The sequence below is a fragment of the Gammaproteobacteria bacterium genome (assembly GCA_021648145.1).
Classification (GTDB): Bacteria; Pseudomonadota; Gammaproteobacteria; order JAADGQ01; family JAADGQ01; genus S141-38.
Genome location: JAKITI010000015.1, coordinates 1 through 57,671 on the forward strand (window position 1 = coordinate 1; position 57,671 = coordinate 57,671).

At 44.0% G+C, this 57,671-nt stretch carries 56 protein-coding genes, 2 tRNA genes and 1 pseudogene (1 of these 59 running past the window's edge); 31 read left to right on the forward strand and 28 right to left on the reverse strand.

All coding sequences use genetic code 11. From position 1 onward, the window contains the following. From L3J70_09855 to rdgC, 4 genes are all read right to left on the reverse strand, one after another. On the reverse strand, positions 1-1,091 hold a 1,091-nt coding region (locus L3J70_09855), incomplete at its 3' end, for a hypothetical protein (protein ID MCF6236657.1). Positions 1,092-1,312: 221 nt separating this feature from the next. Then, positions 1,313-2,284, reverse strand: a complete 972-nt coding sequence (locus tag L3J70_09860) for a PDC sensor domain-containing protein (GenBank protein MCF6236658.1) — start codon at positions 2,282-2,284, stop codon at positions 1,313-1,315. A gap of 96 nt (positions 2,285-2,380) precedes the next feature. Continuing rightward, positions 2,381-2,875, reverse strand: a complete 495-nt coding sequence (locus tag L3J70_09865) for a DUF411 domain-containing protein (protein MCF6236659.1) — start codon at positions 2,873-2,875, stop codon at positions 2,381-2,383. A gap of 4 nt (positions 2,876-2,879) precedes the next feature. Next, positions 2,880-3,809 (reverse strand): recombination-associated protein RdgC, encoded by a 930-nt coding sequence (gene rdgC, locus L3J70_09870; protein ID MCF6236660.1) that lies wholly within the window; start codon positions 3,807-3,809, stop codon positions 2,880-2,882. Positions 3,810-3,950: 141 nt separating this feature from the next. On the opposite strand from rdgC, the gene L3J70_09875 reads away from it, so the two are divergent. Genes L3J70_09875 through L3J70_09885 form a run of 3 tightly spaced genes read left to right on the forward strand, consistent with a single transcriptional unit; the run spans position 3,951 to position 5,447 of the window. Further along, positions 3,951-4,358 (forward strand): hypothetical protein, encoded by a 408-nt coding sequence (locus L3J70_09875; protein ID MCF6236661.1) that lies wholly within the window; start codon positions 3,951-3,953, stop codon positions 4,356-4,358. Positions 4,359-4,363: 5 nt separating this feature from the next. Further along, positions 4,364-4,870 (forward strand): RNA polymerase sigma factor, encoded by a 507-nt coding sequence (locus L3J70_09880; GenBank protein MCF6236662.1) that lies wholly within the window; start codon positions 4,364-4,366, stop codon positions 4,868-4,870. After that, the gene (locus L3J70_09885; protein MCF6236663.1) at positions 4,860-5,447 is read left to right on the forward strand and encodes a hypothetical protein; all 588 of its coding nucleotides are present in this window, start codon (positions 4,860-4,862) and stop codon (positions 5,445-5,447) included. The genes L3J70_09880 and L3J70_09885 overlap by 11 nt, the downstream gene beginning before the upstream one ends. Before the next feature lie 91 nt (positions 5,448-5,538). Here L3J70_09885 and L3J70_09890 read toward each other — a convergent pair whose 3' ends face one another. Then, positions 5,539-6,519, reverse strand: coding sequence for a glutathione S-transferase family protein (locus L3J70_09890; protein ID MCF6236664.1), 981 nt, complete (start codon positions 6,517-6,519; stop codon positions 5,539-5,541). A gap of 15 nt (positions 6,520-6,534) precedes the next feature. After that, the gene (locus L3J70_09895) at positions 6,535-6,930 is read right to left on the reverse strand and encodes a DoxX family protein (protein ID MCF6236665.1); all 396 of its coding nucleotides are present in this window, start codon (positions 6,928-6,930) and stop codon (positions 6,535-6,537) included. 115 nt (positions 6,931-7,045) lie between these two features. Between L3J70_09895 and L3J70_09900 the strand changes: the two genes are divergently transcribed. After that, positions 7,046-7,939 carry a LysR family transcriptional regulator gene (locus L3J70_09900; protein MCF6236666.1) on the forward strand — a complete coding sequence of 298 codons (894 nt, stop codon included), beginning with the start codon at positions 7,046-7,048 and terminating at the stop codon, positions 7,937-7,939. 19 nt (positions 7,940-7,958) lie between these two features. On the opposite strand, the gene L3J70_09905 is transcribed toward L3J70_09900, so the two are convergent. Further along, positions 7,959-8,720 (reverse strand): ABC transporter permease, encoded by a 762-nt coding sequence (locus tag L3J70_09905; GenBank protein ID MCF6236667.1) that lies wholly within the window; start codon positions 8,718-8,720, stop codon positions 7,959-7,961. 2 nt (positions 8,721-8,722) lie between these two features. Further along, a complete protein-coding gene (locus tag L3J70_09910) occupies positions 8,723-9,643 on the reverse strand; it encodes an ABC transporter ATP-binding protein (GenBank protein MCF6236668.1) in 921 nt (306 codons plus the stop codon). Positions 9,644-10,276: 633 nt separating this feature from the next. On the opposite strand from L3J70_09910, the pseudogene L3J70_09915 reads away from it, so the two are divergent. Beyond that, positions 10,277-10,899: pseudogene (locus tag L3J70_09915) on the forward strand (HipA domain-containing protein). Between the two features lie 70 nt (positions 10,900-10,969). Then, complete coding sequence (locus L3J70_09920) at positions 10,970-12,556, forward strand: peptide chain release factor 3 (GenBank protein MCF6236669.1); 1,587 nt, start codon at positions 10,970-10,972, stop codon at positions 12,554-12,556. A 29-nt stretch (positions 12,557-12,585) separates the two neighbouring features. Here the strand turns inward: L3J70_09920 and L3J70_09925 are convergent, their stop codons facing one another. Together L3J70_09925 and L3J70_09930 are read right to left on the reverse strand one after the other, a co-directional pair. After that, the gene (locus tag L3J70_09925) at positions 12,586-13,128 is read right to left on the reverse strand and encodes a DUF1566 domain-containing protein (GenBank protein MCF6236670.1); all 543 of its coding nucleotides are present in this window, start codon (positions 13,126-13,128) and stop codon (positions 12,586-12,588) included. Between the two features lie 18 nt (positions 13,129-13,146). Next, positions 13,147-15,231, reverse strand: a complete 2,085-nt coding sequence (locus tag L3J70_09930) for a DUF1566 domain-containing protein (protein MCF6236671.1) — start codon at positions 15,229-15,231, stop codon at positions 13,147-13,149. 52 nt (positions 15,232-15,283) lie between these two features. Between L3J70_09930 and pyrF the strand changes: the two genes are divergently transcribed. The 6 genes from pyrF to L3J70_09960 all read left to right on the forward strand — a co-directional run bounded on the left by pyrF (position 15,284) and on the right by L3J70_09960 (position 20,643). Beyond that, positions 15,284-16,009: an orotidine-5'-phosphate decarboxylase gene (pyrF, locus tag L3J70_09935; protein MCF6236672.1), complete on the forward strand. Its 726-nt coding sequence runs from the start codon at positions 15,284-15,286 to the stop codon at positions 16,007-16,009. A 22-nt stretch (positions 16,010-16,031) separates the two neighbouring features. Continuing rightward, entirely contained in the window at positions 16,032-17,450 is a 1,419-nt protein-coding gene (locus L3J70_09940) for an acetyl-CoA carboxylase biotin carboxylase subunit (GenBank protein ID MCF6236673.1), read from the forward strand. A 14-nt stretch (positions 17,451-17,464) separates the two neighbouring features. Continuing rightward, on the forward strand, positions 17,465-19,279 hold the full coding sequence (oadA, locus tag L3J70_09945) for a sodium-extruding oxaloacetate decarboxylase subunit alpha (GenBank protein ID MCF6236674.1): 1,815 nt from the start codon (positions 17,465-17,467) through the stop codon (positions 19,277-19,279). 20 nt (positions 19,280-19,299) lie between these two features. Then, positions 19,300-19,890 (forward strand): Maf family nucleotide pyrophosphatase, encoded by a 591-nt coding sequence (locus L3J70_09950; protein MCF6236675.1) that lies wholly within the window; start codon positions 19,300-19,302, stop codon positions 19,888-19,890. Next, positions 19,883-20,479 carry a peptidoglycan binding protein CsiV gene (locus tag L3J70_09955; GenBank protein ID MCF6236676.1) on the forward strand — a complete coding sequence of 199 codons (597 nt, stop codon included), beginning with the start codon at positions 19,883-19,885 and terminating at the stop codon, positions 20,477-20,479. Before L3J70_09950 ends, L3J70_09955 begins: the two co-directional genes overlap by 8 nt. 87 nt (positions 20,480-20,566) lie before the next feature. Beyond that, a tRNA-Arg gene (locus L3J70_09960) sits at positions 20,567-20,643 on the forward strand. A 3-nt stretch (positions 20,644-20,646) separates the two neighbouring features. On the opposite strand, the gene L3J70_09965 is transcribed toward L3J70_09960, so the two are convergent. The 10 genes from L3J70_09965 to L3J70_10010 all read right to left on the reverse strand — a co-directional run bounded on the left by L3J70_09965 (position 20,647) and on the right by L3J70_10010 (position 27,825). Beyond that, complete coding sequence (locus L3J70_09965; protein ID MCF6236677.1) at positions 20,647-20,709, reverse strand: hypothetical protein; 63 nt, start codon at positions 20,707-20,709, stop codon at positions 20,647-20,649. 93 nt (positions 20,710-20,802) lie between these two features. Further along, complete coding sequence (locus L3J70_09970) at positions 20,803-21,285, reverse strand: phosphatidylglycerophosphatase A (protein MCF6236678.1); 483 nt, start codon at positions 21,283-21,285, stop codon at positions 20,803-20,805. Continuing rightward, positions 21,275-22,252, reverse strand: coding sequence for a thiamine-phosphate kinase (gene thiL / locus L3J70_09975; protein ID MCF6236679.1), 978 nt, complete (start codon positions 22,250-22,252; stop codon positions 21,275-21,277). Before thiL ends, L3J70_09970 begins: the two co-directional genes overlap by 11 nt. An 18-nt stretch (positions 22,253-22,270) precedes the next feature. Continuing rightward, positions 22,271-22,720 carry a transcription antitermination factor NusB gene (nusB, locus tag L3J70_09980; GenBank protein ID MCF6236680.1) on the reverse strand — a complete coding sequence of 150 codons (450 nt, stop codon included), beginning with the start codon at positions 22,718-22,720 and terminating at the stop codon, positions 22,271-22,273. Then, on the reverse strand, positions 22,717-23,187 hold the full coding sequence (gene ribE / locus L3J70_09985) for a 6,7-dimethyl-8-ribityllumazine synthase (protein MCF6236681.1): 471 nt from the start codon (positions 23,185-23,187) through the stop codon (positions 22,717-22,719). Before ribE ends, nusB begins: the two co-directional genes overlap by 4 nt. Before the next feature lie 26 nt (positions 23,188-23,213). Further along, positions 23,214-24,311, reverse strand: coding sequence for a 3,4-dihydroxy-2-butanone-4-phosphate synthase (gene ribB, locus L3J70_09990; protein ID MCF6236682.1), 1,098 nt, complete (start codon positions 24,309-24,311; stop codon positions 23,214-23,216). Further along, positions 24,308-24,967 (reverse strand): riboflavin synthase, encoded by a 660-nt coding sequence (locus L3J70_09995; GenBank protein MCF6236683.1) that lies wholly within the window; start codon positions 24,965-24,967, stop codon positions 24,308-24,310. The genes ribB and L3J70_09995 overlap by 4 nt, the downstream gene beginning before the upstream one ends. Positions 24,968-24,969: 2 nt before the next feature. After that, on the reverse strand, positions 24,970-26,079 hold the full coding sequence (ribD, locus tag L3J70_10000) for a bifunctional diaminohydroxyphosphoribosylaminopyrimidine deaminase/5-amino-6-(5-phosphoribosylamino)uracil reductase RibD (GenBank protein MCF6236684.1): 1,110 nt from the start codon (positions 26,077-26,079) through the stop codon (positions 24,970-24,972). Between the two features lie 21 nt (positions 26,080-26,100). Next, positions 26,101-26,553 (reverse strand): transcriptional regulator NrdR, encoded by a 453-nt coding sequence (nrdR, locus tag L3J70_10005; GenBank protein ID MCF6236685.1) that lies wholly within the window; start codon positions 26,551-26,553, stop codon positions 26,101-26,103. Positions 26,554-26,568: 15 nt separating this feature from the next. After that, on the reverse strand, positions 26,569-27,825 hold the full coding sequence (locus tag L3J70_10010) for a serine hydroxymethyltransferase (protein ID MCF6236686.1): 1,257 nt from the start codon (positions 27,823-27,825) through the stop codon (positions 26,569-26,571). A 167-nt stretch (positions 27,826-27,992) separates the two neighbouring features. Here L3J70_10010 and L3J70_10015 point away from each other — a divergent pair, with 167 nt between their 5' ends. The 12 genes from L3J70_10015 to htpX all read left to right on the forward strand — a co-directional run bounded on the left by L3J70_10015 (position 27,993) and on the right by htpX (position 43,624). Further along, a complete protein-coding gene (locus tag L3J70_10015; GenBank protein ID MCF6236687.1) occupies positions 27,993-30,140 on the forward strand; it encodes a transporter substrate-binding domain-containing protein in 2,148 nt (715 codons plus the stop codon). 328 nt (positions 30,141-30,468) lie between these two features. After that, positions 30,469-33,336, forward strand: coding sequence for a monovalent cation/H+ antiporter subunit A (locus L3J70_10020; GenBank protein ID MCF6236688.1), 2,868 nt, complete (start codon positions 30,469-30,471; stop codon positions 33,334-33,336). Further along, positions 33,336-33,689, forward strand: a complete 354-nt coding sequence (locus L3J70_10025) for a Na+/H+ antiporter subunit C (protein ID MCF6236689.1) — start codon at positions 33,336-33,338, stop codon at positions 33,687-33,689. The genes L3J70_10020 and L3J70_10025 overlap by 1 nt, the downstream gene beginning before the upstream one ends. Continuing rightward, a complete protein-coding gene (locus tag L3J70_10030; protein ID MCF6236690.1) occupies positions 33,690-35,228 on the forward strand; it encodes a monovalent cation/H+ antiporter subunit D in 1,539 nt (512 codons plus the stop codon). It begins immediately after the preceding gene. Then, the gene (locus L3J70_10035) at positions 35,228-35,731 is read left to right on the forward strand and encodes a Na+/H+ antiporter subunit E (protein MCF6236691.1); all 504 of its coding nucleotides are present in this window, start codon (positions 35,228-35,230) and stop codon (positions 35,729-35,731) included. Before L3J70_10030 ends, L3J70_10035 begins: the two co-directional genes overlap by 1 nt. After that, entirely contained in the window at positions 35,725-35,994 is a 270-nt protein-coding gene (locus L3J70_10040; GenBank protein MCF6236692.1) for a K+/H+ antiporter subunit F, read from the forward strand. Before L3J70_10035 ends, L3J70_10040 begins: the two co-directional genes overlap by 7 nt. A gap of 113 nt (positions 35,995-36,107) precedes the next feature. Next, the gene (locus L3J70_10045) at positions 36,108-36,425 is read left to right on the forward strand and encodes a Na+/H+ antiporter subunit G (GenBank protein MCF6236693.1); all 318 of its coding nucleotides are present in this window, start codon (positions 36,108-36,110) and stop codon (positions 36,423-36,425) included. A 233-nt stretch (positions 36,426-36,658) separates the two neighbouring features. Next, the gene (locus L3J70_10050; GenBank protein ID MCF6236694.1) at positions 36,659-38,014 is read left to right on the forward strand and encodes a TolC family protein; all 1,356 of its coding nucleotides are present in this window, start codon (positions 36,659-36,661) and stop codon (positions 38,012-38,014) included. Continuing rightward, positions 38,011-39,063, forward strand: a complete 1,053-nt coding sequence (locus tag L3J70_10055) for an efflux RND transporter periplasmic adaptor subunit (protein ID MCF6236695.1) — start codon at positions 38,011-38,013, stop codon at positions 39,061-39,063. Before L3J70_10050 ends, L3J70_10055 begins: the two co-directional genes overlap by 4 nt. A gap of 3 nt (positions 39,064-39,066) precedes the next feature. After that, entirely contained in the window at positions 39,067-42,348 is a 3,282-nt protein-coding gene (locus tag L3J70_10060) for an efflux RND transporter permease subunit (GenBank protein ID MCF6236696.1), read from the forward strand. Positions 42,349-42,378: 30 nt separating this feature from the next. Continuing rightward, the gene (locus L3J70_10065; GenBank protein MCF6236697.1) at positions 42,379-42,600 is read left to right on the forward strand and encodes a DUF2892 domain-containing protein; all 222 of its coding nucleotides are present in this window, start codon (positions 42,379-42,381) and stop codon (positions 42,598-42,600) included. A gap of 139 nt (positions 42,601-42,739) precedes the next feature. Continuing rightward, a complete protein-coding gene (gene htpX, locus L3J70_10070) occupies positions 42,740-43,624 on the forward strand; it encodes a protease HtpX (protein MCF6236698.1) in 885 nt (294 codons plus the stop codon). Positions 43,625-43,630: 6 nt separating this feature from the next. Here htpX and L3J70_10075 read toward each other — a convergent pair whose 3' ends face one another. After that, positions 43,631-45,430, reverse strand: coding sequence for a hypothetical protein (locus tag L3J70_10075; GenBank protein MCF6236699.1), 1,800 nt, complete (start codon positions 45,428-45,430; stop codon positions 43,631-43,633). Between the two features lie 120 nt (positions 45,431-45,550). On the opposite strand from L3J70_10075, the gene L3J70_10080 reads away from it, so the two are divergent. From L3J70_10080 to fusA, 3 genes are all read left to right on the forward strand, one after another. Beyond that, positions 45,551-46,654, forward strand: coding sequence for a flagellar hook-length control protein FliK (locus tag L3J70_10080; protein MCF6236700.1), 1,104 nt, complete (start codon positions 45,551-45,553; stop codon positions 46,652-46,654). Between the two features lie 155 nt (positions 46,655-46,809). Further along, positions 46,810-46,989, forward strand: a complete 180-nt coding sequence (locus L3J70_10085) for a hypothetical protein (GenBank protein MCF6236701.1) — start codon at positions 46,810-46,812, stop codon at positions 46,987-46,989. Between the two features lie 262 nt (positions 46,990-47,251). Further along, complete coding sequence (fusA, locus tag L3J70_10090; GenBank protein MCF6236702.1) at positions 47,252-49,336, forward strand: elongation factor G; 2,085 nt, start codon at positions 47,252-47,254, stop codon at positions 49,334-49,336. Positions 49,337-49,393: 57 nt separating this feature from the next. On the opposite strand, the gene epmA is transcribed toward fusA, so the two are convergent. Next, positions 49,394-50,380, reverse strand: a complete 987-nt coding sequence (gene epmA / locus L3J70_10095; GenBank protein ID MCF6236703.1) for an elongation factor P--(R)-beta-lysine ligase — start codon at positions 50,378-50,380, stop codon at positions 49,394-49,396. A gap of 8 nt (positions 50,381-50,388) precedes the next feature. After that, complete coding sequence (gene efp / locus L3J70_10100) at positions 50,389-50,958, reverse strand: elongation factor P (protein MCF6236704.1); 570 nt, start codon at positions 50,956-50,958, stop codon at positions 50,389-50,391. 170 nt (positions 50,959-51,128) lie between these two features. On the opposite strand from efp, the gene L3J70_10105 reads away from it, so the two are divergent. Then, complete coding sequence (locus tag L3J70_10105) at positions 51,129-52,640, forward strand: hypothetical protein (GenBank protein MCF6236705.1); 1,512 nt, start codon at positions 51,129-51,131, stop codon at positions 52,638-52,640. On the opposite strand, the gene L3J70_10110 is transcribed toward L3J70_10105, so the two are convergent. The 3 genes from L3J70_10110 to mutM form a co-directional block, all read right to left on the reverse strand. Next, complete coding sequence (locus L3J70_10110) at positions 52,637-52,954, reverse strand: YfiM family protein (GenBank protein MCF6236706.1); 318 nt, start codon at positions 52,952-52,954, stop codon at positions 52,637-52,639. The genes L3J70_10105 and L3J70_10110 overlap by 4 nt on opposite strands. Positions 52,955-53,010: 56 nt before the next feature. Further along, complete coding sequence (locus tag L3J70_10115) at positions 53,011-53,508, reverse strand: DUF5658 family protein (protein MCF6236707.1); 498 nt, start codon at positions 53,506-53,508, stop codon at positions 53,011-53,013. 278 nt (positions 53,509-53,786) lie between these two features. Beyond that, a complete protein-coding gene (gene mutM / locus L3J70_10120; protein MCF6236708.1) occupies positions 53,787-54,602 on the reverse strand; it encodes a bifunctional DNA-formamidopyrimidine glycosylase/DNA-(apurinic or apyrimidinic site) lyase in 816 nt (271 codons plus the stop codon). Positions 54,603-54,616: 14 nt separating this feature from the next. Here mutM and ampD point away from each other — a divergent pair, with 14 nt between their 5' ends. Genes ampD through L3J70_10135 form a run of 3 tightly spaced genes read left to right on the forward strand, consistent with a single transcriptional unit; the run spans position 54,617 to position 57,476 of the window. Then, positions 54,617-55,174, forward strand: coding sequence for a 1,6-anhydro-N-acetylmuramyl-L-alanine amidase AmpD (gene ampD, locus L3J70_10125; GenBank protein MCF6236709.1), 558 nt, complete (start codon positions 54,617-54,619; stop codon positions 55,172-55,174). A gap of 15 nt (positions 55,175-55,189) precedes the next feature. Next, positions 55,190-56,842, forward strand: a complete 1,653-nt coding sequence (locus L3J70_10130) for a fibronectin type III domain-containing protein (protein MCF6236710.1) — start codon at positions 55,190-55,192, stop codon at positions 56,840-56,842. Positions 56,843-56,846: 4 nt separating this feature from the next. Next, positions 56,847-57,476, forward strand: a complete 630-nt coding sequence (locus tag L3J70_10135; GenBank protein ID MCF6236711.1) for a porin family protein — start codon at positions 56,847-56,849, stop codon at positions 57,474-57,476. A gap of 6 nt (positions 57,477-57,482) precedes the next feature. On the opposite strand, the gene L3J70_10140 is transcribed toward L3J70_10135, so the two are convergent. Beyond that, positions 57,483-57,559: transfer RNA gene (locus L3J70_10140), tRNA-Arg, on the reverse strand. A 61-nt stretch (positions 57,560-57,620) separates the two neighbouring features. Continuing rightward, positions 57,621-57,671: the end of a DNA topoisomerase IV subunit A gene (gene parC, locus L3J70_10145; GenBank protein MCF6236712.1), read on the reverse strand. 2,220 nt of this gene lie beyond the right edge of the window; only the last 51 of its 2,271 coding nucleotides appear in the window; the start codon falls outside the window, past its right edge; its stop codon occupies positions 57,621-57,623.

Consider the following 57,671-nt stretch of genomic DNA (forward strand, 5'->3'; position numbering starts at 1 on the left):
GACGATACGACGGATGGAACCTGTCGTTCGGCTTGTTTAACCTGAATGGGCTCTTTAATTTGTGGAGCGACTCTCTCTGGCTTTTCTATGTAAGGTGTCTCTGTGGAAACCATATCTAAAGGTGGCTTTGGAATAATATTTGGTAATTGTACGTTGTCATCCACCTGTATCTCAGCAACATATGCTTTTTCTGATGCAGCGTTTTCTTCTATTGTATGGATTACTTCAGGCACTTCTTCCGGTAAAAAAACCGTGTCAGTGGGTTGGGTTGGGCGCTGTTGTGTGGTTTCCACCTCTACCTGTAATGATTCTTTAATAGGTACCTCAGCCACATCACTCTTGCCTGGTTCAGCGCTTTCATTAATAACCGCATATGAGTCAGGTGATTTTTCTTGTAAGGAAGCCACCTCTGTATCAGGGGATTTTTCAAGATAGAACATAAAGACAGACAAGCCAAGAATCACGGGGAGTGCAACTGCGGCAACGCGCCACAAACCACTCCGACCCGAGCTGGATTCCAGTTGCTCAAACAGCTTTTGCTCTTCATCGTAGCGCTGTCGTGACTCTGATTCTTTTAACGCGGTATAGGCTTCGAAAATTCGTAACCGGCTTTTCTGTTGTGGATCAATGGTTCCGTCAAACCAGAATAGCTCATGAAGCAGTCGATAGTGTTCGGCGATCTGTGTCGAAGTGGCTCCGCTATCGAGACCAAGAACCCGATAGTGGTTTGCCTCTGGCATATGCAGTACACGACGTAGCATGACGGCAGCTAAATGAAGTATCTTGCTTTTCTCTTCTCTGTTTGAATCATTTGCCTTGGCTTCTATTGCTAATTCGGCCAATAGCTGAAGGGTGCTTGGTAAATCTTCCAGCGGGAAAGTCATGGAGTCATCGGAATTGCTTGATGAAGAGCAGACCCGTGATATTTGTGAGGCAAGTTGTTTTAATGCTTCGTTACGCTCAAACCGATTGAGCGTGTTGATTAATGGATAGCTGGGTGGGTTTAACGAACCGTCTGTTCCAGACGTATCTGCATCTTCAGATTTTTGGTTGTTTTTCAACGGTTGTTGTGGATGTTTGTTGGCACTCATACTGAAATTCTTCTATGTGGTGATAGTTGTGGCCCTCCTTTTAGTAAACATTGCACATCCTGATTATGATCTTTAAGCCCGTGCTTTATGATGTATGTAAAGAGTGTTTGTGCCAATAAGTACAATTACTTATTGTTGGCGGTAAATTTTTTGAAGGGGGGTGGAAATCGAACCTCCTCGCCAGAGAGGGAATTGTTGTTCTCGGGCGAGGGCGTGTATCGTTACGATCTCTTTGTATGAAGCCGCTGTTGTCTCTGGCTGTTTAATATTGCTTCGGCTTTAGAGCCGAGATAAACATAAATACCCAACCCGACCATCAAACCAATCGCAGCAAACATCATCCAGACGGCTTCCATTAAATGCTGACCATCACCTAGTGCACCTTTAAACATCAATAACAGAGATTCAATCGAAATAGCGATGAGAATTGCAGCAATAAAGCGTGTGATTGTTCGTCTTGTAGAGCTATGGCGGAAGATGTCCTTGTGCATGAGCACCTCTTCTTCCAGAGTTGTTTTTCCCAAATCAAAAATAGCCAGCGCCAAAGTGAGAAAAATAATGACACCAAAAGGTTTAAGGTAATAGTCTTCAAAGCTGGCACTTTCGGAAAACAGTGACAGGAGTTCAGTCGTTGCGGAGTAGAGAAGGATGCCGACAACGGCAAAAAGGCCAATAGATATAAAGGTGTATATCGCTTTGAATAGAGGTTCAAAACGGCGGCGGGGGGTGTCACCCATTAAAAATTCAAGGGTCTCTGGCAGATCAATATCTACAACAATATAGCCTTGAGTATCATCATTTTGGTTTTTTCGCTTTATAGCCGCTGAAATACAGAGGTTACGGCTCACCGCCGAAAGGTAGGGTTCTGTGACGATGATTCCATCATTTTGACGTGCCATCAAATAATAAGGGCGTTGGCTACGGTCTTTCCCTAGGCCTTTATTATTAGGAATGTTGCTGTTGGCGGGTACAATATTATTACTGGTCTGTGTGCCCTCATTGTCGAGCGTATAAAGTGTATTAACAAAAGGATAGGTATCATCCAGATAGTCGATAGTTTTTTGCTGAAACTCGGAGTCAGTAAATAGCTTCTCTTCTAATATTCCTGATAAAATCGAGGCGAGCAGCTCATGTATTGCACCACAGTATTCGTGGTAACGCTCAATAACACTGATGTAGCTCATGGCAGCCATGTATGGTTTTCCTTTCTGAAAATTTTTTAATTACTCAGCATAGTGACATGCTAATTTTATACTATGCTGAATATTTGATAATTTCTGAATTCATTATCATTTGTAGGAGGTAAAAATTTCCGTTTTACCATTTTCATCAAAACTTAATACGTCGTAATTTTTAGGTGCTTCACCGTGTGGCTGCATACCAGGTGACATTTTTGGCATGCCGGGTGCGGTAAGCCCTGTAATTTCAGGGCGCTTAGCCAATAACCGTTTGATATCAGATGCCGGCACATGGCCTTCAATCACATAGCCATCAATAATCCCGGTGTGGCATGAAGCCAGGTTACGGCTGACCCCAAATTTTTCTTTGATCGGGTTCATATTGTTACGTTCTATAGAAGTCACTTCGAAGCCTTCCATGCGCAAGTGGTCTTCCCAATCGGTGCAGCAGTCACAGGTAGGTGATTTATAAACAGTTATTTGGAGGGGCGTGGATGATGCCGTGTTGGGTTCAATTTGAGGTGTTTTTTCACTGCAAGCGGTTAGAGCTGTTGTGATTAAAAGTAGTCCGGCGAATAGAGCGGGTTTTAAAAAGTAGTTTTGCATGAAATTATCCATTGAGTTGATTTGATTTTTCATTGTTGAGCCCACCGAAGGCTTCTATTAGGGCAGGTATAAAGCGAGAGAGTTCCAAAGTCATCAGTGCAAAATCGGCATCAAAACACGAGGCCGCATCATCATCGTAGCTGTTTTGTGCTTCTTCTTGAATCACATCCAGAAAACGAAGCCGTTTGACGGTTAAATCGTCCGCCAAAATTGCAGTGAGGCGTTCGCTCCATTCAACGGCCAGTTTGGTCACTTGTTTACCTGCTTGAAGATGAGATTGCACTTCATCGGCCATTAAGTCTTGCCGTGTGCAACGTATCACACCGCCTTCTTTATCGGGGTCACGCAGCTCACACTGGTTATCAATAACAAAATTGGTCGCAGGTGCTTGTTGGCTCAACCAGCGAGTCAGTATATCCGTTGGGTTGCCATTGACTTTGGGTGCCTGAGTGGGGAACTGGCCGATGGCTTTGCGCAACAAACTTATTAAATCTTCTGCTTTGGTGGCATTGGCGGCATCAACAATCAGCCAGCCGTTATGCGGGTCAATATAAGCAAACGTGTAGTTTGAACGACTGAATGCGCGTGGCATAAGGTCTTGTAATACTTCTTCACGAATATCTTTTCGTTCTTTGCTGCGCACGGTTCTGGCCTGGCTATCTTCAATGTCAGCGACTTTTTCTGCAACAATTTCATTGACAACAGAAGCCGGTAAAACCTTCTCTTCTTTGCGCGCACACACCATAATGTAACCATTGGTGGCATGAGTGAGCTGTGAACCATGACGACCCAATGGTTGAACCCAACCAAATGTGAAAGTTTCCAGAGTGCTACAAGGTCTGAAAGCGTGCTCATCAAGTTTTTGATGCAGCTCTTCAGCGGTGAGTTCAAAGGGTTTTGTCATACGGTGGATGTGAAGATTTTTAAACCACATAAATATAAAGTAACCTTGTTAAAATTAAAAACAGGGTTGAGATTATACTCAAATGCAATCAAATGCACCTCCCGATTGTTTACTTAAGTACAGGCCATAAAAAAACCTGTCATACCAAAAATAAAATTAGAGGAATAATTAATGTTTACATACAAAAAAATTATAACGACTTCTGCTGCGCTGTTATTGGGTGCATCTTTATCATTTAGCGCTTTAGCTGCCGATGATCCTTCAATAAAAGGTGATTTGCGCACGAATGTTCAGCAGTCAATGAATGAGTTCATTAACAATCAAACTATAGATGGTTCTATGTACGTTTATGACTCCGTTAAGGGTGGTCTTTTAAAATTAAAGTTGGATAAGCTGCATGACGGTATCGTTAAAAAAGGTGATTTTTATGTTAGTTGTGCTGATTTTAAAGACCAAAATGGCAATAAAGTCGATGTTGACTTTATGGTTCGCCCATCGGGTGACAAGCTTATAACGACTCAAGCATTGCTGCATAAAGTCGATGGCAAAAAACGTAAATACCATCTGGAAAGCATGTAATAAATATGATGAAAGAGGTGACTCAAAACCTCGAAGCGTTGTTGCATAGCGGTTATCGCTATGCACTCTCTTTAACGCATGACAAGGTGCGTGCTGAAGATGTTGTTCAGGACGCATGGCTGGCGGTGCTGAAGGCGAAGGGGCCTCATAGCCGTCCTTACTTGTTCAGTGCGGTACGCTCTCGCTTTTTAAATTTGAATAAACGAGAGCAGTTGGTGACCGTTGTAGCATTAGATGATGTGCCGCAGATGGAGCAGCAGGAAGATGTGACGAATAGTTTAGATGCAATGGGTTATCTGGAATATCCTTTGCTGGAAGAGGCTCTGGACAGTTTGCGAAGCGTAGAGCGAGAAGCGCTTTTTTTGATGGCAGTTGAAGGCTATACCGCCAACGAAATTGCCACATTCACAACGCAACCGCGTGGCACGGTATTGAGTCATATTCACAGAGCTAAACAGAAAATAAGACGCTTTTTAGCAACACATGATGTCGAGGTGCGCCATGAGCGATGATGTCATCAATAAAAATATTAAAAATCATTATGAAAAGCAGGTACTTTCTCCTGAGATATTAGCTCGAATGAGAGCAATGACAGGCACGCAATCTCAGAAAAAACATGGCTTATGGCAGGCCAGTAAATACTTCGCGATCGCTGCATCATGTGCACTTGTGATCTTAACGGGCGTTCAGTTAACTAATTTTTCACAAACATCAGGTGATGAATTGATCGTTCGAGTGGCTCAAGAAGTGGCAATGAATCATAATAAGCAGCTTGCCAGTGAATTTATTTCAGATAATTATTCAAAGCTCGCAGCCACGATGGATAAGCTTGATTTTATAATTAAATCGCCCGAGCAGCTTAAAGATTCAGAGTATCAATTGCTCGGAGCACGTTATTGCTCGATTCAAGGGCGTATTGCCGCTCAAATCAATCTGGTTAATCAACATGGGGAATCAATGACTCTATATGTGACGCAGCTTAATGATGCACTCTCTGTATTGCAGAATAAGAGCCAGTCACATGAAAATTTATTGATCAGCAACTGGCATGAAAATGGGCTGTTTTATAGCTTGGCTCGTCGTCAGTGACTATTATTTTCAAGAGATCACCGACGATAGTTTTTATCTTTCCTCCTTCAAGATTTGGACTCCCCTCGTGCGACCTGCCTCATTAGGCATCTCAGAATGATTGTGCTCTATTGTGGGGTTGATCAAAATCTAATATTGGCCCTTTAGGGACAATGCGAGTTGGGTTGATGGTGGACTGACTGAAGTAATAGTGCTGTTTAATATGGGTGAAATTGACGGTTTTTTTCACGCCTGAAACTTGGTATAACTCGCGTAAGTAGTGGCTTAGGTTTGAATAATCCATTAACAGATGCAAGTTGCACTTGAAGTGGCTGTAATAGACCGCATCAAAGCGGATCAATGTGGTAAAAAGACGCCAGTCCGCTTCTGTGAGTTGATCTCCGACTAAATAACGTTGCTGCTTCAGGCGTTGCTCCAGTGTGTCTAAGGCTGAAAACAATTCATCGAAGGCTTTTTCATACGCGGCTTGCTTGGTTGCAAAGCCACAGCGGTAGACACCGTTATTGATATTGGAATAGACAAAGTCATTAATAGCATCAATATCACTCTGTAATGTTTCGGGGTAGTAGTCGTGCTTAACATCAGTGAATGCATCAAAAGCACTATTGAGCATACGAATGATTTCTGATGATTCATTATTGACGATGGTCTGGGTTTTTTTGTCCCATAACACAGGTACGGTAACGCGTCCGCTGTAACCCGATTGTTGCAATGTATAAATTTGATGTAGAAACTGACTGCTATTCACATCATCTAAATCACTACCAAAATTGCCCGTAAATGCCCAACCCTGTTCCAACATATAAGGGTCAACCACAGATACTGAAATTACTTTTTCCAGGTTTTTCAGTGTACGAAAGATCAGTGTGCGGTGAGCCCAAGGACAGGCCAATGAAACATAGAGATGGTAACGTCCTGCTTCAGCTTTGAATCCGCTTACACCGCTGGGGCCTTTTGTCCCATCAGCGCTCACCCAATTGCGAAATTGTGAATCAGCACGTATAAACGCCCCTTGGCTTTTTTGTGTGTCATACCACTGGTCGTGCCAAACACCTTCAACTAATAAACCCATAATGAATCACTCCTGTTAATTTGTTGTATCAGTTTTATTGCTACGATAAGCATCAATACTCCATGAACCTGCACCAAAAGCAGTGATAAATAATAGGCCACCCGCGATCGCGAAATTTTTCATAAACATGATTGATTGCATTTGGTCGCCGAGGTTCGCGTGAAAGATGATTGCGGAAATGATCGAGAATCCGGCCAATAGAGAAGCCGTAATTCGTGCTTGAAAGCCTACGATCAGGGCAAGGCCACCGCCAATTTCCAGCAATATGACCAAGGGTAGAAGCATTCCCGGTACACCCATGGCCTCCATGTAGCCCTGAGTGCCCGCATAGCTACCAATTTTACTTATACCCGCGAGTAAAAATATGTGCCCCAAAAGAATGCGCCCGACTAAAGTTGTTGCTTTTTCCATTTTTATACTTCCTCATAAGTTTGTTGATGGATGAAAACATTATGACAATATTTTTTCGATAAAAAAGCGCAAATAATAGGTTATAATGATCTAAAATATTGATAGGTGTGTGAAAGTGAAAGCTCCAAAAGTTGCTTTAGAGCAGTGGAGAGTGCTGCAGGCAGTGATTGATCATGATGGTTATGCACAAGCTGCTGAGCATCTCCATCGAAGTCAGTCATCGGTCAGTTATACAGTTTCTAAATTACAGGAACAACTGGGTGTCTCTTTGCTACAAATAGAGGGTCGTAAAGCGGTGCTCACTGAAGTGGGTGAAGTTTTGCTGCGTCGTTCACGTCAGTTGGTTGAGGATGCTGCTGAATTGGAGCAATTTGCTTATTGCCTTGAGGAGGGGTGGGAGGCTGAAATTGATCTGGTTGTTGATGCCGCTTTTCCTTCCTGTTATCTGATGGCCGCCCTGAAACAATTTATACCTGTGAGCAGGGGCACTCGAGTGCAACTGAATGAAGTGGTGCTTTCTGGCGCTGATGAAGCATTGCTGGAGGGGCGTGCTGATTTGGTGATTGGCTCTCGGGTTCCTAAAGGTTTTTTGGGTAATTCTTTGATCAAGGTGGAGTTTATTGCCGTGGCTCATAAAGAGCACCCGCTTCATCAGTTACAACGCGTACCCACTCACAAAGATCTGCGTAAGGAGATGCAAGTGGTGATTCGTGATTCTGGTTTGCATATGAAGCGTGATTCTGGTTGGCTAGGTTCAGAATATCGCTGGACAGTGAGCAGTATCGATACAGCAGTTGAGACAGTGAGCAGTGGATTGGGTTTTGGTTGGTTGCCTAAACATAAAATTGAATCATTACTGGATGGTGGTACTTTGAAGCCTTTAAAATTAAAAGAAGGGCAGCAGCGAGCAACCTTTCTCTACCTGATTTTTGGTCATCCAGAGAGTGTTGGACCAGCAACGCAACAGCTGGCTGATATTTTTAGTTCTTTGGTCGACGCTGAGGAGTAAATTAATATTTCAGGAATTTTTAACTCTTCAAGCGATATCCCGTTTTGAATATCCACCAAATTGTTGTGAGGCAGAGAAACATAAAGACAAAGATCATCCCGATACTGGCGATAATATTGACATCAGAAATGCCGTAAAAGCTCCAGCGAAAGCCACTAATCAGGTAAACGACCGGGTTGAACAGTGTGACGGTTTGCCATGGCTCTGGCAGCATGTCGATTGAATAAAAAGCACCGCCCAGAAAGGTCAGTGGCATGACAACCATCATAGGGATGATTTGCAACTTTTGAAAATCGTCCGCCCATAAACCGATGATGAAACCGAACAGGCTGAATGTGATGGCCGTGAGCACTAAAAAGAAGAGCATCCACAGTGGGTGTGCAATTTCATAGTCTACAAACAGGTTGGCAGTCAGTAAAATCAATAGGCCAAGAAGAATAGATTTAGTGGCCGCTGCGCCCACAAAACCAATGACAACCTCAGTAGGTGAAACAGGTGCTGAAAGTATCTCGTAGATCGTGCCTGAAAATTTTGGAAAATAGATGCCGAAAGAGGCATTGGAAATGCTTTCGTTAAGCAGCGATAACATGAGCAATCCAGGAATGATGAAAGCACCATAGCTGATGCCGTTGATCTCACCCATGCGTGAACCGATCGCTGCGCCAAAAACCACAAAGTAGAGCGATGTGGAAAGAATCGGCGAGATCAGACTTTGCAATAATGTTCGCCAGGTACGAGCCATTTCGAACAAGTAAATTGCACGAACTCCGTATAGATTCATGATTAATCCCTCACCAGACTGACAAAAATCTCTTCCAGTGAGCTTTCGCTGGATTGGAGATCTTTAAAATCAATGCCGAGGTTGCTGAGTTGGCGCAGTAGCTCGGAAATACCTGTGTGCTCTTTCTGTGTATCAAAAGTATAGGTGAGCGTATAGCCATCTTGTGATAAATCCAGAGAATATTCTGCAAGCTCTTTAGGCGTGTGGTCGAGTGGGTTTTGCAGTGTTAGAGTCAGTTGCTTTTTACCAAGTCTATCCATCAGTACATCTTTGTCTTCAACCATGATGATTTCACCTTTGTTGATGACTCCAATTCGGTCGGCCATCTCTTCAGCTTCTTCAATGTAGTGTGTGGTCAGGATAATGGTCACACCGCTTTCACGCAGCTTTCGCACCATTTGCCACATATCACGACGCAGTTCAACATCAACACCGGCGGTGGGTTCATCAAGAAACAGGATTTCTGGTTCGTGAGAAAGTGCCTTGGCGATGAGAACGCGGCGTTTCATGCCGCCGGATAATGTCATAATCCTCTCTTTTCGTTTGTCCCAAAGCGAGAGGTCGCGTAGTATTTTTTCGATAAAGGCATGGTTTTTTGGTTTTCCAAATAAACCACGGCTAAAATTCATGGTATCCCAGACGCTTTCAAAAGTGGCGGTGGAAAGCTCTTGAGGGACTAAGCCAATTTTGGATCGAGCGGCACGAAAGTTTGTAAGGATATCATGACCATCCACTGAAACACTGCCTTCACTGGGCGTGACTATGCCACAGATAATGCTGATCAGTGTTGTTTTACCTGCACCATTTGGCCCCAAAAGAGCCAGAATTTCTCCTCGGTGGATATCCAGATTGATATTGTTAAGTGCCAGAAGACCTGAATCGTATTTTTTAGTCAGATTTTTGATTGAGATGATGGACTCCACAGAGCCTCCTGATGATGGAAACGAGAGGGCGTATTATACGCATTCAGGTTTGATATTACATTTTCATCTGCGGATCATATGGTCTAAATTACTGCGTCACTACCCAACCAAGCGCTGTAAACTATCTTCCCACGACGCTTTAAAGGCCGCATCGCTTGCAAACAGTTTATACAACTCCAACTCATCTTTGCGCCGCCCTAACATCACGATACTTACCCCTAACATAAACATCACGCAGACAATCGTCTGCAATTGACCAGATAAAAGAGATCAGTTTGTTGTGTGCGCTGTGGTTCATTGAGTGGTTCTCTTAGTGTGCGTATTTATATCGCAATATATCAGTAGAAGACATTTTCTGATCAATGAGAAAGATAGATAACGGACAAGGTTAGCCGCATTTATTTGACCTTGCTATGAATAGGAATTTTAATGCCCTTCCCCTGTTTATGGCAAGAATTTTATGGACAAAATGGATAAAAATCTAATTGGAGAAAAGATATCGGGGTCATGGTAGGCAATAAAAATGCCTATTGATGTACTCTCTTGCCCTCTTCACAGGATAAGCCCACGGTGATGCATTGCTGGTTTTGCGTAACCCAGCAGGCGAATCACAATCTCCCGATCGGAAAACGAAGTGTGGTGAAGGCCGAGTTTATCGCCATGCGGCTGGCCGCTCTGGCTCGGCTGAATGTTGCGTCGGTTTCTATGACGCAAGCCGCCAATAAGGATGTATTGCTCATTGAGCGCTTTGACCGCGTTCATGTATCAAAGGGCTGGCAGCGTAAAGCTATTGTCTCCGGTCTGACTTTGTTCGGTCTGGATGAAGTGATGACGCGCTATGCCAGTTACGAAGATTTAGCCGAGATTATTCGCTACCGTTTCAGGAATGCTTCCGTGACATTGAAGGAGCTGTTTTCCCGCTTGGTCTTCAATATTTTGTGCGGGAATACAGACGACCACGCTCGTAATCATGCGGCCTTCTGGGACCGTGAAATGCTCTCCCTCACACCATTTGTCCACAAGGGCGAACTGGCAATGAGGCCACGCAAGCAATGTTGATTTCCGGTAACAACCGGATGAGTCAGCTTACCGCTTGCCTGGATGCAGCACCGCACTTTCTACTTTCTCGTGAAGAGGCTGGATCCATTATCGAGTATCAAATTGAAGTGATCGAAGCAAACTGGACTCTTGTGTGCGATGAAGAAAATTTAAGCGAAACGGATCGCGCCTTAAAAAGAATAAAAGTAAATATATAGCTAAACTTTTTCGTTATAATAGTTTAGATTTATGTTGACTTTTTTAGATGAGAACTAAGGTTTTATGGGTATGGCTGACAGAAATTTAATCAATGAAATCAATAGGCGACGCACGTTTGCTATCATTTCTCATCCTGATGCGGGAAAGACCACATTAACTGAAAAGCTCCTTTTATTCGGTGGTGCTATTCAAATGGCAGGTACGGTTAAAGGCCGTAAAGCTGCGCGTCATGCAACTTCTGACTGGATGGAACTGGAAAAAGAGCGTGGCATTTCGGTGACTTCATCCGTGATGCAATTCATGCATAATGACCGTGTGGTGAATCTTTTGGATACACCAGGCCATGAAGATTTTTCGGAGGATACCTACCGTACATTGACTGCAGTGGATTCAGCTTTGATGGTGATTGACTGCGTTAAAGGCGTTGAGAAACGTACTATTAAATTGATGGATGTTTGTCGTTTGCGTGATACGCCGATCATGACTTTTATCAATAAACTGGATCGTGAAGGGCGTGATCCGATTGATCTTCTGGATGAGATCGAGGATGTACTGAAAATTAAGTGTGCGCCGATTGTCTGGCCGATGGGAATGGGTAAGGCTTTTAAGGGTGTATTTCACCTTCAAAATGATTGTATTCACCTTTTCAGTGCCACACATGGTGGAAAAATTCAGGAAGGTGAGGTGATTCAGGGGTTGGATAATCCTCGGTTGGATGAGCTGTTTGGTGATGATGCGGATGAGTTTCGAGAAGAGGTGGAGTTAGTCAGAGGTGCAAGCCATGAATTTGATCTGGATGCTTATCTCAAAGGCGAGCTCACACCTGTATTTTTTGGTTCGGCAGCCAATAATTTTGGTGTTAAAGAGTTACTGGATAAGTTTGTAGAGTACGCACCGGCTCCGTTACCGCGTCAGGCCAATGAACGGCTGGTGGAAACGAATGAAGAAAAATTTACAGGGTTTGTTTTTAAAATTCAGGCCAATATGGATCCAGCTCATCGTGACCGGATCGCATTCGTGCGTATTTGCTCGGGATCATATCAGAAAGGGATGAAAGTACATCAGGTTCGTTTGGAAAAAAATGTACAAATTTCTAATGCGATTACATTTTTGGCAGGTGATCGAGAGCATGTGAATGAAGCGTACCCAGGTGATATTATCGGTTTTTTCAATCATGGCACAATTCAGATCGGGGACACTTTCACTCAAGGTGAAAAAATAAAATTTGCAGGGATTCCTCATTTTGCACCAGAGCTATTCAGGCGAGCGCGATTGCGTGATCCAATGCGTTTGAAGGCATTGCTTAAAGGATTACAGCAGCTCTGTGAAGAGGGTGCGACTCAGTTGTTCAGACCCCTGAATAATAACGATCTCATTTTGGGGGCGGTGGGTATACTGCAGTTTGATGTTGTGGCTCACCGCTTAAAAAGTGAATATGGTGTTGAGTGTTCTTTTGAGGCCGTACAGGTGAATACTGCGCGTTGGATTGTGTGTGAAGACTCCAAGAAACTGGAAGAATTTCAGCGTAAGGCCAATGATAATTTAGCTTTAGATGCGAGTGGTCACCTTAGTTATATTGCACCGACTCGCGTGAATTTGCAGCTCATGGAAGAGCGTTGGCCTGATATCAAATTTATGGCAACGCGAGAGCATTAAGGAACCTCTGATCAGAGGTTCCTTAATTATTATTTCCAGTCTCTGACCAGTCGTGCATAAGCACGGGTGTTGAACTCATCTTTGTCATTGAGTGTGATCTTGCCATCATCAAAGTGCGCCGCCCATGCTTTGTAGGGAGAGGAAAAGGAGGTTGAACTGCTCCAGAAAGAGACGCGTGATGTGTTACTGAAAACATCCAGGTTAATAGCTGGACTCATACAGCGGTGTTCCACGATTGATTCAAGCTCTTTTATATTAGGAATTCGCCAGTCACTGTAGTTTCGTGAATTACCTATTTTTCCTTGGTTAAGTTGCTGTATATATTGCAGTAAGCCTTGCCAGGTATAAACGTTTGCCTCGTCATCACATTGCTCATTTTTGACATTGTAGCGAGTGCCTTCAGTGCATTGCTTCCACATCAAGCCCGTTTTAGAGTCAATAACAAGGCCATCATTTTTGGCAAAACGATCAGAAGGCGTTGAGGGCGCTTGGTTTTCGTCGCAGATCTGAGCCAGAGTGGCGTTTGTGGTAATGAGTGCAAGCAGTGTAGTGATTAATAAGGCGTATTGCATTTAAATGGAATCCAAAGTTTATTGGGGTGAATATACCAAACGTACAAACCATTCTGTATCTTTTTTAACCGCTCCAGACTCGCCTTTCATATAGTCAACAATCAAGGCACGCTCTGATGCGGCGAAAGTTCTTTGTCTTGTAAGGAACTCTTTGAGAACAGCTCTCACATTATCTTCATTTTCTATTGTAATTTGCAGGCCTTCTTCAGTCGTTATTGTTATGCTCTGATCGGCAGGTGAAGCATCAATCAGCTGATCGACATAAAGTGTCAAAGCTTCCTCTTTTATTGCTGCAATAAATTCAGTTTCAGCGTCGCTATTATCTCTGTATTGAGACTCTACAATGATTTCATCCTTGATCAGGCTTCTGATTTTCTCTCTATTTTGTTTTAAAGCAACCACTTCTTTAGCGATTACAATATGAGCTTCTTCATCACCTCTTATTTTGACATCATATATGATGACTGCTTTTGATGGAGAGGTGTTTTGGCTCCAGTAATTCAATGGGGGTGATCGTCGAGCAATAATAGGGTAAGGGAAATAATTACGATCAACCGCAGGGTGGCTTGCACCGTAGTTAACGATGGAGAGTAGTTCACTGCGTGTTGGAAGCCGCCATTGATTAATTCCACAAAGTGGCTCTGTTGTTGTATTGATGGCGTTCATGTAAGCATAGGTGTCGCAGCCGTTATAGTCGCACTCATCTAGGCTTTTTTTACCTTCACTACTGTTTTCAGCCAAGGGGTTGTACCAGGTGTATTTTGCATTGTGATATTGCAAATCTGCATCAGCACTTTTATTTTCCCAGATTAGACCCGTGACATTGTCTTTTACGCAGAACCATTCAGCTGCCGTTGGTGGCAGTGAGTTTCCTTCCATATCCAGTTTTGTAAAATTAAAACCAGCATGGCCATCGCTGTCATCATTTTGAGTGGCATCACGGCCATAGAGAGCGTCTTGTTCAGGAAAGAGTTCCAGAGTGCTTTCAAGTGTTTCCGCTTCACATGTTGTATCGTTATCTTCAATCTGTTGCTCAGTGCATACCTTGGCAAGGTCGAGCGTATCAAAATATTGAACTACATCTTTGGTTTTGTTGGATGCGGTCAAAGTGATGCCGGTATCATTGAGTGTTTCAAGGTTATCATCAGAGACAATAATTCCAGTGGCTGTGAGTTGTCTGGACTTGGCAGCGATTTCGCTGTCTGAAATATTGCTTAAACTTAAAGTAAAGGTTTCGTTAGCTTCGGCTTGAGTATCGCCATGAACAGGGACTGAGATCGTTTTTTCCAGCTCGCCTGGGTAAAATGAAATTTCACCAGAGACGGGTGAATAATCGTTGTTGGCGGTTGTGGCAGTGCCATCGGTGGTTTGGTAGTTAGCTGTAACACGGCTCTCGAATTTATCATTGAGTGACGCAGTGAATTGCAGTGTTTCTGTGCCTTCATTGCCTTCGGTAATCACTTTATTGCGAATTTTTATCGCATAGCCGTCATCATTGTTAATTGTGGCGCGGCCTGTCATCTGTTTGCCTTCCTGACCCTGACTGGATGTTGCGATGGTTAATTTTACGTCAAAATACTCATTGGCTTCGGCTTCATTATCACCATAAACAATGATTTCGATTGGCTTGCTGGTTTTTGCTTGCTGAAAGACGTTTTCTCCTGTGGCCGGATCAACGACACTTCGACCTGGAAAGAAAAAAACTTGCCCTTTTTTTGGCTCATAGTCATTTTCGCCGGCTGTTGCAGAGCCATCAACAGTGGTGTAATCGACGACTATTTTTTCTGTTTCTTTACGAACAGGTACGTCAACTGTAACAGAGAATGTTGCTTTAAATTTGGGGCGTTCATCAGGTTCAGAACCATCTTCATTCAGCTCAATATTACCTTCAGCAATGAGGATGTCACTGATGTTTACTGTGGGGGGAATCAGGCTTTCTGCATCAGGATCATAATCAATATCAATCTCTTCAATGCATGAAATCAATGAGAGAGTGATTATAATCACGCTAGTGATCAGTGAAGTTTTTTTGAATAGATGAAGTACAGCGGCCATTACTTGAATCATTAAAAGAATTGAAATTAATGTGACAGTATATTCCAATAGAGGTTCCGGTAAAATGGCGGTAACTAAATAATCATGAGAGTATTAAGTAATGACTGAACAAAGCTTTTTATCTAATAAACCGATCGAAATGAAAGATCGCCTGATTTTTGCTCTTGACTTTGAAAATACCAAAACAGCGAAGGCCATGGTGGAAACATTAGGCGATGCCGTCACTTTTTATAAGGTGGGTATGGAATTGTTCATGGCAGGGGGCTACTTTGAATTGATTGACTGGTTGATTGCCAGAGATAAAAAAGTGTTTGTTGATCTTAAATTTTTTGATGTGCCACAGACCGTCAGTTCCGCCATAAAGAGCTTAAGTGATAAAGGTGCAACATTTGCAACCATTCATGGGAATGATGCGATGATGAAAGCAGCAGCGGCCACAAAAGGAGACTTGAAAGTGTTGGCGGTGACTGCTTTGACAAGCCTTGATCGGGGCGACTTGGATGATCTGGGATTTCAGTGTGATGTTGAGCAACTGGTGCTGTCACGCGCAAAACGGGCATTAGAATCAGGTTGTGATGGAGTGGTCTCTTCTGGATTAGAAGCGAAGAGCTTGCGCGAATCACTGGATTCAAAGTTATTAGTGATTACACCCGGTATTCGCCCTGTGGATAATGATGATGATCAAAAGAGAGTTGTTAATGTAGAAACAGCTTTTCGAAATGGTGCCGATTATATTGTCGTAGGGCGGCCGATTAAATTGGCAGATGATCCATATAAGATGGCATGTGATATTCAGAATAAAATAAAAAAAGTCTTTATGGAGTAGAGATAATTCAAGGAGCAGGGTGGTGATAAAAAAAATACTCATTGCAAATAGAGGGGAAATCGCAGTAAGAATTGTGCGAGCCTGTGCTGAAATGGGTGTGAAATCAGTCGCGGTCTATACCGATGCAGATCGCTACGCACTGCATGTTAAAAAAGCGGATGAAGCTTATAATTTGGGGCCAGAAACAGTGGCTGGATATTTAAGTGTGCATCGCTTGGTGAATCTGGCCGCAGCGACAGGCTGTGATGCAATTCATCCGGGGTACGGGTTTCTTTCAGAAAATCCAGACCTAGCAGCGGGCTGTGAAAAGCGTGGAATTCAGTTTATTGGCCCGAGTGCGGCGGTTATTCGTCATATGGGTGATAAAATTGAGGCACGCAAGGCGATGATTAAAGCGGGTATTCCAGTCACGCCAGGCAGTGATGCCAGCCTGGAAAGTCTGGATGAAGCGCTGCTTTGTGCTCAGCGTGTCGGTTACCCCATCATGCTTAAAGCCACTTCGGGGGGCGGTGGGCGCGGCATTCGTCGCTGCTCCGATGCTGAAGATCTTAAAAACAATTATGAACGAGTCATTTCAGAGGCGACAAAAGCTTTTGGCAGTGCTGAAGTTTTTCTTGAGAAGTGTATTGAAAACCCTCGTCATATCGAAATGCAAATTCTGGCAGATCGCCAGGGTCACGTCATTCACCTCTTTGAACGCGACTGCTCAATACAGCGTCGTCATCAAAAGCTGATTGAAATTGCACCTTCACCGCAACTGAGTGATGAGCAGCAAAAATATATTGCAGATTTGGCTGTGCGTGCGGCAAAAGTGGTGGAGTATGAAAATGCTGGAACGGTAGAGTTTTTGCTTGATGATAAAGATAATTTTTATTTCATGGAGATGAATACTCGCCTGCAAGTTGAGCATACGATCAGTGAAGAGATTTCCGGTGTTGATATTGTTCAAGAGCAGATCAAAATTGCTTCCGGCTTACCGCTTTCGTATCAGCAAGAAAATATCCAACGCCGTGGTTTTGCCATGGAGTTTCGCATCAATGCAGAAGATCCTAAAAATGATTTTCTGCCCAGCTTTGGTCGTATTACACGCTATTTTGCGCCGGGTGGCCCCGGCGTTCGTACCGACAGCGCCATTTACAGTGGCTATGAGATTCTCCCTTATTATGATTCGCTGTGCGTTAAGCTTACGGTCTGGGCGATGACATGGGATGAATTGCTGGCGCGTGCAACACGAGCACTGGGCGATATAGGTGTGTACGGTATTAAAACAACCATTCCATATTACCTGGAAATTTTGAAACACCCAGACTTTCGCAAAGGTGAGTTCGATACCAGTTTTGTAGAAACAAACACAGAGTTGGTGAATTATTCAGAGCGCCGCCCACCGAGTGAACTCGCTGCCGTGATTGTCGCTGCAATTGCAGTTCACAAAGGATTATAGAAAAGGAATCGACGATGGCACAAGTTCAGATTACCGATACGACACTGCGTGATGCCCACCAATCCCTGTTAGCCACTCGATTTCGTATAGAGGATATGCTGCCCATTTGTGAAAAAATGGATCGAGTCGGTTTTTGGTCATTGGAGGTTTGGGGCGGTGCGACCTTTGATTCTTGCATTCGATTTTTGAAAGAAGACCCTTGGGAACGATTACGGAAATTCAGAAAAGCACTGCCGAATACTCGTTTGCAAATGTTACTGCGAGGGCAAAATTTACTGGGTTATCGTCACTATTCTGATGACGTAGTACGTGCCTTTGTGCAAAAGTCAGCGGATAACGGCATGGATGTTTTTCGCGTATTTGATGCACTAAATGATCTTCGTAATGTGCGCGTTTCGATTGAAGCAGTTAAAGCGGCAGGCAAACACGCACAAGGCACGATCTGCTATACCACCAGTCCGGTACATAAAATTTCAATGTTTGTTGAAATGGCATGTGAATTGGAGTCGATGGGCTGTGACAGCATTGCAATTAAGGATATGGCTGGACTGCTGACTCCTGGTGTGACGGCAGAGCTTGTTTCAGCACTGACTCAAGCGGTCAATATTCCACTGCACTTGCACAGTCATGCCACTTCAGGGTTGTCAGAGATGTGTCAACTTAAAGCCGTTGAAAATGGTTGTTACCATATTGATACAGCAACTTCTACGCTTTCTGGTGGAACTAGTCATCCCGCAACTGAAAGCATGGTCGCTGCATTTAAAAATAGTCAATATGATACGGGTTTGAACCTTGAATTGTTACAAGAAATTGGTGCCTATTTTTATGGTGTTCGAAAAAAGTATCACCATTTTGAAAGTGAATTCACCGGCCTTGATACCCGTGTGCAAGTCAATCAGATTCCAGGTGGTATGATTTCCAATCTGGCCAATCAGCTGCGTGATCAAAATGCGTTGGGGCGTATGAATGAAGTGATGGCAGAAGTGCCCAGGGTTCGAGAGGATCTGGGGTATCCACCTCTGGTGACACCATCGTCACAAATTGTGGGCACACAAGCGGTATTAAATGTATTAACAGGTCAGCGTTATAAAAGCGTAACCAATGAAGTAAAAAGCTATCTGCTGGGGTATTATGGAAAACCTCCTGCAGCTGCCAATGATGTTGTGCGGCAACAGGTCTGTGGTGATGAAGAAGTGATTACCTGTCGCCCTGCAGATTTACTTGATGATGAGATGGCTCAATTGCGCCAAGAGGTCGGCTCTCTGGCTGAATCAGAGGAAGATCTGTTGAGTTATGCGATGTTCCCTGATATCGGGCGCGAATTTTTGGAACAACGTGCAGCGGGAGCGCTGGAACCAGAGCCATTGGAGCCTGTGATTTCTGGTGAGATCGTTTGTGGTATACCGCCGATTGAATTTAATGTGGCATTGCATGGTGAAAAATATCATATAAAAATTGCAGGAAAAGGGCTATCAGGGCAAAGTAGTCGAGCTTTTTATGTTTTGGTGGATGGTGTTTCAGAAGAAATTATTGTTGAAACATTGGATGAGCTGGCAACAACTGAGGTATCAGAATCGGTTGATAAAAATGGCAGCACTCGGCCACGTGCTGATGCGCCAGGGCATGTGAGTACATCAATGCCAGGAGTGATTGTTGACGTTCTTGTCAGCGAAGGTGATGTCGTAAAAGAGGGGGATTCGTTGGTCGTGGTGGAAGCGATGAAAATGGAGACTGAAATTCAAGCTCCTGTTAGTGGTAAAATAATGGCAGTTCATGTAAAAAAGGGGGATCATGTTAACCCTGATGAGATGTTGATTCAGATTGATTAGAGTTTTAAAAGAGGTATCCATTGGCCGTTGTAAAGCAGCAAATTGTTTTAGCATCAAGCTCCATTTATCGAAGAGATCTGCTTCGTAAGCTGGTGGTTGAGTTCAGTCGTTATTCTCCTGATATTGATGAAACTCCCTTGCCAGATGAGTTGCCTGAGGCGATGGTACGTCGTTTGGCGACACTAAAAGCTCAAGCAGTTACTGAAAAATACTCTAATGCCTTGGTGATCGCTTCAGATCAAGCGGCCGTGGTGGATGGTCAGGTGTTAGGTAAACCTGGGAATTATGAAAATGCATTGGAACAACTGCTTTTAGTGTCTGGCAAGTCTGTTGTTTTTCATACGTCACTATGCCTGCTTAATAGTGCAACCGGGCATATGCAAACGGCTGTTGAGCCTTTTATAGTACACTTTCGTTCATTGACTACCGATCAAATCGGCAACTATCTGCGACGTGATAAACCCTATGATTGTGCGGGTGCATTCAAGTCGGAAGGGTTTGGTGTTGTGTTATTTGAAAAAATGGAAGGGGATGACCCCAATGCTCTTGTTGGGTTACCATTAATTCGTCTGCGGCAGATGTTTGAGCGTGAGGGTATTTATCTTGTTTGAAGCGATGTTGTTAAGAGTTTATTTTAAAGTTTTTCTAATACTTTTTCTGGTGTTATTCAGTGTTAATAGTTGGGCTTCATCAAAAGCACCTCGCTGGTTTGAAATTGAACTCGTTATTTTTGAAAACAGGGATTCATACTGGATGGATTCAGAGCAGTGGCCAGACGATGTGGAGCCGCCTTCTTTTGAGGACGCATTGGAATTGTTTCAACAAAAAGCACTAAAAACAACGCGATTGGAAGGGGTGGCTAAACGTATTTCGCGCTCTTCAAAATATAAATTACTGATGCATAAAGGGTGGTTGCAATCAGTGAAACCCCGAGATGAAGCGATTGGGGTTCGGCTGACAAAGACCATAGGAGAGAATACACTTGATGGTATAGTAAAAATAAGTGTGGAGCGTTATCTTCATGTGAACATTGATCTGTTGTACCAGAAAGAAAATGAGGGTTTTAAAAGCTATACAATTAAAAGTAAAAGACGGATTCGCAGTAAGGAACTGCACTATTTTGACCACCCTCTGGTCTCAGTGCTGGTATTGGTGACACCATATGAAGAAAAGACTGAAAAAGAATCAAATAAAAAATAAATGAAGGTCACTTCTTTCACTTTAAAAGGCATACTTAAGCTTGACATCGGTTGGTTGTATCAGCATAATCCACCGCTCTTTAGATACGCGCCCGTAGCTCAGCTGGATAGAGTACCTGGCTACGAACCAGGCGGTCGGGAGTTCGAATCTCTCCGGGCGCGCCATATTTACTCAATCACCACAAACTGCCCCATCATGTCCTCATGTTCAAGAATATGGCAATGATACATATAAGGGTATCTGGGTCGGCGAAATCACTGTCTTTACAACCTGATGTATTGTCAATGTAGTCTTCGAATTTAGCAATAATTCGTACCGTTTGGTTATAGGCTCACCCAGTAAATCAGTTGTAATCCACCCAAGGCGAATATACCGGCAAGCACATCGTCAAGCATAATGCCCAAACCGCCATGAACATGCCGGTCAAGCAGGTTGATGGGCCAGGGCTTCCAGATATCGAATAACCTGAACAGTAAAAAACCTATGACGATCCAGAGCCACCCGGGGGGGGCGGCAATCATGGTGATCCAGAATCCAACAAACTCATCCCATACGATGCCTGGATGGTCATGCACTTTCATCGCTTTGGCAGTCACATCGCAGAGCCATATTCCGAATAGTGCTGCAACTATTACAAACAATAGGTAACTGCCAAGAGTCAAATTTTGAATGATAAGGTAGATGGGAATTGCTGCGAGTGTGCCGTAAGTGCCTGGGGCTTTCGGCAGTAAGCCACTGCCAAAACCAAAGGCTAAAAAATGGACAGGTGTTTTTAAAAAACTGGCTGGAACGTGTTTATGTTTCATTGAAGTGATCAAAGCCGTGTTGTTTTATATTAATGATTTTTTTGTTGCCATCAAGGCAGCGTAAGCCCAACTGTTTTTCGATGGCTCCTATGCAGGTGAAGTCGCATTCAAAAGAACGCATGATCTGTTGTGCTCTCTTTTGATTTATTTGAGGAATTGTTAAAATTAGCTCGTAATCATCGCCGGCAGTTAATGGCAGTGTTAAGTCATCTACTTTTGAAATGAATGATTTAAAAGAGGACGACAGTGGAAGTTTGTCTGTGTGCAGGGTTGCTCCCACTTGGCTACGATCTAAAATATGAGAGAGATCGGCGACCAGTCCATCAGAAATATCAATCGCCGCATGAACCAAGCCTTGTAACGCCAGCGCTTCCGCTACGCGTGGCTCAGGACAATCTAATCGTTGCCTTAAAAGCTGAACTTCACTTGTTGTTGGTTTCAGATTTTCTTGCCAATGTTTAAGAGCCAGCCCAGCATCACCTAAAGTACCCGTGACATAAATTAAATCACCCGTCTTCGCGGCACTTCTTAAATAGCCTTGATCTGTTTTTATTAATCCAAAAATTTGTACAGTGATGCTTAATACAGAGCCGCGAGTGGTATCGCCACCAATAAGTTGCACACCAAATTGGTGAGCCAGATCTGAAAAACCTTGAGAGAACTCTTTTAGCCATAAAGAGTCATTGTCTGGCAGAGTGAGAGCGAGCGTTGCCCACGTAGGTTTTGCTCCCATTGCAGCCATATCACTGAGATTCACGGCCAGTGCTTTATGGCCGATGGCTTTAGGGGGTGTCTCCTTTGGAAAGTGAACCGATGAAATTAACGTATCAACAGCAATTGCCAGCGATTGTCCTGGAGGCACATTAACAATCGCCGCATCATCACCAATGCCCAGTGCAACATCGTCACGCTGAGTTGTTGCATGGGTGAAAAATTGCTCTATCAGGTTAAATTCAGGGCTGGCCATCGCCTGTTGCGTATAAATTTAAGTTGACGGTTTTTTAGCGGAACGCTTTATTGCCACTTCTTCAGGCCGAATCTGGTGAGCGAGTTTATCTAAAACACCATTAATAAACTTATGGCCTTTATCCGCCCCGAACACCTTGGCGAGTTCAACACCTTCATTGATAATCACTCGATAAGGCAGCTCAGGGCGATACATTAATTCATAGGTGCTCATGCGAATAATAGAGCACTCAACTGGGTTGACCTCTTTTATAGGGCGATCAAGAGTCGGGGCTATTTTTTCATCCAACGCCTCAATGTGCTTAATAGTTTGACTCAGCAACTCATTGAAATATTTTTTATGAACCTTGTCTACAGGGCGTGTTTCGATAAACTGTTTTTCAATATCACTGGCGGATTGACCCGTCAATTGCCACTGATATAGTGCTTGAATGGCACTGCGCCGTGCTAGACTTTTTGGACGGCTCATAATTTTTTCAATAAACTAATCATTTCAATGGCTGAAAGTGCAGCATCAACGCCTTTATTACCTGCTTTAGTACCGGCTCTTTCAATGGCTTGCTCGATAGTATCAACGGTTAATACACCAAAAATAATCGGCAAATCATGTTGCATTGAAACAAACGCGACACCTTTTGAGCACTCTCCAGCCACATAATCAAAATGGGGTGTGCTACCACGAATCACTGCACCAAGAGCAATGATGGCATCGTATTTTTTGCTGGCTGCCAGACGCTGCGTGGCGATGGGGATTTCAAAAGCTCCGGGCACGTAGATCACATCAATATCTTGTGCATTGATGCCGTGGCGTTTCAATGTGTCTATCGCACCGCTGAGCAGAGGCTCTACAATAAAACTATTGAAGCGACCTGCGACGATCGCAATTTTGGCCGAACCGATATTGAAGTTACCTTCGATGATGTTAATTTCTTTCATTTTTTAGCCTTAATCTTAATCATATATTATTTGATATATTCAGTGACTTCCAGTCCGAAGCCGGATAAACCATGGAGTTTTTTTTGTGATCCCAGTATACGCATTTTTCTAACGCCCAGGTCATTAAGTATTTGTGCGCCTAAGCCGTAAAGGCGTAAATCTTCACCGACTGGCGGGGTGGGCAGATTAATGCCTTGTTGCTTTAGTTGGATGTTTTGAATGCGTTTTATTAGCTCGTTTTCATTTTCAGGCAGCCTGAGCAGAACCAGTGCGCCATACTTTTCATCAGCAATGCGTTGCAGTGCGGTGCGCAGGGCTAATTTTTTGTTATGAAGCTCACCTAATATATCAGTGAGACTGTCTTGAATATGAACTCTGACCAAGGTGGGTTGAGTGGGTGTGATATCGCCAAGCGTTAATGCAAAGTGTAGTGACTGATGCAGAGTGTCACGGTAGGCGGTGAGTTTGAACGTGGCAAACTCTGTTTCAAATGGGCATGTCGCCACTCTTTCGATATTTTTTTCATGCTGGGTACGATAATGAATCAAGTCGGCAATCGTGCCCATTTTCAAGTTGTGTTGCTTTGCAAACAGCTCCAGGTCTGGGCGGCGTGCCATGGTGCCATCGTCATTGAGTATTTCGACGATGACGGCTGCGGGTTCCAAACCTGCCAGTCTGGCAAAGTCGCAGCCACCTTCAGTATGGCCAGCTCGGGCAAGCACACCGCCGGGCTGTGCCATGACAGGGAATATGTGACCGGGCTGGCTGATGTCTGAAGGTTTTGCACTAGCCGCAATCGCGGCTTGCACGGTGGTGGCTCGATCAGCCGCTGAGATTCCTGTGGTGATCCCTTTTGTCGCTTCAATGGAGAGCGTGAAGTTGGTCGCATGTTTTGCGTCTGTACCGCTGACCATGAGCGGCAGGTTCAGTTGCTCGCAGCGCTCACGGGTTAATGTCAGGCAAACCAGGCCTCGCCCATATCGAGCCATGAAATTAATATCTTCAGGGCGTACGCAACTGGCGGCCATGATTAAATCGCCTTCATTTTCACGATCTTCGTCATCCAGAATAACGACCATTTTTCCTTGGCGGATGTCATTAATAATTTCTTCAGTGCTGTTCATGAGATGAATCCATGCTCTTGCAGGAGAGCACTTGTGATGCCCGCACTGTTTGGAGTGGCAGCTTTTTCGCCTAATATTAAACGCTCAAGGTAGCGGGCGATCAAGTCAACTTCTAAGTTCACGGCAGTCCCTATTTTATGGTGGCCAATAATTGTTTCCTGCAATGTGTGCGGAACGATATTGAGTTCAAATTCAGCGCCATTGACGGTGTTGACTGTCAAGCTGATGCCATCAATACAGATAGAACCTTTTGTGGCAATATATTTTGCAAGTTCAGCGGGGGCTTTAATGGTAAAGCGTACTGATTGACCATCTTGACAACGCGCGGTGATTGTACCGATGCCGTCAACATGGCCGCTGACCAAATGCCCACCTAAATGAGTCGTTGGTGTCAGTGCTTTTTCCAGATTAACAGGACTTCCCTGTGAAAGCACAGACAGTGTAGTGCAAGCGATGGTTTCATTGGAAACGTCTGCACTAAAGCTTTGCTCGGTGAGCACCACGGCGGTCAGGCAAACACCATTGACAGCAATGCTGTCACCCAGTTGGGTATTGGTCAGATCCAGATTGCCGGTATTAACCGTGAGGCGCTGGCTGTTGGGCGTTTTTTCAATACTCGTAATTTTACCAACGGCCTGTATGATTCCTGTAAACATAATTAATCCGCAGCGTTATTGACTTTTGCAGTGATTCGCCAATCTTTTCCAACTGCGCGTATATCCGTAATATTTAGATCAATACGATCAGTCATTTCCGATAAACCTGGCAATTGGAATAGAGGCTTTGCTGTGCTGCCCATTAAGTGAGGAGCCATATAGATGATGAGTTCATCTATGAGTCCAGCAGTTAACATGCCACTGCTGAGCGCCGAGCCAGCCTCTACAAGCACTTCGTTGACCTGTTGTATTGTCAGTGTATCCATGAGCGCGGTTAAGTCAACATGCTGACCTTTTAACGGCAATTGCAAAACTTCAATATTGGCGTGTTGAACAATCTGGCGTGTGACTTCGGTGTCCGGTGATCCTGTGGCAATAATTGTGCGGCCTTCTTGAGTCAGTATTTTTGCACTTTCAGGGATTCGTAAATGCGTATCGACAACAACACGTAATGGTTGCATGAATTCATCGGCATCAACATCTCTAGCGGTTAATAACGGGTCATCCACCAAAATGGTGTTGATTCCGGTAATAATTGCCGAGCTGCGTGCGCGTAACCGGTGCACATCTTTTCTGGCTGCCGGTGAGGTGATCCAGCGACTTTCTCCACTGGCCATTGCTGTCCGTCCGTCCAGGCTCATGGCAAGTTTGCAGCGTACAAAGGGACGGCCTTTTCGCATGCGTGAAATGAAACCTGGATTAAGTGCTTCAGCGCTGTTTTCTGAAACACCACTCTCAACTGTTATGCCTGCTTGAATAAGCTCTTGTATGCCACAGCCTGAAACAACAGGGTTTGGATCTTTCATTGAAATCACAACGCGTCGAATTCCCACGCGAATCAGTGCATCAGTGCAGGGTGGAGTCAGGCCGTGATGGCAGCAAGGTTCCAGAGTGACATAAGCCGTCGCACCATGAGCGAGATTTCCAGCAGCTTTAAGTGCATGAATTTCAGCATGAGGCTGGCCAGCATATTGATGCCAGCCTTCACCTACAATTTTATCATCACGCACAATAACGCAACCCACACGAGGGTTAGGGTCTGTGGTGTATAAACCACGTTCGGCCAGCTTTAATGCATGAGCCATATATTGAAAGTCGCTACTGGATGCCATGATTTTTTTGTATGGGGCTATTTATTTGTTTTCTAAACGTTCGACTTCTTCACGAAAAGCGCTGACATTTTCAAAGCGAAGATAGACGGAAGCAAAGCGTACATATGCAACTTCATCCAGCTCTCGCAGTTCATTCATAACCCATTCGCCCAATGTACGAGATTTGACTTCTCGTTCACCACTGCCGCGTAACTGGTGTTTGATGCGATTAAGCGCAGCATCAATGCTTTCTGTGCTAACAGGCCTCTTTTCCAGTGCTCTTAAAATACCGGTGCGTAATTTTTCATCGTTAAATGGTTCACGGCATCCATCACTTTTGATGATGCGAGGCATGACAAGTTCAGCTGTTTCATACGTTGTGAAACGCTCACTGCAAGAAAGACATTCTCGCCGCCGCCGCACCATGTCACCTTCACTCGTTAAACGTGAATCAATGACTTTGGTATCAGCTTTGAAACAGAATGGGCAGCGCATCAGGCTATTTTATGCTTAGTTGCTGTAAACAGGGAAGCGTTGGCACAACTCCAGCACTTGTTGTTTAACGCGTGCAATAGTTTTCTGATTGTTGACATCATCAAGGATATCGCAAATCCAACCAGCCAATAGCTTGGCTTCTTCTTCTTTGAAGCCACGAGTGGTCATGGCCGGTGTGCCGATGCGAATACCGCTGGTGACAAAAGGCGATTGAGGGTCATTAGGCACGCTATTTTTGTTGACTGTGATGTTAGCAGCGCCCAATGCGGCATCCGCTTCTTTTCCTGTCATACCCTGCTTGATCAAATCGATCAAAAACAGGTGATTATCTGTTCCTTTAGATACAATGTTATAACCGCGTTCAATCAGCGTATCAGCCATCATCTGAGCGTTAATAATGACCTGTTTTTGGTATGTTTTAAATTCAGGTAATAAAGCTTCTTTAAACGCAATGGCTTTGCCCGCAATTACGTGCATTAATGGGCCACCCTGAGTTCCTGGGAATACCATGGAGTTGAGTTTTTTCTCAATGTCGAGATTGGCTTTGGCAAGGATGATTCCACCGCGCGGTCCACGTAAAGTTTTGTGAGTGGTGCTGGTGGTGATGTCGGCAATATTAACAGGGCTGGGGTAGTGACCCGCAGCAATTAAACCGGCCACATGAGCCATATCCACAAACAGGTAGGCATCAATTTTATCGGCAATATCACGAAAACGTTGCCAATCAACAACACGAGAGTAAGCACTGAAACCCGCAACAACCATTTTAGGTTTATGTTCCAGAGCTAATGCTTCAACTTCATCGTAATCAATTTCACCCGTTTCAGTGTTTAAACCATATTGAATGGCGTTAAATATTTTTCCTGAAAAATTGACTTTAGAACCATGTGTTAAATGGCCGCCATGAGCCAGACTCATGCCCAAAATGGTATCGCCCGGTTTTAACAGTGCGAGGTAAACGGCTGCATTTGCTTGAGAGCCAGAGTGGGGTTGTACGTTTGCGTAATCAGCACTAAACAGCTCTTTTAAGCGATCAATCGCAAGTTGTTCAATCACATCAACATTTTCGCAGCCGCCGTAATAGCGTTTGTATGGGTAACCTTCGGCGTATTTATTAGTTAGCACCGAACCTTGAGCTTCCATGACGCATGGGCTGGTATAATTCTCTGATGCAATGAGTTCGATATGCTCTTCTTGGCGAACAGTTTCACTCTCCATTGCGGCCCAAACTGCGGGATCAAAATCGGAAATACGTACCTTACGAGAAAACATCGGCCACCTGCACTTGCTTCAAATCAAAAAAGGGCGTAATGATAACCGATTGCTTGAAAATATCCTACCTGCTGCGAGCCAAACAAATGATCCTTGAGTATGCTTATGAATAAATGTAAAAGAGCCGATAAAGTAAAATGACTCGGTAATATGATTTTATGCAGATAATGCGGCAAGTATTTAATATAAAGAACGGTTCATTTGTAGCTGTGTTGCTGCTCTGTTTGGCAATACTGCTTTTGTCTGTTTTTACCTCATCAGAGATACCGCAACAAGAAAACTCTCAGTTAGATTTGCAAATAATTCCACCCGAATTTACCTCTGAAACAGGCGATTTGGGCGCTATTATGGAACGGGGTGAGCTGCGCATTTTAATGAGTGCTGAAGAAGGTCCCTATTTGCCGCGCAAAGGTTCCCCCATTGATTTTGAAATTGAAGTTGCCACCAAATTTGCCCAAACCTTGGGTTTGAAGGTTAAAACAGTTTATGTGAAGAGATTTGAAAAACTATTGCCCGCTCTATTGGCGGGACAGGGTGATTTTATTGCTGCAAACTTAACGATTACAAAGCCTCGTAAAGAACGGATTGATTTTACGGTACCGCTGGCGCACGTCAAAGAGCAGCTAGTTTATCGTGTCACCGACCACTCCCCTATAGATAATGTTTCTCAGATTGTTGGGCGTACGATTGCTGTACGCAAGTCGACCTCTTTTTGGCAAAGCCTCATAACTTTGAAGGCGTTATATCCTGGCTTCAATATTGAAGCACTGCCTGAAAGCTACAGTAATGAAAGAATTATGGAGTTATTGGTCAGTGGTCAAATAGATTTGACGATTGAAGATAGTAACACTTTGGAAACCTATAGAAATTATAGAGATGATGTGCGAGTTGGTTTTGATGTCACGCAAGATCGAGCGGTTGGCTGGGGTGTCAGGAAAAGTAACCCACTACTGCTGGAGGCTTTGAATCGTTTTTTAAATCTGGAGCAGCTGACTCGGCGTCAAACTGTATATTATCAGGATGACCTGCCTGGCATAGAGAAACGCAATACATTGCGCGTACTGACAAAAAATGATGCCGCCAGTTATTTTTTGTGGCAAGGCGAATTGATGGGGTTTGACTACGAATTAATTCGTAAATATGCAAAACAAAAAGAGTTATGGTTGGAAGTGATTGAAGTTCCTGATCATATGCAGATGGCTGAAATGTTAGTTGATGGGCAGGCTGATATTATGACGGGTTTCTTAATGCCGTCGAATTCTATTGAAAAAAAAGGTGTAGCTTTTAGTGAACCCTATCATTTTACAGCCAACGTTGTTGTGGCTCGCGAAAATGATTCTGTATTAATGAATGCTGATGACTTGTCTGGAAGAGTTATTTACGGTTTCGCAAATAGCTCGGGTTGGAGGAGTTTGCAGTTATTGCAAAAAGAGCAGGGTGGCTTTACTTTGATTCCTATTGGTGAAGAGCTGTCGGCTGAAGATATTTTAGATCGTGTTGATGATGGCGTGTTTGACTTGGCAGTACTTTATCGGCATGAGGTGGAAGGTGAGTTAAAGTGGCGACGCGGTATTAAAGTGGCTTTAACCTTGAGTGATGATATCCCTCATGTTTGGGGGGTGCGTGAAAATAACATAGAGCTGTTAAATAGTCTCAATGAATTTATTCGTAAAGAGTATAAGGGGCTGTTTTATAATATTGTTCATCGCCGATATTTTGAATGGGGGTCGGATAAAGATTCGACAAGGGTCGGTCGTACCAAGGATAAAAATAATCAAGGCTTAACCCCCTATGATGGTTTAATAAAAAAGTATGCGGGCATCTATGGCGTAGATTGGCGCTTGGTGGCGGCTCAGATGTATCAGGAAAGCCGGTTTGATCCATCGGTAATCTCGTGGGCTGGAGCGCAGGGTTTGATGCAGGTGTTACCACGCACGGCTGAGTCGATGGGCGTTGGAAATCTAACAGATCCTGAGTCGGGAATTAAAGCGGGTGTTAAATACCTTGCATGGTTGCGTGAACGTTTTGAACAAGAGCTTTCGGTTAAAGACCGGCAGTGGTTCGTCTTGGCATCTTATAATGCAGGCTTGGGTCATGTGCGTGATGCACGGAGTTTGGCGACTCAAAAAGGGTGGGATGCAGATCGTTGGTTCGATAATGTAGAGCGCGCCATGCTGCTTTTATCCAAGCAAAAATATGCCAGTCAATCTAGGCATGGTTATGTGCGAGGGCGTGAGCCTGTTCAGTATGTTCGCAAAATAAAACAGCGCTACGAAGCTTATATTCAGCAGGTTGAATCACTGGTGTCCGGTTAAATATTGCCAATTATTGAACAAGAGCATTTCTCTGAGCGCCACCTAAAAACTGGGTCAGTTGTTCTATAGTCTTCAACTCTTCTAGTTTCATGATCATTTTCATCGTTGGATGATGAGCGACTTTTAACCAGTTTTGACCGTTTCAGGCTCATTTCATATTGGACAAGGCTAAATATGGACTCTATTAGAGATTGTGATAAGCTTTCTTGCTTTGTTTTAAAGTCGCCAAAAAGACTGTTTTAAGTATGTTTAAACTTATTTTAGGGTGTTTGAAAGGCTTAAAACTTTTATCAGATTAATTTTATAACACAGGTAGCTCATGACATTAATGACGACGCTTTTAAGTTTTAACTTGCCAATTGCGGCTTTGCTTCCTTTTGTGGGAGCGATTTTTGCCGCATGGGCAGCCAATATAAATCGTTTGGCTTCGGCATGGGTAGCGGCTTTTGTGACCACTCTTGCGTTGGCCTTTTTGGCACCGTCCATGGCCATGGTGTTTGCCGGTGAAACCTTAATTCAGAGCTGGACATGGATTCCCGCCATTGGGCTGGAGTTTGCATTCCGTTTCGACGGTTTGGCGCTGTTGTTTGCGTTGCTGATTTTAGTCATTGGTCTGTTGGTTATTATTTACGCCCGTTACTACTTATCTAAAAAAGATTCGATGGGTCGATTTTTTGCCTATTTATTGATGTTTATGGGTTCCATGCTCGGAATTGTTCTGTCTGAAAACTTGATTCAGATGGTGGTTTTTTGGGAGTTGACCTCACTTACCTCTTTCTTATTAATCAGTTATTGGCAACACCGTCAAGATGCTCGTGCAGGCGCGCGCATGGCCTTAGTGATTACCGGTGGTGGTGGCCTAGCCTTATTGGCGGGTGTGTTGCTGCTAGGCCACGTGGTGGGCAGCTACAACTTAACCGATGTGTTGGTGGCGGGTGAGTTGATTCGTGGACATGATTTATACCTTCCTATTTTAGTGTTGATTTTATTGGGTGTGTTTACCAAGTCGGCACAGTTTCCGTTTCACTTTTGGTTGCCTCATGCGATGGCGGCTCCTACGCCAGTATCGGCGTATTTGCACTCCGCAACGATGGTAAAAGCGGGAATTTTCTTATTAGCGCGTTTCTTTCCCGTGTTGTCAGGTACGCCTGAGTGGACTTGGTTAGTAGGGGGGGCAGGCTTAATTACCTTTTTACTGGGGGCTTATTTTGCGTTGTTTCAACACGATATTAAAGGGTTGTTGGCGTACTCGACTATCAGTCATTTAGGGTTAATTACCCTCCTGTTTGGTTTTGGAACTCAGTTGGCTGCGGTCGCGGCAATTTTTCATATTATTAACCACGCTACCTTTAAGGCCTCGCTGTTTATGGTGGCGGGTATTATTGACCACGAAACCGGAACGCGTGACATGCGGCGACTTAATGGCTTGTTTAAATACATGCCGCATACCGCCGTATTGGCGATGATTGCCGCCGCCGCAATGGCAGGGGTGCCACTCTTAAATGGTTTCTTGAGTAAAGAGATGTTTTTTGATCAAGCACTCACCGCCTCAGATAGCTCTGTTTGGGCGTGGGCGATTCCTATTTTAGTGGTGTTTGCGGCGGTTTTTTCGGTTGCTTACTCCCTACGTTTTATTCACGATGTTTTCTTTAATGGTGAACCAGTCGATCTGCCTAAAACACCGCATGAGCCGCCACGTTTTATGAAAATTCCAGTCGACCTGTTGGTCATTGTCTGTTTAGCCGTGGGTATGATTCCAATGTTTACCGTTGCCCCCATCTTAGCGATTGCAGTGGCAGGCACGCTCCAAACCACGCCGCCAGAATATAGTTTAGCCATTTGGCACGGCTTTAACTTGCCATTGTTAATGAGTTTTGTGGCATTGGTGTTGGGTGTATTGGTTTATACGATGCGTAAACGCTTATTTGAATGGCATGAATCTGGTGTGGCGCATTGGGATGCCCGTATCATTTTTAATGCCGTGTTAGGTGCCGTGGGTGCCTTTGCCAGCAGCGTAACGCGTTCGTTTGATAAAGGCTCATTGCAAAACGCCACCATCTGGGTCATTGCGACGGCGTTATTGGCTGGCTTTATTGGGTTTACGACGGTCTCCGCCCCTCTGTTCGGCGATCGTGAGTTGCTCCCCGTGGATGGCGTGAGCCTGTTAGCCATTGTGATCTTAATGGTTGCCAGTGTGCTGACTATGGCATGGCATCGAAAACGTTTAGTTGCTTTGGTGATGTTGGGCGTGGTCGGGTTAATTATTTCGTTAATTTTTGTTAAATTTTCCGCACCAGATTTGGCCTTAACACAGCTTTCGGTCGAAATCGTAACCGTTGTTTTACTGTTATTGGCGTTGTACTTTTTACCTCAAACCACCCCCAAAGAGACCAGCGATTTACGTGTAAGCCGAGATATTGTCATTGCATTGCTCTCAGGTGTTGGGGTAACGCTGTTGACCATGGCGGTGCTCACACGTGATTTTGCACCGATTTCAGAGTTTTTCTTATTAAATTCCGTACCCGGTGGTGGTGGAACCAATGTGGTAAACGTGATTCTAGTGGACTTTAGAGGAACCGATACCCTCGGTGAAATTGTTGTGCTGGCCTTAGCGGGCTTGGGTATTTTTGCCATGTTGCAAGGCATGAAACTGCACGCACCCGTCCAAGACAGTGTTGGGCGCGTTTGGAATCGCGACCTCCACCCTGAGATCATGCAAACCCTAACGCGTTTGTTGTTGCCGTTAATGCTGATGATTGCCATCTATATTTTCTTACGCGGGCATAACTTACCCGGTGGTGGTTTTATTGCAGGCTTAATTGCCGCCGTGGCCTTAATTGTGCAATACCTCTCTAACGGAATTGCGTGGACCAATGACCGCCTTAAGTTTGATATGCACTGGGTGATCGGGTTTGGTCTATTGATTGCCACGGCTACAGGACTTGTAGCAATGGGGCTGGGCTATCCCTTTATGACCACCGCATTTACCTATTTAAATTGGCCAGTGGTAGGCAAGTTTGAAGTGGCCAGTGCCATCGCCTTTGATTTAGGGGTGTTTTTAGTCGTGGTGGGTGCAACCGTCATGAGCTTGGTTGAACTTGGTAAATTAAGTAACCAGTCTCACCAAACACAGCCCAACTTAAACGACTCAACTCAACCTACATCCGCGCTTAAGTCGCAACAGGAGACAAACTAATGGAGTGGCTTATTTCTCTCGCAATCGGTGTGCTCACCGCAACGGGTGTGTACTTAACTTTACGGGCGCGTACTTTTCCTGTGGTGTTGGGATTAACCTTACTGGCGTATGCCGTTAATATCTTTTTGTTCGCCATGGGGCGTTTAACCGTTGGCTTGCCCGCCGTGATTGATAAAACGGCCGAAGCGGCACAATACAGCGACCCTTTACCACAAGCGTTGGTGCTCACCGCCATTGTTATCGCCTTTGGAATGACCGCCTTTTTAATCGTACTGGCATTGAAAGCGCGTGGCGAACTCGGCAACGATCACGTAGATGGTTTGGATACCGAATCAAACAAGGAGGCCAAATAGATGAGTCACTTAACCGCTTGGCCAGTCTTTTTACCCCTGATTACAGGCTTTATTCTTATTTTGGCGCACATGGGCGGCATTCGCCTACAGCGTGCCATCAGCTTCTTAGCCGTGATTGGGCTGGTGTTGTTGAGTGTTGCGCTTATTTTGGCCACCTCTACCGATCAATATCAGGTCTATTTGCTCGGAAATTGGACGGCACCATTTGGGATTGTTCTGGTGCTGGATCGTCTGTCGGCACTCATGGTCTTAATTACCTCACTGCTGGCAGTGGGAGCTCTGTGGTACGCCATGACCACCGATACCGATAAAAAAGGCGCGCACTTTCATATTCTGTTTCAACTGCAACTGTTTGGGTTAAACGGCGCGTTTTTAACGGGCGATGTGTTCAATCTGTTTGTCTTTTTCGAGGTCTTATTGCTGGCCTCTTACGGACTGTTGTTACACGGCAATGGACGTTTGCGAACCAAAGCAGGTTTGCACTATGTGGTGATTAACCTTGTTGGCTCGACCCTGTTCTTATTTGCCGTTGGCGCACTGTATGGCGTACTGGGAACACTTAATATTGCCGATATGGCGGCTAAAATAGCCGTAGCGCCGCAAGAAGACCTAGGCGTAATTGCCGCCGCAGGGTTATTATTATTAGTGGTGTTTGGGGTTAAAGCGGCCATGTTCCCACTGTATTTGTGGATGCCAAGTGCTTACGCCAATACTTCGGCTCCCGTTGCTGCTCTGTTTGCGATTATGACCAAAGTGGGAATTTACTCCATTATTCGAATTCATGGCACCATTTTTGGCAGTGAAGCAGGTGAGTTATCCTATTTCTACGCACCGTGGGTATTAGGGCTTGGTTTAGTCACGCTATTTTTAGCGGCACTGGGCGTGATGGCCGCGCGCGGATTACGTGAGCAAGTTGCCTATTTGGTCTTGGCATCGGTTGCTACCTTATTGGTCGGGGTCGGGCTTATGAGTGCCGAGGCACTCAACGCCACGCTCTACTACCTCATTCACTCCACCTTAATTGCAGGGGCGATGTTCTTATTGGCCGATGTGGTGTTAAGAGGGCGTGGTGCCTATGAAGATCGATTTGAAAGTGGGCCATTTATGCCCAATGCTATTTTGATTGGTTCCGTCTTTATGATTGGTGCAATTGCTATGACGGGTATGCCCCCCTTGTCTGGATTCTTTGGTAAAGTCTTGATTTTAAGTGCCGCCTTAGACGATTCATGGTTTGCTGTGATTATTACCGTGGTTTTGGTGTCAGGGCTTATTACCATCTTGTCGATGGCACGTTCAGGGTCATTGATTTTTTACCGCACGTTATCCGACGAGTCGATTTCCTCCTCCGAACGTGGCGAACCGTTAAATCGAATGGCATTTATTGCGGTCATTGGGTTACTGTTATCCAGTCCCATTTTGGTGGTTTTTGCACAACCCATTACCGCGTTTACCGAAGCGACCGCGCATCAAGTCTTTAACAGCGCTGCTTACATCGAGGCCGTACTGTCCACCCCAATGGTTACGGAGGCAAATAAATAATGAAAACGTTATTCAACAAAGTTCTTCCTCATCCTATTCTAACCCTTGTTTTATGGGGCGTTTGGTTACTGCTCAATAACACCGTTGGGGCAGGACACATCGTTCTTGGGTTAATTTTAGCCATCTTCATTCCTTGGTTCACCTCAGGGTTTTGGCCAGAAAAAATACGCATTCAAGCGCCCTTAACCCTGTTAAAATTTTTAGGCGTAGTGTTGTGGGATATTCTGGTGGCCAATATGGCGGTTGCGAAACTGATTTTAAGCCGTAATGAAAACCTAAAACCTGGGTTTTTTTACATTAACCTAGACATCCAAACGCCATTAGGCATTAGCTTGTTAGCCAATACCATTTCACTGACACCCGGCACGGTTTCGTGCGACTTAACTGAAGACCGAAAACAACTGTTGGTTCATGCGTTGCACATTGAAGACATTCCCGCAACGATTAAAGAGATCAAAGCGCGCTACGAAGCGCCCTTAAAAAAGGTATTTACAGCATGTTAGAAACCGTTTTATTGATTGGGTTTGCAATGGTCAGTGTTGCCATATTGCTCAGCTTTTTACGCCTAGTAAAAGGGCCCGACGTGCCAGACCGTATTTTAGCGCTCGACACCCTATATATAAACTCCATCGCCTTATTGGTGTTGCTCGGGCTTTACTTTCAAAGTGCGCTGTATTTTGAAGCCGCACTGTTGATCGCCGTAATGGGCTTTGTAGGCACCATTGGCTTAAGTAAATATTTGCTTCGTGGCGATATTATGGAATAAACGCAACACCCGTTGTTACAAATAAATAACATAAGAAGAAACATCGTATAAAATTTTATCCCCCCTCTATTCAGCGTTATAAAGCATAGGGGACAATTTGAAAAGGAAAAAACATGTTTGAATGGATTTTATCTGCACTTATCTTAATCGGTGCCTTTTTTACCCTAGTGGGCTCAATAGGGCTATATAAACTGCCTGATTTTTTCATGCGCCTGCATGGCTCAACCAAAGCCACAACCTTAGGAGTAGGGGCGCTGTTAATCGCCTCGGCACTGTACTTTAGTTTCAAAACAGACGACATAAGCCTGCATGAAATTTTAATTACCGTCTTCCTATTCATTACCGCACCCGTTAGCGCACACCTAATGGCAAAAGCCGCTATTCACATTAAGCTAAAACAAGTTGAAAACACTCAAAACCAAATGAAGTAAAGTTATTTTTTTGAGATTTTAGTGCTCTTTAATTTACCCTGTTTTATTCCATAAGATGATGATATTTTACTTATTTTTTAGAGCTTGTTTGTCATGACTATGGGAAATATGCTGTAAATAAAATCTATAATTTATATCTTCGTGCCCAGTCATTATTCAAGTAACATTAACACTTGATAATATTATTTATATGTAATATTGTGGTGTTAAGTATGACTTGACAGGGCTATTGAATGTGTACGTTTAATTATTTTCGGTTTTCTTTTTTTATTCTCATGCTCTCTATTGTTTCATTTGCACCTCAAGCAAATGAGCAAAAGCTTACTATTCAACAAGCGGTTGATCTGGCACTCAGTCAAAACTATCTGCTTGCGGCAGAGCAGGCCAGGGTGGATGCGGCTCAATTGACGGCACTGGGTGCGGAGCGTTCTCACTGGCCGAAGATCACTGCTTACAGCACAATTTCACGAACAAACTCTCCACTTCAGGCTTTTGGTAGCAAGCTGGAACAGTCTCGTATTTCTGCGAGTGATTTTGACCCAAACAATCTAAACAATCCCGATGCGATAACAAATTTTCAAACGCGCTTGGAAATTGCGGCTCCAATCTATAACGGCGGTGCGATTACTGCGGGTCGGCAGCGAGCGGCGGCATTCGCGAACTCCAGTATTGCGGCAAAACAAGGGTTAGAGCAGCAGATTATATTTGAAGTGATCAAAGCGTATGGCGAAACTCTTCAAGCAGAAGCTCAAATTTCAGCGACTCAAAAAGCATATCAAGCGGCAAAAAATCACCAGAAAACGACACAGGCACTGTTAGAAAAAGGGATGGTTATTCCGAGTGATTTGATGGATGCCGATGTGCATCTATTAGATGTCAATATTGCATTGACTCAATCAAAGCACGCACGGGCACGAGCGGAAGATCAATTGCGCGATTTGTTAGGTATGGATTTTGAAGCCCAATTTTCATTAGAGCCTTTTGAGCTTGAGGTGCTGTTTGATAAAAGTGATGTGGCTGATTGGGTTCAATGGGCTTCCGTGCACCGCTCTGACTTGAAGGTGTTGCAGGAGCAAATGAAAGCATCGCAAAGCACAGTCGTTGAGCGGCGCTCTGCCTTCAAACCCCAAGTGGCGGTTAAAGCCGTGCAGTCATGGAATAGTGATTCAATGGCGATTGAAAATGGCAATACAACACTGGTCGGTGTAGTTGAATGGAATCTGTTTTCAGGCGGATCCGATAAAGCAGCACTGGATGTGGCGACGGCTCAAACCTCACAACTGCGTTACCGTTTACAGGATAAACAGCAACAGATTCGGCGAGAGGTAATGGAAGCATCACGTCAGCTATCAGAAGCAAAATATCGAAGAGAAGCATGGCAGAAGGCTTTGAGCCAAGCAGAGGAAGCGCTGCGAATTCGTACCCTTCGCCATGATCAAGGGCTGGAAAATACAACAGATTTATTAAACTCACAAGCTCAAGCGGATTCTGTTCGGGCCGAATATATTCGGGCTGGATTTGATGTCACTCTGGCTCAGGCTGCACTCTTTATGGCCGCAGGAAAATTAACTTCGGAGGTTGTTCAATGAAACGTTATTTTATGAATCACGCGTGGTTGCCCATGATGGTGGCCACTTTAGTTATTGCTGGTATCACAGGCTGTTCAAACCCTGAAGAGACGCTGATTGAAACAACGCCTGAAACCATCCAAGCAGAGCTGCATACTGTGGCAACGACCGATCTGGCTTCAGAATACATCACCAGCGGCATCGTGACATCAGACCATCGGGTCGCGATCAGCTCAAGGTTGTCGGGTTATATTCGTGGTATTAAAGTGCGTGAAGGCACGCGCGTTAAAAAAGGTGATGTGCTGTTTCGTATTGATCCTGTGGATGCCAAGCAGGCATTGGCACAAGCCGAAGCTGATTTGGCAGATGCTACCTCTGATCGGGATCGCTTTAAAAGCTTGTTGTCAGAGCGTGCGATCAGTCAGCAACAGTTTGATAAAACACAATTGCGTTACAAAGTGGCCGAGTCAAAAGTGGCTCAGGCACGCAACCAGCTCACCTATGCTGAAGTGCGCGCGCCACTCAGTGGTGTGATTGTTCAAAAACAGATGAACAGTGGGGATCTTGCATCACCTGGCATGCCGATTTTAGTTTTAGAAGATCCGTCTCATCTTCTCGTTGAAACACATATTTCAGAGCAATACCTGTCTGATGTTCAAATAGGGAGTTCAGTCGAGCTGCATATCGCTTCTATTGAATTACCCGTTATAGCGACTGTTAGGCAGGTAGTTCAGGCGGCAGATGCGGGTTCGTATCAATTTTTGGTCAAGATTTCTCTGCCGAGCAATAAAGCGATTCATCCAGGTATGTTTGCGGAAGTGGTGTTTAACGTCGGGCAACGTCAAGGGTTGGTAGTTCCTGAATCAAGTATCGTACACAGCCATGGAATGACCGCCATTTATCTGGCCGATGATAATAATATTTTACGTTATCGACTGGTGCGCTTGGGGCAAAATAAAGCTGAAGGCGTTGAAGTGGTGGTCGGCCTTAACTCAGGGCAACGTATTGTACGGAATCTTGATTCACTTCCACAGATTAAAAGTGGTCTTCAAGTTGTTGAGGGGAAATAATCAATGGCTGATGTAGAACCAAAATTAAATATTGCAGGCCGTTTGGGTAAAGCGGCGATGGGGTCGAACATCACACCGATCATCAGCGCCCTGATTTTTATCATTGGCGTGGTGGCGTTGATGGTTACGCCACGCGAAGAAAACCCGCAAATTGATGTGCCTGCGGCGAATGTGATTGTACAGATGCAGGGAGCCAGCCCCGAAGAGGTGCAAAATCTTGTGGTTCGGCCGCTGGAAATGGTGCTTCGAGAGATGACGGGCGTGGAGCACACCTATGGAATGGCGATGGATTCGCTGGGTGTGGTCACCGTGATGTTTGAAGTGGGCGCGAATAAGGAAGTCAGTCTGGTCAAGCTTTATGACCGTATCATGCAGAATCTGGATCGCATACCGCCAGGGGCATCACAGCCTTTGATCAAGCCGCTGGATGTGGATGAAGTGCCCGTTTCAGTGATCACACTGTCATCGACTGAAGTGGACGAAGTCTTGCTGAAACAGCTTGCGCAGCGAGTCAAAGAGCAGATCATTCCACTGGAAGGTGTTTCGGTGGCGAACACCATTGGTGGGCGAGACCGTGAAATTCGTATTACGTTAGATCCTGCGCGCCTTGCCGCGTATCGCATCCCACTGGATACCTTGAAGCAAGTGCTTGTCAGTGCCAATGCTGGTGGGCCGGTGGGTGATATGGTCGGGGGTAACCGTGTCGCCAAAATCTGGCTCGATGGTTACTTGAAAACAGCCGATGATGTCGGACGCTTGATTGTTGGCGAGTGGAGCAATAACCCAGTTTACTTGCGTGATGTGGCAGATATTGCCGATGGGGCAGCAGAAATGGATACGTTGCATCGCATCGGTTTTGGGCTGGCTTCCAAACATGTTGTTCATAGCTCTGAGCCTGAGGTTCCAGCGGTTTCGATCACCTTTGCCAAAAAGCGAGGCTCAAATGCCGTTTTTGTTACCGAGCGAATTCTTGAAAAGCTTGAAACACTCAAGGGCGACCTGATTCCTGACAATGTTCAGGTTCATGTTACGCGTGATTCTGGAAAGCAGGCGGACGATGCGGTCAATGTTCTGATTGAACATCTGGCCGTTGCGATTGTTTCGATTGTAATCATCATGATGCTATTTCTGGGCTGGCGTGAAGCAACGATTGTTACCATGAATATTCCGTTGATTCTGTTTGTCGTGCTCGCCGTGGGCCTGCTTGCCGATCAGACAATTAACCGAATTACACTTTTTTCCCTGATTTTAGCATTGGGATTGCTTGTCGATGATGCGATTGTGGTGATTGAAAATATTCACCGTCACCTGCATAAAAAAGCGCTCTCTGTTTCTGAAAAAGCGGCCGCTATCATTGTTGCGACGAATGAGACAGGCAAGCCGACGATTATTGCAACCATTGCGGTGATTTTGGCTTTTATCCCGATGGCATTTGTGACCGGAATGATGGGGCCATACATGGGGCCGATTCCGTTTAATACGCCCGTGGCTATGGCGGCTTCGCTAGTGATTGCATACATGTTAACGCCATGGATTGCTCAGCGCTGGTTGCCCTGCAAAATGCCAGAGCCCACGATGGAAGAGAAAGACGAAGATCCGAAAGACTGGGTTTATCGCACCTACATGCGTATTACAAAACCATTGATTGATCGCCCAGTGATTCGACGTACTTTCTGGGTCGTGGTGGTTATTTTATTTGTGGCTTCGATGTGGCAACCTGTTTGGCAATTTTTCCGCCCTGGCGGAGTCAATGGGCCGATGACGATGGGTACCGTTGAGCTGAAAATGTTACCCAAGGGCAATAAAAATACCTTTAATATTGTGATTGATATGCCTGAAGGCACAGCGCTGGAAAACACTGATGCCGTGGCGCGAGATGTTGCGGATGTTCTGCGCAGTCATGCGATGGTGACGGACTATGAAACCTTTGTCGGACAAACGGGGCCGATTGATTTTAATGGAATCTTACGTGGTGCAACCTTTCGCCAAGGGGCTCATCTGGCTGAAATTCGGGTTAATTTGGTGGATAAGTCAGAGCGAGCCATTAAGTCAGACCGCATTGTTATCGAGTTGCGTGAGCGTTTGGCGGATGTCTATGAAAAATATCCCGCAGCGAGTATTAAGCTGGTTGAAGACCCCCCCGGGCCTCCCGTTCGCGCGACACTGTTAGCTGAAATTTATGGGCCGGATTACGAGACTCAGCGTGAAATTGCCAAGCAAGTCAGAAAGCAGTTTGAGCAGACTTATGACGTTGTCGATGTCGATGATTCCGTGGGTGATGATCAAGTTGAATTTCGTATTGATGTGAATAAAGAGAAAGCCGCACGTTTAGGCATTGCAACGGCTCAGGTCTCACAAGTGTTACGTGATTTCTTGAGTGGTTACGATATCGGCGCGATTCATGTGGATGAGGCACGTTATCCGGTACGGATTAATGTGCGTCTGCCGCGTGAGTATCGGGTTCAGCCATCGGATTTGAACCGTATTTATGTGTCGGGAAAAAATGGGCCGGTCTCACTTTCCACGATTGCAACAATTCAAGAAGTGATCGCAGCGAAACCTATTTATAGTAAAGATGCTCACCCTGTCACTTATGTTTCGGGTGAAACCAGGCAAGGCTCTCAGGTTTATCCGTTGCTTGAAATGGATGGCATTCTGGATGGTCAGGAGGTCGTGCCAGGAGTCATTTTAAAAACAGGTGGCATGCGCTTTACTGATACCGCACCTGATAATACGTTTGGTTATCACATGTTATGGGATGGCGAAATGCGACTGACGCTGGATGTGTTCCGTGACATGGGCGCAGCATTTATTGTCGCACTGGTGCTGATTTATCTTCTAATGGTCGCATATTATGGGCAATTTATGCTGCCCATGTTAGTGATCGCACCGACGGCATTGACGATGATTGGGATTTTTCCGGGGCATATGATCACGGGGCAGCCGTTCACGGCGACATCAATGATTGGAATGATTGCGCTGGCTGGGATTGTTGTGCGAAATTCAACGTTGCTGATTGATTTCATTCTGGACTATCGGAAAAAAGGGCACTCTGTTCGTGATGCGGTATTGGAGTCTGGGGCTGCGCGTGCCCGGCCTATATTGCTGACGGCATTGGCGGTAATTGCGGGTACATCCATCATGATCAGCGACCCTGTGTTTGGAGGGCTGGGTGTTTCAATGGCTTTTGGCACATTGGCCGCGACGATCTTGACGCTGTTTATCGTCCCAGTGATCTATTATTTATGGCAAAAAGACAAACCTTTTCCAGAAGAGAAGTGCTAACTAACCCAAGAAATTAATCAGGAGATTATTATGACAACTGACCGAATTATTCATATTATTGCAGGCTTTTTTATTATGCTTTCCGTGGTGCTTTCAAGCCTCTATAACGGCGTGGTATTAAGTGAGCCTACATGGTTATGGTTCACCTTGTTTGTGGGAGCGAATCTATTTCAATCAGGCATCACACAGTGGTGTTTGATGGAAACTATCTTGAAAAAATTTGGGGTTAAATCTTGTTGTGGTAAGAGTTAATGGTATGGTAGGTTTTATTACTTATAGCTCATGGTGCTTTGTTCGTTCAAGATTATGAGTTTATTATGAGTATTCTTGTAATTTATCTTATTTACCCCATAATATGACGATCTAATACTAAATTTTTTGGAGTTTTTTTATGAAGCGTATCGCACTATTTTTGGTGACAAATATTGCCGTAATGATTGTGTTGAGTATTACCCTTAGGTTGTTGGGGGTTGATCAAATTCTTCATGAAAATGGCAGTGACCTTAATTTAGGTAATTTACTGGTTTTTGCTGCAATCTTTGGTATGGGCGGTGCTTTTATTTCACTGGCTATTTCAAAATGGACGGCCAAGCGAATGACGGGTGCTCAGGTGATTGAAAATCCAAGCAATGAAACGGAGCGCTGGTTAGTGGAAACTGTTCGCCATCAAGCAGAACGTGCGGGCATAAAAATGCCCGAAGTTGCGATTTATGATGCTCCAGATATGAACGCATTTGCAACGGGTATGAATAAAAACAAGGCATTGGTCGCGGTGAGTACTGGCCTGATGCAAAATATGACTCAAGAGGAAGTGGAAGCTGTATTGGCACATGAGGTCAGTCATGTTGCGAATGGTGATATGGTGACATTGGCACTGATTCAGGGTGTTGTTAATACTTTTGTTATTTTTCTAGCTCGAATTGTAGGCCATACGGTTGATCGTGTTGTTTTCAAAAATGAACAGGGGCATGGTGTCGCATACTGGGTAACAAGTATTGCAGCAGAATTGGTTTTGGGAATACTGGCTTCAACTATTGTGCACTGGTTTAGCCGGAAGCGTGAGTTTCGTGCCGATGAAGGGGGCGCTGCATTAACCAGCCCAGCAGCGATGGCTTCGGCACTGGAGCGCTTGAAGTCAGGTATTAATGAAGCTCATTTACCTGACCAAATGGCCGCATTGGCAATATCCAATAAATCGAGTGGAGGAATTAAGCGCTTGTTTATGAGTCATCCACCGCTGGATGAACGTATTGCAGCATTACGTTCAATGAGATAATCACTGTTAGGGTGGATTGATGTTCACCCTTACTTTTTCAGAAGTATGTGGGGTGACTTCGAAACGGTTGTAACCATATGCATCTTCTATCATTGTCAGTAGCGTGTATCGTTTCTCTATATTATCTTCAAGTAAACTTACAATAGAGCCTGATTGATAGCAGTTGACTCGAGTGAGCAAGCTTCGGGATTGTTTGAGCGTTTTTATTTCGGGTAAAAGCAGGGCTCTGACGTAATCTTTTTGCTTACTTTCCGGTTTGGTATTAATATCACAATAAGTTGAGAGAGCAACCGCTTCAGCAGAAGGCGATAAAAGTTGCACGCCAATTTTAACGATCTCGTCTTTAGAATTTTTGATCCACCGAACGACTCCAACGACCCAATTATCTGTTTGCTTCAGCGCGTCTTGAAGGCACAATAATTCACCGATATGAATTAATGGTGGACTCTCTTTTGGTAGTTGAACACAGAGCCCTCCAGCACTTTCATTCATTACAATACAGTGATCTGTGTAGTATGCCTGATGATCTTCTGAGGTGAGTTTTGGTAACTGATCAATATTTGTAGGGAGCAACTCTTTATCATCAAGCTCTGTGTTAACAGGGTGGGGGTGGTTAAGTTCCCAAAGATTAATAGAATCTAGATTTGTTACTCCTTTTGGAGTGACATTAGAGACAGTAAAACGAGTTGAATGGAAGAGTGAGTTTTTTTCGTTTGTCTCCGAGTTTCGCGCAAAAGAGTTTTTGTTACCATTAACAAAATAGTGAACGGCATCTAGACCAAAGGCTCCGTTTAGGGTTGCTTCTCGATTTTTACGTGCAGAGCGCTGTTTAATGGCTGGACTCCACGCATTTAATAAATGGGTTAGTAAGCTGGAAGACAGGCGGCTTTGATTTTTTTGCCGGATGATTTTTTTTTCACTAGTTCGGGATAAGTCTCTTCTGATTTTATGTAATGCTTCTGTTGTATCTAGGCTTCGATATCGCACAGTTTGCTTTTCATCCAGTTGTACTTTTTTGGATGGAGGCAAATCACCATCAGGATTAATGAGTATAGTGTCTGACTGGCTGAATGAGTCTGAATATTGGGTCAATTGGCAAGAGCTCGCCCATAGAGAGAGAGTCGTACGCAGCTTTTTCATGTCATATTGAGATAAATGATAAGGGTCAGCCAGTGCAAATAGTGCAATTTTTTTGTATGCGTCGAGTATAGAGCTCCATGGAGTCAGGTCATTTTCTGTATCATTGACTGTGTTATGAAACAGGTTGAACTGCTCAGAAAAATGAAATACTTGATGGGTGTCACGCCATACTCCTGCGGGAGGTGGCATATATACCTGGTACGAAGTAAAGAGCATGCCGCCCAGGTAATAGAGAGCACGGTGAGCAACCATTGTCTGGATTTTAGGGTCTGGGTATGAATTTTCTGGATTTAAACTATCCATAATGACTATTTTATATCCATTAGCCATCTCTTCTTGTAATGAACGTACCAGGTGGGCGACCGTTTTATTTTTTGCTGTGATTGGAGTGGTCGAACTAAAAAAATGTTTATGTATTGTTTTTAGTAAACAGCTAACTACGGGGCGAAAAATCTCCAGAATTTTCACTCTATTTTTAATTGGAATCGGGTGGCGATTCAGCTTGGTTAATGTGTTAAAGATTAATCGAGCCGTTTCGCCTGTGTTGGAGAGAGGAAGCTCTGCAATCCATTGTTCAACTTTCAGAGGGTGAGTATCAAAGTCGAAGTCTGGATACTCTATTAATGAAGGGGTTTTTATCTCAACTTGTCCTTTTTGAGTCACCATTATAATTAAGGTCTTCTTTTTAGTTATTCCTGAATTTTAAAAATTACAAAATATTTTGAGGCTGTTTCTATTGCAAGGGCACGTCTCTTGCAGGTGTTTTTAAAACTATGGAGATTAACTATGAATTTAGAGTTGTTGCAGTTGACACCACAAATCTCAGCTGATTCATCAAAAAATTCTATTTCAAGCATGAGCTTGCAAAATAGCCCTTTATTAGAGTTTGCCGGTAATGATGAGTTTTTTCAACAATTACAGCAGGAGTTTAATATTAGCGAGCAGAATGTCGTTGAGCAAACATTGCCAGAAAGCGGCAAAAATTTACCTGTAGTTAAAGATGCTGACGCTGGCTCTGACTCTTCTGAAATAGTACAGCTAAATGAAGAAGCGCTTGAATTGCTGCGGTCGGATGAATTTATAAATTCAAATGTCATGTCAACAACTCCAGCCATACTCTTATCTGTGCAGTCTGTACTTTCACCATTAGATACTAAAGCCCTTCAGCCGCCTGTCGTACTTAATAGTAAACCTGTTAATGTTCTGACTGAAACTACAGAAGTTATTCTTGAAGAGATAGATGCAAACTTTTCTGAGGAAGAGATGGCAGAGATACCTTCTGAATTAATTCAGACTGAATTAAACCGAAAAAGTCAGGTCTATTTAGATACAGATGCAAAATCTGTCCGTGGTGACACTGGATTAACTGTGTCATTAGCGACGGGTTATTTATCGCCTTCGTTAAGAACAACGGCAGCACCCACCACCACTTTAAATGCAACCCTTGCCCCCTCCGTCAGTGATTATGAAGCGTGGGGTGATGAGTTAAGTAATCGAATGGCATGGATGGTTAGTAAAGATATAAAAATGGTTAGTTTACGCCTTAATCCTGTAGATCTGGGGCCGGTAGAAGTCCGTATTCAAATTAAAAATGAGCAGGTTGATGTCCTTTTTAATTCGACTCATTCACAAGTACGAGAAGCGATTGAAGCTGCCGTTCCCAGGCTGCGGGATATGTTTTCTGAACAACTGTTGCGTTTAGATAATGTCAATATTTCACAGCATGCTTTTGGCGATCAAAAGGAACGGTCAAGAGGGCATGGGGAAGAGCTTTTTGCCGATAATGAGGCTCATGCAGGTGACGATGGACCCGAGTCCGAGGAAGAGACGGTGTCAGTATTGTCAAATTCGGCTATGATGGTAGATGGGAAAATTGATTATTTTGTTTAAAATTAAGTAGGCTGGTGATCCTGTTGTGGAGTGTCTAGAAAAATAGCACTCGAAAAAAGGGTCAGTAATTTGTATAATGTGCTTTCGGCTATAATTTATCAGGGTGTAAGTCGAATACATCTGTTATTTTCTTAACTAGAAAAAGAGGTAGGACTATGGAGCATGCAAGAAATATCAAAAGCAATCTTGATGGTGAGGGGCGGGATGCCGTCGCTATAGAAAATATAGAAGACATCAAAGATTTAAATTTACTGGCTAATATTTTAAAGGTTTTATGGGCTGGTTTTGGTATACTAGCTGTATACGTTGTTGCTAATTTTGCAATGAGCTTTTGAATTGTTGAGTCGCTGTTTTTGGTTACTTGGCAGGTCGCTTGGTAACCAAAAACTTTAATTCAATTATCAAAAAAACATTATCGCTTTTTTCTTTAAACCTTCCAGTCTTTAACTCTTTTTTGCATTCGCTTTCTGTGAAATAACAGGATATTTCCATATTTTTTCATTTCAACGTTATTTATGGATCATTTTAGGTTAGACTATCGCCCTTTTGAATCTAACCCAGCAAATTTCTGCGCCCAAATTGAATTAGAGTAAAAACATGGCAGACTTATCTCATTACAGAAACATCGGTATTTTCGCTCACGTTGATGCCGGAAAAACAACAACGACTGAACGAATTCTGAAACTGACCGGAAAAATCCATAAAATCGGTGAAGTGCATGATGGCGCAGCCACAACAGATTTCATGGATCAGGAGCAAGAGCGCGGCATTACCATTCAGTCAGCAGCAACGACTTGTATCTGGAATGACCATCGCTTAAATATTATTGATACGCCAGGTCATGTTGACTTCACTATTGAAGTATATCGCTCACTTAAAGTTCTTGACGGTGGCGTGGGTGTCTTCTGTGCTTCAGGCGGGGTTGAACCTCAATCTGAAACCAACTGGCGCTATGCGAATGACTCTGAAGTGTCACGAGTCATCTACATTAATAAAATGGATCGTATAGGCGCTGATTTTTATCGTGTTGTCAAACAGGTTGAAGACGTTCTTGGTGCTAAGCCATTAGTGATGGTTCTGCCGATTGGTATCGAAGATGAGTTCTCTGGGGTTGTTGATCTGCTCACACGTAAAGCATGGGTCTGGGATGATTCAGGTGATCCACTGAATTATGAGGTCAAAGATGTGCCTGCTGATATGGTTGATGACGTCGAAATGTGGCGTGAAAAACTGATTGAAACAGCCGTTGAACAAGAAGATGGCGCGATGGAAATATACCTTGAAGGTGAAGAGCCTGATATGGAGACCATCAAGCGCTGTATCCGTAAAGGTACAATCAAACTCGACTTCTTCCCAACATACTGTGGCTCTTCATTTAAAAACAAAGGCGTTCAGTTAGTTCTTAATGCTGTTGTTGATTACCTGCCATGTCCAACAGACGTCAAGCCACAACCTGAAGTGGATGAAGAAGGCAATGAAACGGGTGAGTTTGCGATCGTTGATGTGGATAAGCCATTTCGAGCTCTGGCGTTCAAAATCATGGATGACCGTTACGGCGCGTTGACTTTTATCCGTATTTACTCAGGTAAACTAGCGAAAGGAACCACTATCCTTAATACCTTCACGGGTAAAACAGAACGTATTGGCCGAATTGTTGAGATGCATGCCGATTCACGTGAGGAGCTGGATTCAGCTCAAGCGGGTGATATCGTTGCCATCGTAGGCATGAAGAATGTTCAAACAGGTCACACACTTTGTGATCCAAAGTTCCCAGCCACATTGGAGCCTATGGTTTTCCCTGATCCTGTTATCTCAATTGCGGTCTCTCCTAAAGATAAAGGCGGCTCTGAAAAAATGGGTGTCGCTTTGGGTAAAATGATTCAGGAAGATCCCTCTTTCCGTGTTGAGACTGATGAAGATAGTGGTGAGACCATTTTGAAAGGAATGGGTGAACTGCATCTTGATATTAAAGTCGATATTCTTAAGCGTACTCACGGGGTTGAGCTGGAAGTGGGTAAGCCGCAGGTGGCTTATCGTGAAACCATTACTAAATTGGTTGATGATAGTTACACACACAAGAAACAGTCGGGTGGCTCAGGTCAATTTGGTAAAATTGATTATATTATTGAGCCAGGTGAGCCAGGTACAGGTTTCGTATTTGCGTCCAAAGTGACCGGTGGTAATGTTCCTCGCGAATTCTGGCCGGCAGTTGAGAAGGGCTTCAAATCCATGCTGGATCAAGGCGTGTTGGCAGGGTTCCCTGTGCTTGATCTGCAAATCACATTAACAGACGGTGCTTACCATGCAGTTGACTCTTCTGCGGTTGCATTTGAAATTGCAGCAAGAGGCGCTTTCCGTCAATCAATCCCTAAAGCAGGCCCACAACTGATTGAGCCGATCATGAAAGTTGATGTGTTCACTCCAGACGATCATGTGGGTGATGTGATTGGCGATTTGAATCGTCGTCGTGGAATGATCAAGTCTCAAGATGCGGGTGTCAGCGGTGTGCGTATTAAAGCGGATGTTCCACTAAGCGAAATGTTCGGTTACATCGGTGATTTACGTACGATGACCTCAGGCCGTGGACAGTTCTCTATGGAATTCTCACATTATTTGCCTTGCCCTAAAAATGTGGCGGAGGAAGTTGTGAAAGAAGTTAAAGAGCGTAACGCTAAGAAATAAATAATGCTTGATTGAAAAAAGGCCTCGCTGGGTAAATACTTACCCAGCGAGGTTTTTTTATGCCCGAGATATCGGAAAAGCAATCACATCACTGATATGATTCTCTTTTGTTATTAACATCAATAACCGATCAATTCCCAGAGCAACACCCGCACAGTCAGGAAAGCCTGCATGAAGTGCTGAAATTAAATTTTCGTCCATTGGAATCACGGGCAAACCTGCCTTTTTTCGACTTTCAATATCAATCGAAAACCTTCGAGCCTGCTCGTTAGCATCAGCTAATTCATGAAATCCATTCGCCAGTTCTACGCCTTTATAATAAAGCTCAAAGCGTTCGGCGACAGGTGGATTATCATTTCTAATGCGAGCCAACATTGCTTGTGATGCAGGGTAGTCATAAATAAAAACAGGCATTTTTTGACCTAGTTCTGGCTCAATCAGGTGTGTCATGAGTAGAGTGAGCCAGCCATCACGATCATCAGCGCTTAAATCGTAGGATAAATTAATGCCATGTGTTTCAGCACAATGGCGTAATGAGCAAACTGAATCTGTGAATGGATTAATGTCAATATTTTGTTTGAATAGTGTTTGATAGCTTAATCGTTCAAAGCTCTTAATATTAAGCAGCTGGCCGACCAAACTTTCAACTTCATCCATGAGTTGGCGGTGATCAAACCCTGGGCGATACCACTCCAATAGAGTAAATTCAGGATTATGATGTTGCCCAGACTCTTCATTTCTGAATGCTTTACATATTTGATAAATTGCACCTGAACCCGCAGCGAGCAAACGCTTCATGGCAAACTCAGGGGATGTCGTTAAATAATGGCTCTGACCTTGCGGTGCGCTGGGTCCAAGGTAGTTTGTTTTAAAAATAGTCAAGTGTGGGTCGGTGGAAGCCGCTGCTGAAAGCAGTGGTGTTTCCACTTCCATCACATGGCGCTGAGCAAAAAAACTTCGAATTGTTGCGAGTAACTGCGCTCGTGACTGCAGAGTAGGCAGGCTTACAGTCGGGCACCAGTCTGTTTCTGAGTTTTCATTCATATAGAAGGTTATTTTTTAACACGCCCCACATACTCTCCAGTGCGGGTATCGACTTTAACTAACTCATCTTGCGGTACAAAAAGTGGCACGCGTACAACTGCGCCTGTCTCTAGCGTTGCAGGTTTACCACCGCCACCGGATGTATCACCGCGCTCACCTGGGTCTGTTTCTGTGATAGTCAACTCTACAAAGTTGGGCGCTGCTATACTGAGCGGATTACCATTCCATAATGTCACTACGCAAACTTCTTGGCCTTTTATCCACTTGGCAGCATCACCGACAGCATTCACATCAGCGGCATATTGCTCAAAACTTTCCTGATCCATAAAGTGCCAAAACTCACCATCGGAATAGAGAAACTCCATGTTGATATCAATAACATCAGCCGCCTCAACACTTTCGCCAGATTTAAATGTTCGCTCGACAGTACGGCCTGTTTTTAGATTGCGCAATTTAACTCGGCTGAACGCTTGTCCCTTGCCAGGTTTTACAAATTGATTTTCAACAATAACGCAGGGGTCAGCGCCCATCATTATTTTAAGTCCTGAGCGAAATTCGTTGGTACTGTAAGTCGCCATGTGAGATATCCCCTTGCAACAGTAAAAAAGCAGGCGATTATAACCCGAAAAATTCATAAATTCGTTTTATGTTTTAAGGCGCTCAAATTGTGGACTTTTGGGCGATAGGGTGTAGGGTGTTAGTGTATTTATTCGCACATAAATACCTTGTAAATTGAAAGGATAATGTTATGTTTTTCAATGCAATGCCAATTTTTTTGCCCTTTTTGTTTGTTCTTATGTTGTTGACATCGTGTAAAAATACAAATAAAGACATTTTTACGAGTGGAAGCAGTGTAGGTAGTCACACTGAAGAAAATGAAAGTGATTCGACTGAGCAGGCGAGTACCACAAATGCCGGTGTTATTGATGTTTCCGCTGAGAAAAAAAGTGAACTTTCTCTACCTCCAATTAATGGTCGCCTCTCTTTTTCTCAAATGAAAAGCAGTATTGCTTCTCAATATTATTCTGTATGGGAGGAGTATAAAGTAGGCAGCCCTACATATATCTGGGCGAATCGCTTTGTCGGCTCTGGTTGGGAGACTGCACAGATTATTGGAGTGAGTGAACAAGAAATTTCTGCTGCGCCTCAAATCGCTGTGGATAATGAGGGCAATGCCGTCGCTGTATGGATTCAAGTGAGTAAAGAAAATTCAGCGGCAAGTGAAATATGGGGGGCTTATTATGATTTGGAATCAGGCTGGAATTCTGCTGAGTATATTGCAGGTCAGCAGGAAGGTCAGTTGATTGCTGTCAATATGCCGAAAATTGTTATGAATGGTGTTGGTCGTGCAGTTGTGGCTTGGCAGCAGCAAGAAGTCATTGAAGGTATTTCTCCTTACGATATGCGTATTGATATCTGGGCACGTCCATATTCGGTGAATGCCGGTGGCTGGGGGGGTATCAAACGTATTGAAACAGATGACATAGGCAATGCAAAGAGTGTGCAGATGACCGCTTTTAATAATGGCAGTGTGCTCGCGGTGTGGCAGCAATTTGATGGTGCTCGGGATAATATTTTAGCGAATCAGTACACACTTGATGAAGGTTGGGGTCATGCCACGCTGATTGAAAGTGACAATAATGGGGGTATGCATAGTGTACAAATAACATCGGATCATTTGGGGAATGCAACCGTTGTGTGGGTGCAGGAAGGTATCACTAAAGTTATTTGGAGTAATCACTACACCTCTGTGAGTGGTTGGGGTATGGCGGAGCCTATAGAGTCATCGGGTAGTGATTATCTAGGCAGTGTGCGAATCGCATCTGAAGGCAGTGATGGCCACACTGTTGCCGTATGGCATAGCTCAGATGGCGTAGATTCTAATATTCTAGCGAGTCATTATACCGTTGATGAGAAATGGAGTCCTATTGAGATTGTTAATACTAAAAATAGTGATATCAAAATATCTCCACGTATTGCCTCAAATAAGGCAGGCCATAGTACAGTCCTGTGGTCTCAACGTGATAATAGCGGCTACTCCCTTTGGAGTAATTCCCATATCTCAGATGCGGGTTGGGGTGAAGCAAAACAAGTCGAGAGTAATATTACGGGTGATTATGGCATTGCACAGAGCGATGATAGTGGAAGTTCAATGGCTATCTGGGTGCAAGACTTTCAATCGCTTAAATCCAGCTCTTTTGAGTTGAATGAATTCTGGAGAGCACCTGAAAAGGTGAGCAATACAACGCCCCATCCTTAAAATTCAATATTAATTCCAAGCCCTGTACCAATGGTGTTTGCAGCCATATCTTCCCAGCTAAATTCACGATCTGAAAGCTCTTTGACAGCACCGACTGCCAGTGTTGCAGCAAAAGCGGCCAGCTTGGCTTGGTTGTCTGTGAGCTGTGTGTTCTTTCGGTAAAAATCGTAAGTTACGACTCCAATCACAATAGATACTGTGGCGTGTTTCACTTTGTCTTTTGGGATTGTTTGTGCAAAAGCATCATTTGCTCCGGAAAATATAAAGCTGGCAGTGAGTAGCAGAAGTGTATGCAATGTATTACGTTGAGTCATGTTTAGAGCCTATGGTTATTGTTGATGGCTCCTTGCCGGTCTTGTTTAAGTACAAATCAAATAATGGAAATCAGAGTTATTTCGTAAATAATCAGCAGTGTGTAAGCAATAAAAAAAACATAAATAATTTTTGAGACAGAGACTGTCTTAATATGAAAGTTTTTGTGTACGACCAAAAATAGTAAAGAGCTTGATGTGAGTACTATTTTGGCGATAAGAAAGGGATAAAGACCCATTTCAATAAAGTGCAGCATGACTGGGTTGGCTTCGACGGCTTTGCCCTGTTGCAACAATTGAAGGGTGAAAAAAGCATCAAAGCATGAAAATAGAGCGATACCAATTGCTATAAAGAAAAAGCTGGGTTCATAGCGATCAACATAGCTGTTGACATATTCACCATCGCGCCTTCCTTGAATTCGTCGACCTCGATGCCTTCCAATAAAGAGTGGTGGGGTGGTTTTTTTACGTCGGTTTGTATCGGTGCGGCGTTCAAAGTCCCGCGTGTTCATCAAGCCGCAACGAAGAGTGGGGTTTTTAAGGGCTGTTTGAGCCATGGTTTATTTACCTTGATAGGCTCAGTAACCTTATAAATTATGAATTTTAATTTTTCACAATTTATGGCGTTGCTGAATATATCAATGTTAGCTCGACCTAAAGTGAATCAGACTTAGGGTTTCCTTGAGAGTTAAAGTAAAAATTAATTGTTGTTTCAGGAAGAGCAATTTGAGTGCCAGTTCGAGGGTTTTATAAATAATTAAAGAGGTTAGGTTGAAAAGGGAGTCTCACTGAACTTGAAAGTGTAAAACAATGTGACAGAGGCATTTTATAAATATTATTGCTGACACTGTTTGCAATAATAGGTCGCACGTTGACCTTGCTGAATTTTGAGTATAGGTGTGTTGCAGTGGTGACAAGGTTGATTGTCTCGCCCATAAACATTTAATTTTTGCTGAAAATATCCAGGCTTACCTTCACTATTATAAAAGTCACGCAACGTTGTTCCGCCTTGGCTGATGGCTCGACTTAATACATCTTGTATAGCGATGATCAGTGTTTGATAACGCTTGAGTGAAACTTGACCCGCTTGCCGTTTGGGGTTAATGCTTGCTTGAAACAGTGCTTCACTGGCGTAAATGTTTCCGACACCAACCACGATGTGGCTGTTCATAATAAACTGTTTGATTGCAACAGTTCGTTTACGGGAAAGGTTGTAAAGATAACTTCCATTAAAGTTTCCTGACAACGGCTCAGGGCCGAGTGGTTTGAGTAATCTGTGTTGCAGTGGGTCTGTTGGAGTCCATAACAGACAGCCGAATCGTCTTGGGTCACGCAGGCGCAAGCACTTTCCATGATCAAAAATAATATCCACATGGTCATGCTTTTCAGCGCCTGTTTCAGACTCAACAATACGTAAAGTTCCGGACATTCCCAAATGGATGATTGCGACACCCGTATCGGAATGAAGTAGAATATATTTTCCTCGTCGAGTGACTTGATTAATGGTTTGTCCGGTCAAATCTTGAGGCAGATTCTCTGGAATCGGGTAGCGTAATTGTGCATTACGAATGATAATCTTTTTTACTTTTTTTTCTATGATATGAGGAGCGATGCCTCGGCAGGTTGTTTCAACTTCAGGTAATTCAGGCATGAGAAAGGGTTCAGTTGATGATTGAAAATGGTTGGTTAAACAGGGTTAAGCGCGTTGAATCGCCTAATTGTGATGAAAGACCCGCAGATATGCAACCTGATCTGATTGTGGTGCACGGGATCAGTTTGCCACCTAATGAATATGGTGGTTCTCATATAGAAGCACTATTTACGAATTGCCTGAATCCTGATGACCACCCTTTTTTCGCTCAGGTCTGTAATTTACGTGTTTCAGCGCATCTGTTGATTCGCCGTGACGGTTCTTTGACCCAGTTTGTTCCTTTTGATAAACGTGCTTGGCATGCAGGAGAATCCTATTATCAGGGACGTTCAAGATGTAATGATTTTTCGATTGGAATTGAACTGGAGGGTGTAGATGATTTGCCTTATGATATGGCTCAGTATCAGGTATTAGCAAAAGTAATTGGCTATCTTTTTGATACCTATGCAACATTATCAAAAGAACATATTGTTGGGCACAGTGATATTGCATCGGGTCGAAAAACAGATCCGGGCGATGCATTTGATTGGATGCTATTTAAAACGTTATGCTGTTCAAAAAAATCAAGGTGAATCAGGAGTGATCGAGTGACATTGAATAGAAGGTTTTTTGTTGGAATGATTGCAGTTATGACTGTGTGGGGCATGAGCACGGCACAGAGTGCAGAAGACATCAGTGTGCCGAAGGATTATCAAACGATTCAACTAGCCGTCGACAATGCAGTGGATGGTGATACGATTATCGTTGAACCCGGAACTTATAATGAAAGTATTACGCTAAAAAGTGGTGTGACGCTCAAAGGCAGAGAGACAGCGCGAACATTCCTGCGAGCACGCGACAAAGATTTATCTATTATAACTGTAGATCGTGTCGAAAATATCAATATCCGTAATTTTACTTTTATTGGTTTTGCGATCGAAATGACAGCAATAAAAGTCACGCAAAGTAACGATGTTGAAATTACTAATAATGTGTTTGATATCGGATCATATGCTGTTGGGGTCGATATTCCCGATGATCAAAATAATATAGATATTATTAATAATACTTTTTACGCGGCTAAAATTGCGATTGATCGAGCTTTTTCTACAGTTAAGGTTGAAAATAATATTTTTGTAAAAAACGATGAGGCAATAAGCGGAACATCTTCTGATAACATCTCGTCTAACTGTTTTTTTGCAAATAAAAACACAAATTTTGGCAGTCGTGCAACTACAGGGGAGGATCCACTGTTTGTTGACGCTGAAATCAGTGACTACAAACTTCGTGACTTTCACCTGAAAAAAGATTCCCCTTGTGAAAATAGAGGTGCTTGGGCGGGCACTTATGCAGACTCCGTCATTTTGCCAGTTAATAGTGTTCAGTTGAAAACAGTTGTTGATAGCCTAGGGGTTGGTGTTACATGGAAGGCCAATCAATCAGCGAAGGTGACAGGGTACAAGGTGTATTACGATTCAGATCGTTCTGGCGCCCCTTATGATGGTAACGATGCGGCAGGAGGCACATCACCTATTGATGTGGGTGATGTGACTAAAATTAGTTTGGATAGCTTATCACCTGGGGCGACTCAGCCTGCTGTTCCTGTGCTTATTAAAGTGGCTGGAAGTTATCAGCGCCTGACAGTTTCTTGGTCTGCTGTGGAGGGTGCAACGGGATATAAAATCTATTATGGGCTCACTGATGTGACTGCAAATGAAGAGAGCGTGGGTAACGTGACTTCATATACATTGACAGGTTTGGAGAATGGTACGGTCTATAAAGTGGCTGTTAGCGCTTTGGCAAAAACAACGTATTATGTTGCAGTGAAAGCGTATGGCAATACAAGTAATGAAAGTGCTTATTCAGATGAAGCTTCAATTGTGATTGGCGAAGGGCTTGAAAGTGAACTTTCTTCTGAAAATACAGGGATTCCTGAAAAAGTAGCTGCTTACCCCGACTTACCAGATGAAGGCTGCTTTATTGCAACGGCGGCGTACGGCTCTTATGGCACAACAGAGGTTAAAATATTACGAAATTTTCGTGACCAGTATCTTTTGACCAATAATATTGGACGTGATTTTGTTCGCTTGTATTACGCTTACAGCCCTTCATTAGCTGGCTTTGTAAGTGAGTCAGCACTGCTTAAACATACGGTAAAACTTATGCTGACCCCTGTCGTTGCAGGGAGTCTGTTTTTGTTAAGTGCGAATGATTGGCTGGAGCAATTCATGGCAAACTGGCAAGTAGAAGAACTGGAGTGATGTCATGAAAAAGTTGTTTATTTTCTTTTTATTAGTGACTTTTCCTGCCGTTGGTTTTTCGCAAACGAATAGCAGTATGCCTCACTGGTCTTTTGAGCTTAAAGGTGGAAACTTTGAGCCTTCATTAGATAAATGGGAAGATTTTTACGGCAAAGATAAAATGGGTCAATTTAATTTATCTCTTGGCTACAAGTTGCTGCGACAGGTCGAAGTCGGAATTGATGTGGGTTATCGACGCGATAAAGGTGAAGGTAGTTTAGCAATCAGCGGAAAATCCGGTGGTGATGTACTTTATGAAAACGCTCCACTTGGCTTGTTTGTTGTGCTGCGTGGCGTATTTAATGAAGGGCAGTGGGTGGTTCCCTATGTAGGCGGTGGCTTGAATCGTGTTTATTACAAGACGGCGATTAAGAATCAAGAATCTGTTAGTGGAACGGTGAATGGTTATACTGCACGCGCAGGCATTCAGGTTTTGCTGGATGTATTAGATAAATCAGCAGCGTATAACGCTCAAAAAGAATACGGATTGGATAATACCTATCTTGTGTTAGAAGTGCAAAAAAGCAAAGTCAAAGAGTCATCGTTGGATATTGGTGGAAAATTTTACTCTGTAGGGCTGCTATTCGAATTTTAGGAACTATGGTGCCCCGGAGACGATTTGAACGTCCGACCTATCGCTTAGGAGGCAATTGCTCTATCCAGCTGAGCTACCGGGGCGTTATGAAAGCAGGCGAATTGTAGCATCCAACTTAGGAGTGCGCACAAGCTTTTGATCATATCATGGTGTTGCAGGGTTTTTTACATCAACTCGATCCACTCGCTGATAGCC

Bases quoted from the DNA above. Each gene is read 5' to 3' on its own strand.
- L3J70_10015 (MCF6236687.1), top strand. From the start codon at position 27,993: ATGCGGCAAGTATTTAATATAAAGAACGGTTCATTTGTAGCTGTGTTG.
- L3J70_10055 (MCF6236695.1), top strand. From the start codon at position 38,011: ATGAAACGTTATTTTATGAATCACGCGTGGTTGCCCATGATGGTGGCC.
- L3J70_10045 (MCF6236693.1), top strand. From the start codon at position 36,108: ATGTTTGAATGGATTTTATCTGCACTTATCTTAATCGGTGCCTTTTTT.
- L3J70_09895 (MCF6236665.1), bottom strand. From the start codon at position 6,930: ATGGAAAAAGCAACAACTTTAGTCGGGCGCATTCTTTTGGGGCACATA.
- L3J70_10040 (MCF6236692.1), top strand. From the start codon at position 35,725: ATGTTAGAAACCGTTTTATTGATTGGGTTTGCAATGGTCAGTGTTGCC.
- L3J70_10075 (MCF6236699.1), bottom strand. From the start codon at position 45,430: ATGGTGACTCAAAAAGGACAAGTTGAGATAAAAACCCCTTCATTAATA.
- L3J70_10030 (MCF6236690.1), top strand. From the start codon at position 33,690: ATGAGTCACTTAACCGCTTGGCCAGTCTTTTTACCCCTGATTACAGGC.
- epmA (MCF6236703.1), bottom strand. From the start codon at position 50,380: ATGAATGAAAACTCAGAAACAGACTGGTGCCCGACTGTAAGCCTGCCT.
- L3J70_09860 (MCF6236658.1), bottom strand. From the start codon at position 2,284: ATGGCTGCCATGAGCTACATCAGTGTTATTGAGCGTTACCACGAATAC.
- ribD (MCF6236684.1), bottom strand. From the start codon at position 26,079: ATGGCATCCAGTAGCGACTTTCAATATATGGCTCATGCATTAAAGCTG.
- mutM (MCF6236708.1), bottom strand. From the start codon at position 54,602: ATGCCTGAATTACCTGAAGTTGAAACAACCTGCCGAGGCATCGCTCCT.
- rdgC (MCF6236660.1), bottom strand. From the start codon at position 3,809: ATGTGGTTTAAAAATCTTCACATCCACCGTATGACAAAACCCTTTGAA.
- oadA (MCF6236674.1), top strand. From the start codon at position 17,465: ATGGCACAAGTTCAGATTACCGATACGACACTGCGTGATGCCCACCAA.
- L3J70_09920 (MCF6236669.1), top strand. From the start codon at position 10,970: ATGGCTGACAGAAATTTAATCAATGAAATCAATAGGCGACGCACGTTT.
- L3J70_10050 (MCF6236694.1), top strand. From the start codon at position 36,659: ATGTGTACGTTTAATTATTTTCGGTTTTCTTTTTTTATTCTCATGCTC.
- L3J70_09995 (MCF6236683.1), bottom strand. From the start codon at position 24,967: ATGTTTACAGGAATCATACAGGCCGTTGGTAAAATTACGAGTATTGAA.
- L3J70_10065 (MCF6236697.1), top strand. From the start codon at position 42,379: ATGACAACTGACCGAATTATTCATATTATTGCAGGCTTTTTTATTATG.
- L3J70_10025 (MCF6236689.1), top strand. From the start codon at position 33,336: ATGGAGTGGCTTATTTCTCTCGCAATCGGTGTGCTCACCGCAACGGGT.
- nrdR (MCF6236685.1), bottom strand. From the start codon at position 26,553: ATGCGCTGCCCATTCTGTTTCAAAGCTGATACCAAAGTCATTGATTCA.
- pyrF (MCF6236672.1), top strand. From the start codon at position 15,284: ATGACTGAACAAAGCTTTTTATCTAATAAACCGATCGAAATGAAAGAT.
- L3J70_09890 (MCF6236664.1), bottom strand. From the start codon at position 6,519: ATGGGTTTATTAGTTGAAGGTGTTTGGCACGACCAGTGGTATGACACA.
- L3J70_09925 (MCF6236670.1), bottom strand. From the start codon at position 13,128: ATGCAATACGCCTTATTAATCACTACACTGCTTGCACTCATTACCACA.
- L3J70_10135 (MCF6236711.1), top strand. From the start codon at position 56,847: ATGAAAAAGTTGTTTATTTTCTTTTTATTAGTGACTTTTCCTGCCGTT.
- L3J70_10105 (MCF6236705.1), top strand. From the start codon at position 51,129: ATGTTTTTCAATGCAATGCCAATTTTTTTGCCCTTTTTGTTTGTTCTT.
- fusA (MCF6236702.1), top strand. From the start codon at position 47,252: ATGGCAGACTTATCTCATTACAGAAACATCGGTATTTTCGCTCACGTT.
- L3J70_09885 (MCF6236663.1), top strand. From the start codon at position 4,860: ATGAGCGATGATGTCATCAATAAAAATATTAAAAATCATTATGAAAAG.
- L3J70_10080 (MCF6236700.1), top strand. From the start codon at position 45,551: ATGAATTTAGAGTTGTTGCAGTTGACACCACAAATCTCAGCTGATTCA.
- L3J70_10060 (MCF6236696.1), top strand. From the start codon at position 39,067: ATGGCTGATGTAGAACCAAAATTAAATATTGCAGGCCGTTTGGGTAAA.
- ribB (MCF6236682.1), bottom strand. From the start codon at position 24,311: ATGAACAGCACTGAAGAAATTATTAATGACATCCGCCAAGGAAAAATG.
- thiL (MCF6236679.1), bottom strand. From the start codon at position 22,252: ATGGCCAGCCCTGAATTTAACCTGATAGAGCAATTTTTCACCCATGCA.
- L3J70_09970 (MCF6236678.1), bottom strand. From the start codon at position 21,285: ATGAAACATAAACACGTTCCAGCCAGTTTTTTAAAAACACCTGTCCAT.
- L3J70_10110 (MCF6236706.1), bottom strand. From the start codon at position 52,954: ATGACTCAACGTAATACATTGCATACACTTCTGCTACTCACTGCCAGC.
- L3J70_09880 (MCF6236662.1), top strand. From the start codon at position 4,364: ATGATGAAAGAGGTGACTCAAAACCTCGAAGCGTTGTTGCATAGCGGT.
- nusB (MCF6236680.1), bottom strand. From the start codon at position 22,720: ATGAGCCGTCCAAAAAGTCTAGCACGGCGCAGTGCCATTCAAGCACTA.
- L3J70_10020 (MCF6236688.1), top strand. From the start codon at position 30,469: ATGACGACGCTTTTAAGTTTTAACTTGCCAATTGCGGCTTTGCTTCCT.
- L3J70_10035 (MCF6236691.1), top strand. From the start codon at position 35,228: ATGAAAACGTTATTCAACAAAGTTCTTCCTCATCCTATTCTAACCCTT.
- efp (MCF6236704.1), bottom strand. From the start codon at position 50,958: ATGGCGACTTACAGTACCAACGAATTTCGCTCAGGACTTAAAATAATG.
- L3J70_09905 (MCF6236667.1), bottom strand. From the start codon at position 8,720: ATGAATCTATACGGAGTTCGTGCAATTTACTTGTTCGAAATGGCTCGT.
- L3J70_10085 (MCF6236701.1), top strand. From the start codon at position 46,810: ATGGAGCATGCAAGAAATATCAAAAGCAATCTTGATGGTGAGGGGCGG.
- htpX (MCF6236698.1), top strand. From the start codon at position 42,740: ATGAAGCGTATCGCACTATTTTTGGTGACAAATATTGCCGTAATGATT.
- L3J70_10115 (MCF6236707.1), bottom strand. From the start codon at position 53,508: ATGGCTCAAACAGCCCTTAAAAACCCCACTCTTCGTTGCGGCTTGATG.
- L3J70_10010 (MCF6236686.1), bottom strand. From the start codon at position 27,825: ATGTTTTCTCGTAAGGTACGTATTTCCGATTTTGATCCCGCAGTTTGG.
- ribE (MCF6236681.1), bottom strand. From the start codon at position 23,187: ATGAAAGAAATTAACATCATCGAAGGTAACTTCAATATCGGTTCGGCC.
- L3J70_09875 (MCF6236661.1), top strand. From the start codon at position 3,951: ATGTTTACATACAAAAAAATTATAACGACTTCTGCTGCGCTGTTATTG.
- L3J70_09865 (MCF6236659.1), bottom strand. From the start codon at position 2,875: ATGCAAAACTACTTTTTAAAACCCGCTCTATTCGCCGGACTACTTTTA.